We start from the raw sequence: 57671 nt of genomic DNA, 5'->3' as shown, positions 1-57671 counted from the left end.
GTTCTTCCCCACCGCACAGAGCGCCCGGCCGGTCGATCCCCCCGGTCGGCCGGGCGTGCCGTGGCCGCCCGCACGCGGCCCCGGCTGGATTCCGCACCGCCAGCGACGGACGGGAGACACCCTCGTGCCCCACGAACCAGACCCACCCGCCGGCAACGTACCGATGGACGACCACGCGCCATCGCAGAACGACACGTCACCCGCCGCCGGGCGATTATTCGCGTCGGCGCAGGACGTCGAGGACGCGGACGACGTGCTGTTCGCCCACCCGCCCCGGCCCGTGACGCGCTGGATGTGCGGGTGCGGCGAGCCGTACCCGTGCCCGGAGGTGAGCTTCGCCCGCCTGGTCAAGCACGCCAGGGTCGCCCTGTGAACGCTGACGAGCTGCGCCACCACGTCCTGCGCGAGCTGGTCGAGGCGCGGCGGACGGTGGTCGAGCACGACACGGAGGCGTACACCGGGATCTGCCGCAGGTGCGGACGGCCCGGCCCCTGCGACGTGCAGCGCGCCGCGCGGGCCCGGCTCCGTGACCGGCGCGACGCCCCGCCGCCGATCCGCCCGGCGTCGCCCGTGCTGCCGGCGCCCCGAGGCCAAGCGGCGCCACCGGAGTTGCCAGGGCACGCGCGTGCCGTCGACCGGCTTCGGGACGCCTGGCTGGCGACGATCGCGGCGGCCGACCGGGCCGGCGGGCTGCTGCACGGCGCGGGACCGCCCGGCCGGCGGCTGCCCTGGCAGGATGCCGTGACCGAATGCTGGCGGGCGCTGAGCCTCGTGCACGCCGGGCTCGGCGTGGCCCGGGCCGGTTCCGGCAGCGCCGGTGACCTGCTCGCCGGGCTGCGGGCGGCCCGCGCCGACGCGGACCGGGCCGCCGCCGAGGCCGCCAGGACCCGATGGTGGCTGGCGGCGGCCGAGGACCGGATCCGCCGCAGCCACCACCGGGAGCGTTCCGACCTTACGGGCGGGGGCGCCCTGCCGCAGCGGCCCGGCGCGGCGCGCGATCCGAGCGACCTGGCCGCGGCGGGCCGGTTCCGGGCGGCCGTGGCCCGGCTGGACCTGGTGGCCGCGCGGTTGGCGCACGGCGGCCGGGCCATCGACCGGTGGGCGGCGGCCCTGGCCGGCACACCGGAGCCGGCACCCACGCTGCCGCCCCGGCGGGTCGCTCCAGCGCGGGCGGACGCATCAGCGACCGCACGGGCGACGGCACAGGGGGCACGGGCCGCCGCCGACCTGGTCGTCGCCAACGCCAGAGGGCACGACCGGCGGGCCGGAGCGGGCCTGCCGCGCAGCCGACAAGACCGAGGAAGGTGGAATCGTCCATGACCGACGACCCGACGACCGCCCTACGGAGCCTGCTCGACGGGCGGCTCGGCCGGCACGACCGCCGGTTGCGGCGCTTCACCGAGCCGCAGTGGCTGCGCTACGCCGACCTGCTCGCCGGGGCGCTGCTGGTGGCCGCGCGCCGCCGGTTCGTCGCCGGGCAGGACCGCGCGCCGCTGATCAGGTTCGTCGCGGCGGCCCGGGAACGCTACGACCTGACCGGCGTGGACGTCGACCCGACGCTGGCGGAGACGCTGCTCGGCGCTGCCCTGGGCGAGCGCCCGCCGCCGCCCGGCACCGCCGGAGGGGTGACCGCCGGCACGGTGCTGCTCCTGGCGCTGCTGGAGGACGAGGGGCTCACCCCCGCCGAGCTGGACGCCTTCCTCGCCGCCACCGAGACCGCCGCCCGGCGCGACAGCGCGGCGTCAGCGCAGGGCGCGGAACATCAGCAGGTAGCCGCAGTAGGCCAGCGGGACTGCCAGGAAGCAGACCAGGATGCCCAGCAGGGGGTAGCGCGGCGGCGTGCCGACGACCACGGCGGGCGTGCCCCAGCGACCGAGGATGAGCCACCCGGCGATCAGCGACACGGCGGGCAACCCGGCGCACATCCACGTGTAGAGCGTGCCGAGGCCGAGCGCCCCGACGCCGGAGGCGAGCACCATGACCAGCATCAGCAGCACGCCGACGCCGGCACAGCCGAGATAGACGGCGAGCGCCCGGGCCATCGGTGACCAGCTCGGCAGGAGCGCCGGGCGCTGGGCCAGCAGCTCGACCTGCTGGCCCAGCCGGTCGGCCTCGTCGGCCCAGCGCCGCGCCGACTCCAGCTCCGCCGCCGGGTCCAGCTCCCCGGCGCGCGGCGTGGGCACCCCGCCCGGCACCGCCAGCGCCGTCTCCCCCGGGCTCCCCTGGGGGTACGCCCCGACCCCCGGCCGCCCCGGCACGGCGGCTGCGCCGCCGATCGATCCCGTCCCCGGTGGCGGCAACCCGTGGGGCCGCCCGGCCGACGGCACCCCGACGGCCGACGGGCCGCCCGAGGTGGGCGCAGTCGCCACCGGGCCGCCCGACGTCGGTCCAGCCGGAACCGGGCCGCCCGGTGGGGCGCCGGGGGCGGGCTGGTCGGAGGGCGGGGGTGGACTGCCGATCGTGTGGCCGATCTGGTCGAGGCGCTGCCCCTGCGCCGTGAGCCGGCGGTCGAGGTAGTCGACGGCGGCGTGCAGGTCCCGCTGGCGGGCCGACTCGGCGGCGGCACCCTGCTCGCCGGCCTGCCGCTGAGCGGCGAGATGACGGGCCAGCGCCGCGTAGTCCTCGAAGGTGGACACTCAGCTCCCTCCGTCCGGCGGGTGCCCGTCGCGGGTGAACGGCACGATGAGGCGTACCCGCTGGTCGTGCCGGTCGACCAGCAGCGCCCGGTCGGCGCGCGGCTCGTAGGCCAGATCGTGCACGCCCAGGTGCAGCCCCAGCTCGGCGCCGGTCACGTTCAGCGCGACCAGACAGGCCACGTCGTCCCGGTTCTGGGTGCCACCGAGGTCGTCGGCGAGCCGGCGCAGGCCGCGCCACCAGCCCAGCAGGTGCACGCCCCGCCCCGGCCCCTGACGCAGCAGGGCACGCAGGTCCTCGTGGGCGGAACGGAACGTCACCGGATCAGCGGCGGCGAGCACGGCGGAGGCGGCGTCCATCCCGAACACGACCAGGTAGCTGCGGGCCAGCCCCGCACTGGTCGACGTCGCCGGGCTGGTCGCGGGCACCGGGACGGTCGACGCCGCTGGGCCGGGCGGGGGCGCGGCCAGCGCCACGATCCGGTCGCGCAGGGCGTGCGCGTCGAGGCGTTCCACGGTGTGGCCGGCGGCCACGAGCGCGGCGACGGTGTCGTCGACGGCCGGGTCGGCGGCGGCCACGAGGGGGGCGAGCAGGAACCGCGCCTCGCCGGGGCCGTGCTGGCGGGCGAGGCTGAGGGTGGCCGCGCGCAGCACCTCGGCGGCGGTGACGGCGGTGCCCACGACGGCCAGGTGCCGGCCGGGGCTGGTGTCCATCATGAACAGCGCGGACGTGCCGTCCATGTCGACGGTGCGGCCGACCAGCGCCAGGGGACGCCGGCCGCCGGGGCGCAGACCGGCGAACGTGGTGTCGTCCTCGACGCGGGCACCCTCGTATCCCCGGAACACCGACGGCGGACGGGCACCCGCCGGGCGAGCCTGCCACAGCTCGTGGCGCAGCCGGGCCAGCACGCCGGATTCGGCATGCGCATCGGGAAAGCGGACGACCGAGTCGGCGCCGGCGGCCCCGGCGGCGGTGTTGAGCACGGCCGTGCCGACGCTCAGGGTGGCGGCGGAGGGGTTGTCGCGGTCGAGCACGCCGCCGCCTCCGGGCAGCGCCACCCGCAGGGCGAACTGCCCGAAGACGGCCTCGGCCCGCCCGTAGAGGGCCTCGATGCCGGTCGTGCTCTGGCTGGCCAGCACCAGGTGCACCCCGTAGGAGCGGCCCTTGCGGGCCAACTCCTCCAGCAGGTCCACCGACTCGCGGGCGATGGCGTCCCGGCCGGCCAGCAGCACCTGGAACTCGTCGACCACCGCCACGACCCGGGGGGCCGCGACGTCGGCGGGCAGGTCGGCGAGCTTCGTGACGCCGTGCCGCTTGAGCAGGGTGGCCCGGCGGTTCAGCTCGCGGCGCAGCTCGCGCAGCACGGCGACGCCGTACTCGCGGTCGCTCTCGATGCCCACCGCGCGGGCGTGCGGCAGCCAGGCGGGGTCGCGCTCGGTCGGCACGAACTCCGTGAAGCTCACGCCCTCCTTGAAGTCGAGCAGGTAGAGCTGAAGCTCGGCCGGGGAGTAGCGGGCGGCCAGCCCGTAGAGGACGTCGAGCAGAAAGACCGTCTTGCCGCCGCCGGTGCGCCCGCCGACGAGCCAGTGCGGGGTGGCGTCGTCGAAGGCGACCGCGACGGCGTCCCGGCCGGCGCGCCCGACCACGGTACGCAGGCCGGCTCGGCCGGACTCCGTCCACCGATGCGGGGGCAGCAGTTCGGTGAAGCCCACGGCGGCCTGGCGGCGGACGGCGGCGTCGAGGTGCTCCGCGAGGGCCGACACGGCCGCCGGCGGCGGATCGCCGTCGAGCAGCACCGGCACGGCCAGCCCGCTGCCGTCGGGGCTGAACGGCGCGCCGGGCGGGTCGCCGACGTGGGCGTACCCGTCGGGGGTCAGGCGCAGCGCGGTGGTGGTGCCCAGCGGCGGCGGTGGGGTGGCCGACGGCCCGGACGGCCAGCCGCCGACCAGGACGCAGACGGCGGCGGCCGGGCCGGCGTGGGTGAGCGCGGCGAGCCGGGCGGCCTCCCGGGGCGACGGGGCGGACGCGGCCACCACCAGCAACAGCTCCTGGTCGACGCGGTCGCCGTTACGGGCGGCGCGGGCGTGCCGCTCCGCGTCGTCGAGCAGCGCGGCCACCTCCGCCTCGGTGGTGGCGGGCGGGTCGAGCACCCCGGCGTCGACCAGCGGGCGCAGCGGTCCGAAGGTGGCCCCGAGGGCGGCGGCGTCGAGCCCGGCGACCCGCAGCCCACCGGGCGGCGCGGTGGCCAGCATCCGCAGGACGACGGCCCGCAGCAGCGCTGCGGTACGCGGGTCACGGGCGTCGACGTCGACGGACAGGTGATGGCCGCCGCCGAGGGGCACCAGCACGGGGAACCCGCCGCCAGCGGTGATCGCCTCACCGAGGCGGACCGGCCGGGGCGTACCGGTCAGCGGGGTGCCCGGGGCGGGGGCGGCGAGCGCGCCGCCGACGCGGGCCAGCCGCGCGACCAGGTCGGGGTCGGCCGCCGGTGGGGCGGGCGGTGGCGCGGCACGCCACGCGGCGCGGGCGTTTTCGAGGTGGACGCGGGCGGCCCGGTGGGCGGCGACCGCCTGCCCGTACGCCGACGCGAGCCTGCCCACTTCTCGCTCCCGTCGCTGTCGTCCCACCTGATCCACAAGGACCCTAACGGACACCGGCGACACCGGACAGTGACGAAGCCGGGCGCGTCGGCTGAGGTGTAAGGAAGGTGCCCTTCCTATCGCTAGAGCGATAGGAAGGGCACCTTCCTTACATGTGGGGCGGTCAGCGGGTGACGGCGTTGAGGGCCGGGAGGTAGCCGTACCGGTAGCCGTCGGCGTCGGGGTGGTACGCCTCGATGACGCCGCTGACATCACGGATCCACGGGTCGGCCGCGCAGACCCCGTGGCCGGCGAAGTAGGGGCGGGTGTCGGCGAACGTGGCGCCGGCCGCGGCGGCCCGGCCGGAGATGACGGTGGCGAGCACGTCGGCGGCCTCGTTGAGGATGGTCCGCTTGTAGGTGCTCATCGCCAGCAGCCCGCAGGAGCCGGTCTCGAACAGTCGCGGGTAGCCGAGCACGATCAGCCGCGCGTTCGGGGCCCGGTTCCGGATCGCCGCGTACGTGGCGTCCAGCCGGCCCGGCAGCGTGGTGGTGGCGAACGCCTTCGACTCGTTGACGGCGTTGGTGCAGCTCGACGTGCTGCCGAAGCGGCAGCTGGTGATCACGTCGGCGAAGCCGGCGTCGTTGCCGCCGATGGTGATGGTGACCAGGGTGGTGCTGGCGCTCAGGGAGCCGACTTGGTTGTTGATGACGTCGGAGGTGACGGCGCCGCCGCAGGCGGGGAACGTGAAGCTGGTGACCGCGTTCGCGGCGGCCCACAGCGGGGCGTACGACTTCTGGCTGCGCAGGCAGGTGGACGGGTCGTACGGGCCGGCGCCGACGCCGGAGGAGTAGGAGTCGCCGAGGGCCACGTAGTTGACGGCTGCGGCGGCCTGGGCGGTACCGGGGGCGAGCAGCGCGCCGAGGGCGGCGGTGGACAGGGCGACCAGCGCGGCGAGGGCACGGGCCAGCGGGCGGTGGGGCATGAGGGGACCTCCACGGGACAGGGGGTGGTGGGCCCGGTGACCGCGCGCGTGGCCAGGGACGGGGGCTTGTTACCAGGCGGTAATGCTATCGAAACATTCAGATCAATGGAATGGGTCAGATCGGACGACGGGACCAACAGGTTCACGATCGTCGATTAGGTTGGCCGGTGCGTACACCCCGACGGAGGGAGTCCACCCCGTGCGACGCGCTCTCACGGCGGCCATCGCCGCCCTGACCGTCACCACCGCCGGCGGCCTGGTCGCCGGCGCCCCCGGCCAGGCCGCCCCACCGGCCCTGGGCCGGCCCGTCCCCGCCGCCGCACCGCAACCCGGCGGCCCGGGACTGGGCGACAGCTACTTCCCCGACTACGGCAACGGCGGCTACGACGTCCAGCACTACGACGTCCGGCTGCGCTACGACCCGGCGACCGACCTGCTCACCGGCACCCACCACCATCCTGGCCCGGGCCACTGAGGACCTGTCCCGGTTCAACCTGGACTTCCTGCTCGACGTCGAGTCGGTGCGGGTCGACGGCTGGCAGGCCACGGCCACCCGGGAGGGCGTGCACGAGCTGGTGGTCACCCCGCGCCGCGCGATCACGGCCGGCAGGCAGCTCACCATCGTGGTGCGCTACTCGGGCGTGCCGTCGGAGACGCTGGTCGGCGGCTACACCGGCTGGACCCGCACCGCCGACGGGGCGATGGTGGTCAACGAGCCGGAGTCGGCCTGGTGGTGGTACCCCAGCAACGACCACCCGCAGGACAAGGCCACCTTCGACGTCTCCGTCTCGGTGCCGACCGGCGTCGAGGTGATCAGCAACGGCGTCCAGCCCCGCCCGCCGCTGGCCGAGGCGGGCAACCGCACCCGGTGGAGCTGGCGGACCACCTCACCCACCGCCACCTACCTGTCGTTCCTCGCCATCGGCCAGTACGACATCGTCACCGACACGGCGCCGAACGGGCAGCCGGTGGTCAACGCGTACAGCGCCGGCCTCGGCGAGCTGGGGCCGGCCGCGCGGGCCAGCATCGGGCGCACGGCCGAGGTCGTCGAGTGGTGCAGCGGGATCTTCGGGCCGTACCCGTTCGAGGCGCAGGGCGGCGTGGCCGGGCCCGTCGACGGCATCGGCTTCGCCCTGGAGACGCAGACCCGCCCGGTGTACGGGCCGGGCTTCTGGCGCCGGGGCGCCAACACCTACGTGGTGGTGCACGAGCAGGCCCACCAGTGGTTCGGCAACTCGGTCTCGCTGACGGACTGGAGCGACATCTGGCTGAACGAGGGCTTCGCCTCGTACGCGGAGTGGCTCTGGTCGGAGGAGCAGGGCGAGGGCACCGCGCAGGAGCTGTTCGACTTCACGTACGCCAGCTACCCGGCCGACGACGGGTTCTGGCAGGTGCCGCCGGGCGCGCCCGGACCGGGCAGGATCTTCGACGCCGCGGTCTACGACCGGGGCGCGATGACCGTGCACCAGCTGCGGCTGGCCATCGGCGACGAGGCGTTCTTCGCACTCCTGCCGGCCTGGACGGCCGCGCACCGGCACGGCAACGCCACCACCGCCCAGTTCCAGGCCCTGGCCGAACGGATCTCCGGTCTGGACCTGGACGACTTCTTCACCACCTGGCTGCTCACCCCCGGCCGCCCGGACGTGCCCGACGCGGCCCGCAAGGCCGGCCCGCCCGCCGAGCCGAGGTCCTGGGCCAAGCTCCGCGAGTCGCACCAGCTCCTGACCCGCTGAGCGGTACGCCGGTGCCCGCCCGGATCTCCGGGCGGGCACCGGCGGTCGCGGGCGATGGGCTCAGCGCGCGGCCAGGGGTTGGCGGGCCGGGTCCACCGGGGCGGGCAGGGTGCCCGTCCCGCCCAGGTGGGCGTGGATGGCGGCGGCCGCGGCGCGGCCCTCGGCGATCGCCCAGACGATCAGCGAGGCCCCCCGGTGCATGTCGCCGGCGACGAAGACGCCGTCGGTGGCGGTCTGCCAGTCGGGCCGGGCGTCGATCGCGCCACGGGCGTTGCGGGAGACCCCGAGCTGGTCGAGCAGCGGCTGCTCCTCGGTGCCCTCGAAGCCGATCGCCAGCAGCACGAGGTCGGCCGGCAACTCCCGCTCCGAGCCGGGCAGCGGGGTGACGATGCGCCGGCCGTCCCGCTTCTCCACGGTCACCTCGGCGATCCGCACCGCCCGCACCTGGCCGGTGCCGTCGTCGACGAACTCCTGGACCGCGACGGCGAAGACCCGCTCGCCGCCCTCCTCGTGCGCCGGGTAGCTGCGCAGCAGCCACGGCCACGTGGGCCACGGGTCCCGGGCCTCGTCGCGCGCCTGCGGCGGCTGCGGGTAGAGGTCCAACTGGTGTACGCCGGCCGCGCCCTGGCGGTGCGCCACGCCCAGGCAGTCCGCCGCCGTGTCGCCGCCACCGATGATCACGATGTGCTTGCCGGCCGCGTCGATCGGGTTGCCGTCGGGCAGCACCGCCGTGGCGGGCCGGCCGCCCGCCGCCGCGGCGACCACCCGGTTGGCCGCGACGAGGTGGTCCATCGCCTGGTGTACGCCACGCAGCCCGCGCCCCGGCGTCTCGGGGGTGTCCCGGCCCCGCAACGCGCCGCAGGCGAGCAGCACCGCGTCGTGCTCGGCGCGCAACTGCTCGGCGGTGACGTCGACGCCGACGTTCACCCCGGTGCGGAAGCGCACCCCCTCGGCGGCGAGCTGGGCCAGGCGCCGGTCGATGTGGACCTTCTCCAGCTTGAAGTCGGGGATGCCGTACCGCAGCAGGCCGCCGATCGCGTCGTCGCGCTCGTACACCGTGACGGCGTGACCGGCGCGGGCGAGCTGCTGCGCGGCGGCGAGGCCGGCGGGCCCGGAGCCGACCACGGCGACCGAGCGTCCGGTCGGCGCCGGTGCCGGGCGCGGCAGCAGGCCGCCCCGGGCGACGGCCGCGTCGGCGATCTCCACCTCGACCTGCTTGATGGTGACCGGCTGCCCGCCACCGATGCCGAGCACGCAGGCCGCCTCGCAGGGCGCCGGGCAGAGCCGGCCGGTGAACTCGGGGAAGTTGTTGGTGGCGTGCAGCGACTCGACAGCGGCGTCCCAGGTCCCGGTGCGGACCAGGTCGTTCCAGTCCGGGATGCGGTTGCCCAGCGGGCAGCCGTCGTGGCAGAACGGGATGCCGCAGTCCATGCAGCGGGTGGCCTGCTCGCGGATGAGCTCCTCGCCTGCCGGCGGGTACACCTCGCGCCAGTCGCTGATCCGCACCGGCACCGGGCGGCGGGCGGGCAGCCGCCGGTCGTAGCGCAGGAAACCGTTCGGGTCAGGCACGAGCCACCTCCTGGACCGTCACCCGCGCGGCGGGCAGGGTCGGCACGGACTTCGCGGCGGGCACGGAGAGTGCGCTCATCACCGCGTCGTCGACGTCGCGGCCGGCGGCTTCGGCGGCCCGCATGATCTCCAGCACCCGGCGGTAGTCCCGGGGCACCACGGCGGTGAACTCCGCCACCGCTTCCGGCCAGCGCTTGAGCAGCCCCTCGGCGACCGCCGAGTCGGTCTCGGCGAAGTGCCGCTGCACCAGCTCGTGCAGCACCGCCTGCTCCTCCCCGGACAGCGGCGCCAGGTCGACCAGCTCCGCGTTGACCCGGCGGCGGTCCAGTCGGTGCACGAAGGCCATGCCGCCGGACATGCCGGCGGCGAAGTTGCGGCCGGTCGGACCCAGCACCACCACGGTCCCGCCGGTCATGTACTCGCAGCCGTGGTCACCGACGCCCTCGACGACGGCCACCGCGCCCGAGTTGCGTACGGCGAACCGCTCCCCCACCCGGCCGCGCAGGAACAGCTCGCCCGCGGTGGCCCCGTAGAGGATGGTGTTGCCGGCGATGGTCTGGTCCTCGGCCCGCTGCCCCGGCTCGGCCTCGCCGTCGAGGAAGGGGGCGGCGGCGTCGGGCCGCACGACGAGCCGACCGCCGGAGAGGCCCTTGCCCACGTAGTCGTTGGCGTCGCCGTGCAGCCGGAGGGTGACCCCGCCCGGCAGGAACGCGCCGAACGACTGGCCGGCGGTGCCGCGCAGCGTGAACTCGATCGTGTCGGCGGGCAGGCCGGCCCCGCCGAAGCGGCGGGTCACCTCGCCGCCGAGCATCGCGCCGACGCTGCGGTGCTCGTTGCGCACCGCCACCTCCACCCGCACCGGCGTACCGTCGGCCAGCGCGGGCCCGGCCAGGGCGATCAGCTCGTTGTCCAGCGCCAGCTCCAGCCCGTGGTCCTGGGCCCGTACGCCCCGGCGGGCGGCCCCGGCCGGCAGCTCCGGCAGGTGCAGCACGGGGGTCAGGTCCAGCCCGCCGGCCTTCCAGTGCGCGATCGCCGGGGCCACGTCGAGCAGCTCGGCCTGGCCGATGGCCTCCTCGATCGACCGCAGGCCCAGCTCGGCCAGATAGCCGCGGACCTCCTCGGCGAGGAAGAGGAAGAAGTTCTCCACGAACTCCGGCCGGCCGGTGAAGCGTTCCCGCAGCACCGGGTTCTGGGTGGCGATGCCGACCGGGCAGGTGTCGAGGTGGCAGACGCGCATCATGACGCAGCCCTCGACGATCAGCGGCGCGGTGGCGAAGCCGAACTCCTCGGCGCCGAGCAGCGCCGCGACCAGCACGTCGCGGCCGGTCTTGAGCTGGCCGTCGACCTGCACGGTGACCCGGTCGCGCAGCTTGTTGAGCAGCAGCGTCTGCTGCGCCTCGGCCAGTCCCAGCTCCCACGGGGTGCCGGCGTGCTTGAGCGAGTTCAGCGGGGACGCGCCGGTGCCGCCGTCGTGACCGGAGATCAGGATGACGTCGGCCTTGAGCTTGGCCACGCCCGCCGCCACGGTGCCGACGCCGACCTCGCTGACCAGCTTGACGTGCACCCGCGCGGACGGGTTGACGCACTTCAGGTCGTGGACGAGCTGCGCGAGGTCCTCGATGGAGTAGATGTCGTGGTGCGGCGGCGGGGAGATCAGGCCGACGCCCGGGGTGGCGTGCCGGGTGCGGGCGATCCACGGCCAGACCTTGTTGCCGGGCAGCTGCCCGCCCTCGCCGGGCTTGGCGCCCTGGGCCATCTTGATCTGGAGGTCGTCGGCGTTGACCAGGTATTCGCTGGTCACCCCGAACCGGCCGCTGGCGATCTGCTTCACGGCCGAGCGGCGGGCCGGGTCGTGCAGCCGGTCGACGTCCTCGCCGCCCTCGCCGGTGTTGGACTTGCCGCCGAGGCGGTTCATCGCGATGGCGAGGGTCTCGTGCGCCTCCGCCGAGATCGACCCGTACGACATGGCGCCGGTGGCGAACCGCTTGACGATCTCGCTGGCCGGCTCGACCTCGTCGAGCGGCACCGGGGGCCGCACGCCCGTACGCAGGGTGAACAGCCCGCGCAGCGAGCCGGCTGCGGCGGCCAGCTCGTCGACCTTGGCCGTGTACTGGCGGAAGACGTCGTACTGGCGGCTGCGGGTGGCGTGCTGGAGCAGGAAGACCGTCTCCGGGTTGAACAGGTGCAGCTCGCCCTCGCGGCGCCACTGGTACTCGCCGCCGACCTCCAGCCGGTCGGACGCCACGGCGCCCGGCGCCGGCCAGGCCACGGCGTGCCGGGCGGCGACCTCGGCGTGGATGCCGTCCAGCCCGATCCCGCCGATCTTGCTCGGGGTGCCCCGGAAGTAGCGCTGGACCAGCTTGGCGTCCAGCCCGACGGCCTCGAAGACCTGCGCCCCGCAGTACGACGACACCGTCGAGATGCCCATCTTGGACATGATCTTCAGGACGCCCTTGCCGAGGCCCTTGACGTAGTTGCGCACGGCCTTGGCGGGTTCCACGCCGACCAGCGCCCCGGTGGAGATCATGTCCTCCACCGACTCGAACGCCAGGTACGGATTCACCGCCGCCGCGCCGTAGCCGATCAGCACCGCCGCGTGGTGCACCTCGCGGCAGTCGCCGGACTCGACGATCAACGCCACCTGGGTGCGGGTCTGCTCGCGCACGAGGTGCTGGTGCACGGCGGCGGTGAGCAGCAGCGACGGGATGGGGGCGAGGTCGGCGTTGGAGTCCCGGTCCGACAGCACCAGGATGCGTACGCCGTCCTCGATGGCCTCGGAGACGTGCCGGCAGATCTCCGTCAGCCGGGCCTTGATGCCGGCGCCGCCCTCCCGGACCCGGTAGAGCCCGGAGACCCGCACCGCCTTGAACCCGGGCAGGTCGCCGTCCTCGTCGATGGAGAGGATCTTCGCCAGCTCGTCGTTGTCGATCACCGGGTACGGCAGCACGATCTGCCGGCAGCTCGCCGGGCCCGGGTCGAGCAGGTTGCCCTCCGGGCCGATGGTGGACGCCAGGCTGGTCACCAGCTCCTCGCGGATGGCGTCCAGCGGCGGGTTGGTGACCTGCGCGAAGAGCTGGTGGAAGTAGTCGTAGAGCAGCCGCGGCCGGGTGGAGAGCGGGGCGATCGGGGTGTCGGTGCCCATCGAGCCGAGCGGCTCGGCGCCCGTGCGCGCCATCGGCGCGAGCAGGATCTTCAGCTCCTCCTCGGTGTAGCCGAAGGTCTGCTGGCGGCGGCGTACGGAGTCGTGGGTGTAGACGGTGTGCCGGCGCGGGGGCAGGTCGGTCAGGTCGATCAGGCCGGCGTGCAGCCAGTCGGCGTACGGCTGCTCGGCCGCCAGCTCCGCCTTGATCTCCTCGTCGTGCACGATGCGGCCGGCGACGGTGTCGACCAGGAACATCTTGCCCGGCTGGAGGCGGCCCTTGGCGACCACGCGGGCCGGGTCGAGGTCAAGCACGCCCGCCTCGCTGCCGAGCACCACGAGCCCGTCGTCCGTACGCCACCAGCGCCCCGGGCGCAGCCCGTTGCGGTCCAGCACGGCGCCGACGACCTCGCCGTCGGTGAAGGCGACCGAGGCCGGCCCGTCCCACGGCTCCATCAGGCTCGCGTGGAAGCGGTAGAAGGCGCGCTTGTCGGCGGCCATGTCGGGGTCGTTCTCCCACGCCTCCGGGATCATCATCAGCACCGCGTGCGGCAGGCTCCGCCCGGCCAGGTGCAGCAGCTCCAGGACCTCGTCGAAGTTCGCCGAGTCCGAGGCGGCGGGGGTGCAGACCGGGAAGACCCGGCGGATGTTGCCCGGCAGGTTCGGGGTACGCAGCAGCGCCTCGCGGGCCTGCATCCAGTTGCGGTTGCCCCGGATCGTGTTGATCTCGCCGTTGTGCGCGATGAGCCGGTACGGGTGCGCCAGTGGCCAGGACGGGAACGTGTTGGTGGAGAACCGGGAGTGCACCAGCGCGATCGCGCTCTCCACCCGCGCGTCGGACAGCTCCGGATAGAACGCCGGGAGCTGGTCGGGGGTGAGCATGCCCTTGAACACCATGGTCCGCCCGGACAGCGACGGGAAGTAGGCCGGCACGCCCCGCTCGGCGCTCTCCCGCTCGGCCTGCTTGCGCACGCAGAACGCGACCCGCTCCAGCTCGACGCCGCCCAGCGGCGACCCGGCCGGCCCGGCCGCCGAGCCCGTGAGCCGGTGCGCGGCGAGGAAGAGCTGCCGCACCCGGGGCATCGCCGCGAGGGCGGTCTCGCCGAGGCCGCCCGGGTCGACCGGCACGTCCCGCCAGCCGAGCACGTCGGCCCCCTCGACCAGCGCGTACTTCTCCACCACGCGGCGCGCGCGGGCCTCGGCGTCGTCGTCGTCGGGAAGGAAGACCAGGCCGGTGGCGTACTCGCCGGCGGGCGGCAGCGGGAAGTCCACCACCGCGCGCAGGAACGCGTCCGGAATCTGGATCATGATGCCCGCGCCGTCGCCGGTGTTGGGTTCCGCGCCTCGGGCTCCCCGGTGGTCCAGCCGGCAGAGCGCGTCGAGGCCGTTGACCACGACCGCGTGCGAGCGCCGCCCGTGCAGGTCCGCCACGAAGGCCACACCGCAGGCGTCGTGCTCCTGCGCGGGGTCGTAGAGCCCGGCCGCGGGCGCTCCCGGGCCGAGGTGCGGGGCCTGCTTCGGGCTGCTGTGAGGGTACGGAAAGGCCACCGGGCCTCCTGTCGTCGCTCAGGGTGGATCTCGATCGGGACGACGTCGGCCCTCAAGGGTCTATTGAGTCTACGTTAGGGTCCGGCGCGCAAGGCCAGTGCAGATTGATCACACCTTCCAGACTCTGGGACGTGTAGTCTCGCGCGGTGGATTCTCTTGACAGGGACCTGTTCGGCCGGTTGGAGCACTTCTACGACGCGGTGCCCCGGGACGCGGCGCGTACGGAGGAGTACGGCCCGCTCGTACTGTTCGTCAGGGAAGGCGCCGGCTGGCCGTTCTACGCCCGGCCCCGGCTCGACGCCACCGGTGCGCCGTCGCTGGCGGACATCACCGCCGTACGCGAGCGGCAGCGCGAACTCGGCCTGCCCGAGGCCCTCGAATGGGTGCACGAGACCACCCCCGACCTGCTGGCCGTGGCCCGCTCGGCGGGGCTGGCGGTGCTGGAGGCGCCGCTGATGGTGCTCGACCCGGCCGCCCTGCCCGACCCGGGCACCCTCACTGACGTACCGCTGCGGACGCTCGACGCGGCGGCGCCCGACTTCGCGGCGGACGTGGCGGCGCGGCGGGCGGTCGCCGCCGTCGGGTTCTCCGCGGCCGGCACCGAACCCGGCGAGGCCGGCACCGCGCAGCGCGACGCCGCGATGGCCGAGCTGGACGAGGCGGCGCTCGACGAGGAGCGGACCCGCGTCGCGGACGGCCGGCGCCTGTCCGTGCTGGCGGAGACGCCCGCCGAGGGCTCGCTGGCCAGCGGGATGGCGATGCGCGTCGGCGACGTCGCCGAGATCGCCGGCGTGGCCACCCTGCCGGCCGCCCGCCGCCGTGGCCTGGGCGCGGCGGTCACCGCCACGCTGGCCCGCGAGCTGCTGGCCGCCGGCACCGACCTGGTCTTCCTCTCGGCCGGCAGCGAGGACATCGCCCGGGTCTACCTGCGCGTCGGCTTCCGCCGCATCGGCACCGCCTGCATCGCCGAACCCGCCCCGGTCACCCCCTGACCGAGCGCTCGGGGCGGCACATCGGCCCGACGGGTCAGGTTGGGGGGCGCCACTGGGCGGCCGTGGTGGCGGCCGTGGAGAGGAGGCGGGGGGTGAGGGCGCCCAAGGCTACGTCGCGGGCGCGCAGCGCCAGGGGGCCTCGGGCCTTCAGCACCGCCGACATCCGGCGGGTCTGCCGGACCACCGTCGCCGCCCGGGGCCGGCGCACCCGGTCGTACGCGACCACCGCGTCGGGCAGGCGGGACTCGCGCAGCAGCGAGGCGAGGGTGGCGGCATCCTCGAAGGCGAGGCAGGCGCCCTGACCGAGGTGCGGCGGCATGGCGTGAGCGGCGTCGCCGAGCAGCACCACCCCGCCCGGGCCGGTCGGGAAGCCGTACGACCTCGGCAGCGGCCGCAGCTCGCGGATCTCCTGCTGCACCAGGTCCGCCGGGTCGGTGGCGTCGAGCAGGTCGGCGATCGGCGCAGGCCAGCCCGCATACCAGCGGCGGAGCAGGGCGAGCTGGGTCTCCGGCGGCTCCGGGCGGGGCGCGCCGACGGCGGTGGCGACCCAGTAGATGCCGCCCCGGCTGGAGCCGCCGGAGGAGCCACGCTCGCCGAGCGAGGCCGACACGAAGCGGTAGCCGGCACCGAGCACCTCGCCGCCGACGGGCCGGTCGGCGGGCAGCTTCGGGGCCCGGTACCAGGGGATCACCGCCCGCCAGGCGGCGCAGCCGGAGCTGACCACGCCGGACTCGGGGGCGAGTTGCCGGCGCAGCGCACTGTCGGTGCCGTCGGCGGCGACGACCAGGTCGGCCTCGATGGTGTGCCGGCCGTCGCCGACCGAGGGGCGCTCCCCGGAGACGGCGCGGACCGTCCGCACGGTCACCCCGGTGCGCAGCTCGACCTCATCGCCCAGGCCGGCGATGAGCGCGTCGTGCAGGTCCTCCCGGTGCACCACCACCGGCATCCGGTCGGCCGGCGTGGGGCGGGGCTGCACCAGCCAGTGCCCGTCCGGGCGGCGTACCCCGCCGTCGGGCAGCTCCGTGGCGATCGCCTCCAGGCCGGCGCCGAGGCCCAGGGCGCGCAGCGCGCGTACGCCGTTGGGCCAGAGCGCCACGGCGGTCGGCTCGGGGCGGACGCGGTCGGCACGCTCCAGCAGGGTGACCCGCCAGCCGGAGCGGGCCAGCGCGCCGGCGACCGCGAGGCCGCCGATCCCGGCGCCGACCACGACCGCGCTACGCATCGGGTGCTCCTCCTCAGCTGTCGCGCTCGGCGGGCCGGGTGCCCGTGGCCCCGGCCCGGTCCTGCGGGGTCTGCCCGGCGGGCGCGCCGTCGTCCCCGGCGGCGGTCGACCCGGTGGGCAGGTCGTCGTCGGTGTCCGCCGCACTGGACGGCCCGTCAGCCTCGGCGTCCGGCTGGGCCGGCGTCTCGCCGGTCTCCTGCCAGTGCCGGTACTGCTCCTCGCTCACCACCCGGTAGCCCTGCGGGGCCGCCGGCCGGGTGCCGGCCTCCTTCGCGGACAGGTCGACCTGCGAGACGTCGGAGCCGACGACCGGCTCCGCGGTCGCGGCGGCGCCGATGGGAATGACGTACTCCCGGGGGCCGCGCACCCGCACGAAGTAGGCGAGGGCGCCGAGGAAGACCAGGCCGGCGGTCCAGACGTTCAGGCGTACGCCGAGGATGGTGTTCGCCTCGTCGGTGCGCATCAGCTCGATCCAGAACCGCCCGGCCGTGTAGCCCATGACGTAGAGCGCGAACGCCCGTCCCCGGCCGAGGCGCAGCTTGCGGTCGAGGACGAGGACGAGCGCGGCCACGCCGACGTTCCACAGCAGCTCGTAGGCGAACGTCGGGTGGTAGAGGCCCGGTTCGAGGATCGGCTTGCCGGCGTCGTCGCGCAGCGCGTGACCCGGGTTGTCCGGGTCCATCCGGTGGATCTCCAGACCCCACGGCAGGGTGGTCCGGCCGCCGTAGAGCTCGTTGTTGAACCAGTTGCCGAGCCGGCCGATCGCCTGGGCCAGCGGCAGGCCGGGGGCCAGCGCGTCGGCGACCACCCCGAACGGGATGCCGAGCTGCCGGGCCGCGAACCACGCGCCGACGGCCCCGCCGGCCACCGCGCCCCAGATGCCGAGACCGCCCTCCCAGATGGCGAACGCCTTCATCGGGTCGCCGCCGGTGCCGAAGTACTTCTCCGGAGAGGTGATCACGTGGTAGATGCGGGCGCCGACGATGCCGGCCGGCACCGCCCAGACCGCGATGTCGAGGACCGCACCGGGGGCGACGCCGCGCTGGCGCAACCGCCGCTCGGTGACCCAGCAGGCCACCACGATGCCGACGATGATGCACAGCGCGTACGCCCGGATCGGCACCGGTCCGAGCTGCCAGACGGCGGTGCTGGGGCTGGGCAGGGCCGCCTGGGGAGTCAGCGAGGCGAGAGTCACGGATGCACACGCTACCGCCGTGGCCCCCTCCGGTGGCACCCCGGTCCACCGTCCGCCGGTCCCGGTGACTTCTGGTTTGCGCCGCCGTAGGCTCTTTGTCCATGAGCGCGCTCACCTGGGCGGTCGCCGCGGTCGTCACCGACGACGCCGGCCGGGTGCTGCTGTGCCGGCAGGGCCGGGGCGAGCGCCACGGCCTGCCCGGTGGGCGGCTGCGCCCGGCCGAGAGCCCCGTGCACGCGGTCACGCGCGACATCCGGGCCGAGACCGGGTGGGAGGTCGAGGTCGTCGACCTGGTCGGCCTCTACCACCTCGCCGGGCGGTACGGGGCGTCGCCGGCGGCGCAGGTCGGTCCGGCACCGGCGGCCGGGCGCGCCGGGCCGCTGCCCGACGTCCTGGTGCACGTCTTCCGGGCGCGTACGCGGGGGTCGGGGCCGGCCGGCGACCCGGTGGGGGGCTGCCGGCCGTCCTGGCACCACCCGTCGGCGCTACCCGAGGCGCTCACCCCGACCACCCGGGCGGCGCTCACCGACGCCCTGGCGGGCCGCTCCGGCGTGCTGCGTGACACCGCCCCGGGCGCCCCGGCGCCGACGGCGGGCCACCCACCGGGGCAGCGGAGCACCCCGCCGGCCGACCGGGCACCGCGCCACTGACCGGGGCGGGACGGAAGGCCGGGCACCGCGCCACTTACTGGGGCGGGACGGAAGGCCGGGCAGCCCGCCACTCACCGGGGCGCGACAGGAGGCCGGGCACCGCACGACTGACCCGGGGCGAGCGGGCGGGAGGGCGGCGGGGCGGTCGGTCAGCGGGTCGGGTTGCGGACGCCCTCGGCGAGTTCCGCGCTCAGCGCGCGCAGGGCGGCCAGCCCGGACGCCTCGTCCGGCGCGTCGAGCAGGCAGCGGATCAGTGCGCTGCCGACGATGACGCCGTCGGCGTACCCGGCGACCGTGCCGGCCTGCGCGCCCGTGCCGACGCCCAGCCCGACGCCGACCGGCAGGTCGGTGACCTCCCGCGTGCGGGAAACCAGGATCGGGGCCGCGTCGGAGGTCTTCGCCCGGGCGCCGGTGACACCCATGATCGCGGTGGCGTAGACGAAGCCCCGGCAGTGCTCGACGGTCATCGCCAGCCGCGCGTCGGTCGAGGACGGCGAGACCAGGAAGGTGCGGTCCAGCCCGTACGCGTCCGAGGCGGCCAGCCACTCGCCGGCCTCCTCCGGGATCAGGTCCGGGGTGACCAGCCCGGTGCCCCCGGCCGAGGCGAGGTCCCGGGCGAAGGCGTCGACGCCGTAGCGCTCGACCGGGTTCCAGTAGGTCATGGTGACCACGGGTGCCCCGGTGGCCGCGACGGCCTCGATGACGCGCAGCGTGTCGCGGGTGCGTACGCCGCCGGCGAGGGCGATGTCGCTGGCCTTCTGGATCACCGGGCCGTCCATCACCGGATCGGAGTACGGGATCTCCACCTCGATGACGTCGACGCCGGCCTCGACCATCGCGGTCATCGCGGCGATGCTGCCCTCGACGGTCGGGAAGCCGGCCGGCATGCAGCCGACCAGCACGGCCCGCCCGTCGGCGCGGGCCTTGTCGAAGGCCACCCCGATCCGGCTCACGTTCTCACTGCTCCTTGTCGAGGATGCCGAAGTAGTCGCCGGCGGTGTGCACGTCCTTGTCGCCCCGCCCGGAGAGGTTGACCACGATCGTCGGCTCCCGGCCCAGCTCGGCGGTGAGCTTCGGCGCGATCTTGAGGGTGCCGGCGAGCGCGTGCGCGCTCTCGATCGCCGGGATGATGCCCTCGGTGCGGCAGAGCAGCTCGAACGCGGCCATCGCCTCCTCGTCGGTGACCGGCAGGTACGTCGCCCGGCCGCTGTCGTGCAGCCAGGCGTGCTCCGGCCCGACGCCCGGGTAGTCCAGCCCGGCCGAGATCGAGTGCGACTCGCACGTCTGCCCGTCGGCGTCCTGGAGCACGTACGTCCGGGTGCCGTGCAGCACCCCGGCGGACCCGCCGGTGATGCTGGCCGCGTGCCGGCCGGTCTCCACCCCGTCGCCCCCGGCCTCGAAGCCGTAGAGCCGCACGTCGGGATCGCCGACGAAGGCGTGGAAGATGCCCAGCGCGTTGGAGCCGCCGCCGACGCAGGCGGTGACGGCGTCCGGCAGCGCGCCGGTGAGGTCCAGGCACTGCTGGCGCGCCTCGTCGCCGATGCCCCGGACGAAGTCGCGGACCATCGCCGGGAAGGGGTGCGGCCCGGCGGCGGTGCCGATCAGGTAGTGGGTGTCGTCGACGTTGGCGACCCAGTCGCGCATCGCCTCGTTCATCGCGTCCTTGAGGGTGCGCGAGCCGTTGGTGACGGGAACGACGGTGGCGCCGAGCATCCGCATCCGGGCCACGTTGAGCGCCTGCCGCTCGGTGTCGACCTGCCCCATGTAGACCACGCAGTCGAGGTCGAACAGGGCGGCGGCGGTGGCGGTGGCGACGCCGTGCTGGCCGGCACCGGTCTCCGCGATCACCCGGCGCTTGCCCATCCGCCTGGTCAGCAGGGCCTGGCCGAGCACGTTGCGCACCTTGTGCGCCCCCGTGTGGTTGAGGTCCTCCCGCTTGAGCAGCACCCGCGCGCCCAGCTTGGCGGAGAACCGCTCCGCCGCGTAGAGCAGCGAGGGGGTGCCGGCGTAGTCGCGCAGCAGGGCGCCGAACTCGGCCCGGAACGACTCGTCGGCCATCGCCGCGCGGTGCGCCGCGTCCAGCTCGTCGAGCGCCGCGACCAGCGCCTCCGGTACGAACCGGCCGCCGAACCGGCCGAAGTGACCGGCGGCGTCGGGCAGCGGACCGGCCGCAGCCGTCACGTCGGCGCTCATGCCGGCACTCCGCTTCGCTCCGTGCCGCCATGAGGCACCTTCGCGCTGAGCCTGAAGATTCGCTCGCTCCGCTCGCTCATGGGATCGTCCTCTCGGTGCTGACGAACCGGCGCGGGGTCAGCGCACCGGGCGGGGCGTGGCCGGGTGGTTGCCGGCGTTGACCAGCTCGGCCACCGCCTCGCGGGGGCTCTTCTGGGTGACCAGACCCTCGCCGACCAGGACCGCGTCGGCGCCCGCCGAGGCGTACCGGATGAGGTCGTGCGGGCCGCGCACCCCCGACTCCGCGATCTTGACGACGCTGCTGGGCAGGCCGGGCGCGATCCGCTCGAACACCGAGCGGTCGACCTCAAGGGTACGCAGGTTGCGGGCGTTGACCCCGATGACCTGGGCGCCGGCCTCCAGGGCGCGGTCGGCCTCCTCCTCGTCGTGGACCTCGACCAGCGCGGTCATGCCCAGCGACTCGATCCGCTCCAGCAGGCCGACGAGGGCGTTCTGCTCCAGCGCGGCGACGATCAGCAGCACCAGGTCGGCACCGTGCGCGCGGGCCTCGTGCACCTGGTAGCTGGAGACGACGAAGTCCTTGCGCAGCACCGGGATGCGGACGGCGGCGCGGACGGCGGCCAGGTCGTCGAGCGAGCCGCCGAACCAGCGCCCCTCGGTGAGCACGCTGATCGCCCGCGCCCCGCCGGCGGCGTAGTCGCCGGCCAGGTCGGCCGGGTCGGCGATCTCGGCCAGCCGCCCCTTGGACGGCGACGAGCGCTTCACCTCGGCGATCACCGCGACGCCCGGCTTACGCAGGGCCGCGTACGCGTCCAGCGGCGGCGGCGCGGCGGCGGCCAGTTCGCGGATCCGCTCCAGCGGAACCTGCTCCTGGCGCCGGGCGACGTCCTCGCGCACGCCGGCCAGGATCTCGTCGAGCACGCCTACGGACGCTGCCGTACCGGCCTCGTCCCCCTCCGCGTGCGCATGCTCAGCAGTCACCAACGGACTCCCCTCTCCGGGTGTCATGGGCCGATGCTAGGGGGCGCCACCTGGCGACGGCCGCCGGGGGTATGGCGTGCCTCACGAGATGGGCTGGGGCATAATGGCCGACCTCCGGTGAACGGGATGTCACGCAGGGCGACCGCACCCCGCGACGAACGACACCCGACCATTCCCGCCCCCACCCCCCGGGTCATCGACGTGATCCTATCTGAGGGCGCGGCCGGCCGCCCGGTCCGGCGACCGCCGGGGACGCCGGTCGATGCTGTGACCTACCTCAAGGTCGAACGGCCCTTTGCCTGGTGGCGGGCCTGCGAGCAGTGTTGACGTGTCGGTCACCACGGCGAAACGTGAACCAGCCAGCATCGTCCTCGGGCAGACTCGATGACGCGCCTGCCCCACCGTCACCAACGATCCTCGCGGGGTGATCATGAGCACTGTCGAGCCGCACCAGCCCATCGGACTGACGACCGTCTCGCGCACGGTCGCATCGCTCGCCGTCGGCGTGGTCCACACCCTCGAGCGCGCCGTGGTGGGCGAGGCCCGCATGCGGACCGCGCGGGGCAACGCCTGGGAGGCGGTCTGCGCCGACCGGGCCCGGGCCGAGCAGCGGGCCGAGCTGGACCGCCTGGTGGCGGAGCTGGCGGCGGCCCGGGCCGCCGCCCGCGAGCGCCAGCCGGTCAGCTGACCGTCGGGTCCTCGCCCCGGTCCAGCGCGTCCCACGCCTCGGTGGTGTGCCGGCCGGTGACCCGGTCGCCCTCGCCCCGGGCGGCCGGCGCGGCGTCACCCGCGGGCCGCCGCTCGTAGCGGGCGCCCATCGCCGGCCAGCGCCGCCCCCGCAGCGCCGTCAGCAGCCCGCCCGCAGTGGCGAGCACCCCGCCGAGCAGGCAGAGCGCCGGCCACTGCCGGGCCACCTCGCCGTCGAACGCCGCGACCAGGCCGTAGCCGCCGCCGGCCGCCACGGCCGCGCCGAGCACGCACAGCAGCCCGCCCAGCAGCCGCCGCACCCGTCCCCGGGTGGCGAGCACGGCCCCGCCGCCGGCCAGCCCGACCAGGGCCAGCGCCGGCAGCCAGGGCAGCAGGCCGGCGCCCGTGCGGGCGTCGCGTACCGGCGGCAGCGGGGTGGGCCGGGCGGTCAACTCGACCGCCCAGGTGCGGGTCGACGCCCACAGCGCCAGGCCCGCGCCGGCCACGCAGAGCAGCACGGCGTACGTCAGCTCGCGCCGCTGCGTGCCGGGCCGCGCGCCCACTTTCGCGTCGGCGGCCGGAGTCGTCCCCGGCTCGGCGGCCGTCATCGGGCGGGCCGGAGGGTCTCGGCGGCGGCGATGGCGGCGAGCACGGCGGCGGCCTTGTTCCGGGTCTCCTGGTCCTCGGCGGCCGGGTCGGAGTCGGCCACCACCCCCGCACCGGCCTGCACGTACGCCCTGCCGTCGCGCATCAGCGCGGTGCGGATCGCGATCGCCATGTCCAGGTCGCCGCCGAAGCCGAAGTAGCCCACGGTGCCGCCGTAGATGCCGCGCCGGACCGGTTCCAGCTCCTCGATGATCTCCATGGCCCGCACCTTCGGCGCGCCCGAGAGGGTGCCGGCGGGGAAGGTCGCGGCCAGCGCGTCGAAGGCCGTACGGTCCTCGCGCAGCGTGCCGACCACGGTCGAGACGATGTGCATGACGTGGCTGTAGCGCTCGATGGTGGCGAACTCCGGCACCTCGACGGTGCCCGGGCGGCAGACCCGGCCCAGGTCGTTGCGCCCCAGGTCGACCAGCATCACGTGCTCGGCGCGCTCCTTCGGGTCGGCGAGCAGCTCCGTGGCGAGGCGGGCGTCGGCCTCGGGGGTGCCGCCGCGCGGCCGGGTGCCGGCGATCGGGTGCAGCAGCGCCCGCCGCCGCCCCTCGGCGTCGCCGGTCACCTTCAGGTGCGCCTCCGGCGAGGACCCGACGATGTCGAAGCCGTCGAAGCGCAGCAGGTACATGTACGGGCTGGGGTTCGTCGTGCGCAGCACGCGGTAGACGTCCAGCGGGTCGGCGTGCGTGTCCCGCTCGAACCGCTGGGCCAGCACGATCTGGAAGCACTCGCCGGCCCGGATCGCCTCCTTGGCCGCCTCGACGGCCTTCGGGTAGCCGCCCTCGGGCGTACGGCTGCGCACCTCGCCGGCCGGGGGCCGCCCGACGGTCGAGACCATCGGCGGGATCGGCCGGGACAGCGCGGTGGTCATCGCGTCGAGCCGCCCGACCGCGTGGTGGTAGGCCGCCGTGACCTCGGCGTCCCGGTCCGGCTCGGCCAGCGGCGGCAGGATCGCGTTGGCGACGAGAATCGCCGAGCCGTCGTAGTGGTCGAGCACCACCAAGTCGGTGGCGAGCATCATGCCCAGCTCGGGCACGCCCAGGTCGTCCTCGGTCAGCTCGGGCAGCCGCTCGAAGCGCCGGATCAGCTCGTAGCCGAGGTAGCCGACCATGCCGCCGGTCAGCGGGGGCATGCCGCTGGCCGCGTCGAACGCCGGGCCGGCGAGCGCCTCGACGGTCTCGCGCAGCACCTGGACCGGGTCGCCGGAGGTGGGCAGCCCGGCCGGTGGGTGGCCCGTCCACACCGCAGCGCCGTCCCGCTCGGTCAGCGTGGCGCTGCTGCGTACGCCGATGAACGAGTAGCGCGACCAGGCCAGGCCGGCCGAGCCGGCGCCCTGCTCGGCCGACTCCAGCAGGAACGTCCCCGGGCCGCCGGCGAGCTTGCGGTAGACGCCGACGGGGGTCTCCGCGTCGGCGAGCAGCCGGCGGGTGACCGGCACGACCCGCCAGCGGGCGGCCAGCTCGGCGAAGGTGGCCGGGTCGGGGCTGACCGCGCCGTCGGTGCGGGAGCCGCCGGGCGTGACGCGCTGCGCGCTCACCGGGCACCCGCCCCGTCCCCGCCGACCGGCAGCTCGGTGAAGAAGCAGGTGCGGTGCCCCGTGTGGCAGGCCGCGCCGACCTGGTCGACGTCGACCAGCAGCGCGTCGCCGTCGCAGTCCAGGGCCACCGCGCGGACGTGCTGGTGGTGCCCGGAGGTGGCGCCCTTGACCCAGTACTCCCGGCGGCTGCGCGACCAGTAGGTGGCCCGGCCGGTGGTCAGGGTGCGGTGCAGCGCCTCGTCGTCCATCCAGGCGACCATCAGTACCTCACCCGAGTCGTGCTGGCGGACCACGGCGGCCACCAGGCCGTCGGGGGTGCGGCGCAGCCGGGTGGCGATGGCCGGGTCGAGCCGGGACGGACGGACCGCGCCGTCGGCCGCGGGCTCCTGCGGACTGGGGTGGGCGCCGGTCACGGGCGCGTCAGGTACGGGCACAGTGACCCATTGTCCCGCACGCGGGGCGGGCACGGGTGACGGCTCCCGCCGGGGGCGCGGCGGCCGGTGGGCGGGCCGAGTGAGCTGGTCGACGTAGCGGTCCAGCCGGCCGTCGGTCAGGGCGTCGGCCAGGTCCGCGCCGGCGGCCCGCGCGACCTCGGCGGCGTACGGGCGGACCAGCGGCAGGACGCCGGTGACGAGACGGGCCGCGGCGGCGCAGAGCTGGCCGACGGAGCCGGGCCGCAGGCCGAGGCAGAGCAGCAGGTCCTCCCGGTAGTGCGGGGGCGCCACCGGCAGGTCGAGGGCGGCGGCGAAGGCCGCCCGCCGGGACGTCACCCGGACCGTGGGGTTGGCCAGCCGCAGCACGGACGGGCAGAGCCGGGCCAGATCGGCGGCAGCCAGCCGGACGCCGAGGTGGTCGTCGGCGTCGCGCGCGCCGGCCACCTTACCGAGCGTCGCGATCAGCTCCTCCAATTGCGGCTCGCCGGCGGGATGGCAGAGCACCGGCAGGTCGATCCGGGGCCGCCAGTGCGGGTCCGCCCACAGCAGCCGGGCCGGCGCCGTCACCGGCAGCCCGAACGCCCAGTCGGCGGGCTCGCCGAGGCGGGTCAGCCAGGAGTTCACGTCGCGGGCGGCCACCGACACGTGGGTCAGCCGGCCCCCGTGCTCGGCCAGGAACGCCCGGCGGGCGGCGTACGGGGCGCCGTCGAGCAGCACGTCGACGTCGACGTCGCTGTGCGCGGTGGCGGCCCGCCGGGCGTGGCTGCCGCGCAGCATGATGCCCACCACGGGCTGCTCGGCTCCGGCCCGCAACCGGGCCGCCCATTCGCCGAGGAACCTCTCGTCCGGTGACGCAGCGTGACCCACGGCGCCATCGTGCCGTACGTCCGATCAGGGCGCAATGCCCGATGCCGCGCCTGATGCCCGTTGGCGGACCCGCTGTCCGGGTCCGAAGGCTAATGCCCGACCGATCCGCCCGCCGCTCCGGGGTCCGTACGGGTGGACCGGGGTCGACCGTTGCGGCCCGGCGGGCGTCTCCGTTAGCGTCGAGTTCAACGGATGATGAGTTTCCCCGGGAGGCACCGGTGGACGAGGCGATCGCGGTACGCGACCTGGTCGTCGAGCGGGGCGGGCGGCGGGTGCTGCACGGCGTCAGCGCGGACGTACCGCGCGGTTCGGTCACCGGGCTGCTCGGCCCGAGCGGCAGCGGCAAGACCACGCTGCTGCGGGCGGTGGTCGGCGTGCAGGTGCTCGGCGCCGGCTCGGTGACCGTGCTGGGGCGCCCCGCCGGGTCGCCGGAGCTGCGCCGCCGGGTCGGCTACCTCACCCAGGCGCCCAGCGTCTACGCCGACCTGACGGTGCGCGAGAACGCGCGCTACTTCGCCGCCCTGCACGGCCGGGGGCGGGCCGAAGCCGACCAGGCGGTCGCCGACGTCGGGCTCGGGTCGGCCACCGGCCAACTGGTCGGCACCCTCTCCGGCGGGCAGCGCAGCCGGGCGTCGCTGGCCTGCGCCCTGGTCGGGGAGCCGGAACTGCTCGTCCTCGACGAACCGACCGTCGGCCAGGACCCGGTGCTGCGGGCCGACCTGTGGGCCCGGTTCCACGCCATGGCCGCCGCCGGCACCACCCTGCTGGTCTCCAGCCACGTCATGGACGAGGCGGCCCGCTGCGACCGGCTGCTGCTGATCCGCGAGGGACGGCTGATCGCCGACGACACCCCCGACGCGGTCCGCGCCGCCGCCGGCACCGACGACCTGGACGAGGCGTTCCTGCGGTTGATCAGGGCGGGCGCCGCCGGACGGGAGGCGTCGTGAACCCCCGGATCCTGGCCGCCACCACCGGCCGCATCCTGCGCCAACTGCGGCACGACCGACGCACCGTGGCCCTGCTGCTGGTGGTCCCGTCGGTGCTGCTCGCCCTGGTCCACGCCATGTACGTCGACCAGCCCGCCCCGCCGGGGCAGCCGTCGACCTTCGACCGGGTCGCCCTGGTGATGCTCGGCTTCTTCCCCTTCGTGATCATGTTCCTGGTGACCAGCATCGCGATGCTGCGCGAGCGCACCACGGGCACGCTGGAGCGGCTGCTCACCACCCCGCTGGGCAGGCTCGACCTGCTCTTCGGCTACGGCATCGCGTTCGGGCTGGCCGCGGTGGTCCAGGCGGTCGTGGCGTCCGTGGTCGCGTACGGCGTCTTCGGGCTGGACACCGCCGGGCACAGCGGGCTGGTGGTGCTGGTCGCCGCGCTGAACGCCGTGCTCGCCGTCGCGCTCGGGCTGTTCTGCAGCGCCTTCGCCCGCACCGAGTTCCAGGCCGTACAGTTCATGCCGGTCGTGGTCGTGCCCCAGTTGCTGCTCTGCGGGCTCTTCGTGCCCCGGGGCGAGATGGCGGGCTGGTTGCAGGCGGTCAGCGACGTGCTGCCCCTGTCGTACGCCGTCGAGGCGCTCCAGGAGGTCGGCGCCCACGCGGAGCCGACCGGCACGATGTGGCGGGACGTGGCGGTGGTCGCCGGCGCGGCGGCGCTGGCGCTGGTGCTCGCCGCGGCCACCCTCCGGCGGCGCAGCGGCTGAGGCGCCGACGCGGCCGGCGGGGCGCGACGCGGCCGGCGGCGGGACGACGGTGGAGCGAAGGGCGACGATGGCGCGGCGGACCGGACGACGACCCGGCAACCCGGACACCCGGCAGGCCATCCTCGACGCGGCCCGCGCCGCCTTCGCCGAGCGGGGCTTCGACGGAGCCTCGATCCGGGCCGTCGCCGCCGCCGCGCAGGTGGACCCGGCGCTGGTGCACCACTACTTCGGCAGCAAGGACCGGCTCTTCCTGGCCGCGATGCACGCGCCGGTCGACCCGGCCGAGCTGCTGCCGAGGGTGCTCGCGGGCGACCGCGCGGGTCTCGGGGAGCGGCTGGTGCGCGCCTTCCTCGGCGTCTGGGACTCCCCGGCCGGCACCGCCGGCGTGGCCCTGCTGCGCTCGGCGGTGAGCAACGAGTGGACCGCCCGGCTGCTGCGGGAGTTCCTGGTCACCCAGGTGCTGCGCAGGATCCTCGACCAGCTCGACGTCGACCCGGCCGAGCTGCCGCTGCGCGGCTCGCTGGTGGCCAGCCAGCTGATCGGGCTGGCCATGATGCGGCACGTGGTCCGGCTGGAACCGGTCGCCTCGGCCGCCCCGGAGACCCTCGTCGCGGCGGTCGGCCCCACCGTGCAGCGCTACCTGACGGGCGACCTCGCCGAGGTCTTCGCCGGCTGATTGGACGGCCGGGGCGGCGGCACCCGGTCAGGCGTGGTCGGCGTGCCGGGACGGGGCGTGCCGGCAGACCAGCGGATGCAGGAGCCGGGTCAGCTCCGCCTGGCAGTCCAGTGGACGCGGGAACGCCAGCCGGACGCGCCGGCGGGCGCCGGGTCGGCCGTGGGCGACCAGCAGGCCGTACCGGTCGATCCGGACCACCCGGGGCGCGGTGTCGGTGCCGCCGTCGGCGAGGCCGAGCTGGCGGCGCAGGTACCCGGCCACCTCGTCGGCGTGGTGGTCGGCGAGGTCGGCCAGGAGCTCGGCCTCGACGGCGTGCAGCGGGTCGGGCTCCGCCTCGGCGTACGCCTCGGGGTCGATGCGGCGGACGGTGTCGCCGCGTTCCCAGCGGGCCTCGACCACCTCGAAGCGGTGCAGCCGGAACCGGGTGCCGACGTCGAGCAGGTCACCGGCCGGCTCCACGGCCGCGAAGTCCAGCGCGGCGCGGCGCTCCTCGTCGCCGTCCAGCCGGGCCGCCCAGCCGGAGACCCAGGCCCGGCCGAGGCTCGGCGCGCCGGCGGCGGGCGGCAGGTCCAGCACGTCGAGCACCAGCGCGACGTCGGAGTCGCCGTCGGCGGGGTGCAGCGCGGCGGCGAGGTCGCTGACGACCGGCACGAGCAGCAGCACCCGGCCGTCCGGGTCGGTCACGTGCCGGACCTGGTGCGGGCCGGGCCGGTGCGCGACGTGGGCGATGCCGGGCAGCCGGCCCGCGACGAGGGTGCGGACGATCTCCGCCGGGCTGGGCCGCATGAACGACTCCTTCGTAGGTTAGCCTTACCTAACTTGGAGACTAGAGCACCGGATCGGAGACGTCCAGCGTGAACCAACCCAGGCCCAAGGCCCGCCTCTCCCGCGCCCTCGGCATCCCCCTCACCCGCAAGTGCGTGCGGTACTTCGAGCGGCGCCCCTTCCCGCCCGGCGTGCACGGCCGGCAGCGCCGCAAGACCTCGGACTACCAGGTGCGGCTGCTGGAGAAGCAGCGCCTGCGCCACCAGTACAACGTCAGCGAGACCCAGCTACGGCGCGCCTTCGACGAGGCCGCCCGGAGCGCGGGCAAGACCGGCGAGAGCCTGGTCGCGCTCCTGGAGCGACGGCTCGACGCGGTGGTGCACCGGGCCGGCCTGACCCGCAGCATCTACCAGGCCCGGCAGCTCGTCGCGCACGGCCACTTCACGGTCGACGGGCGCAAGGTCGACCGGCCGTCGTACCGGCTGCGTCCGGGGCAGGTGGTGGCCGTCCGGGAACGCAGCCGCACGAGCGTGCCGTTCCAGCTCGCCGCCGCGGGCGCCAACGCCACCGAGGGACCCGGCCAGCCGTACCTGTCGGTGGAGCTGGCCGAGCTGCGGGCCACGTTGCTGCGTGAGCCCGCCCGGCACGAGGTGCCGGTCATCTGCGACGAGCAGCTGGTGGTGGAGTTCTACTCCCGCTGAGCACCGCGCGGCCCGGCGCGCCGCCGGGCCGCGCGCCACACGGGCCCGACGCCCGCGCCGGGTCGGCTCAGCGGGTCTGCTCAGCGGGGCGGCTCGGCGGGTCTGCTCAGCGGGTCTGCTCAGCGGGTCTGCTCCAGCCAGGAGGCGTAGAGCAGGCCGTAGACCGACTCCGGGTCGCGGACCAGCTCGTCGTGCGGCCCGCGCTGCACGATCCGGCCCTTGTCCACCACGATCACCTCGTCGGCGGCCTGCGCCGTGGAGAGCCGGTGCGCGATCGCGAGGGTGGTGCGCCCCCGGGTCACCGCGTCCAGGGTGCGTTGCAGCCGCACCTCCGTGGCCGGGTCGACCGCGCTGGTCGCCTCGTCCAGCACCAGCAGGTCAGGGTCGGCCACGTACGCGCGGGCCAGCGCGACCAGCTGCCGCTCCCCCACGCTCAGCGCCTCGCCGCGCTCCCCCACCGGCGTGTGCAGGCCCGACGGGAGCCCGTCCAGCCAGTCCGCCAGCCCCAGCTCGGTGAAGGCCGCCGAGAGCTGCTCGTCGGTCAACTCCGGGCGGGCGAAGCGGACGTTCTCCGCCACCGTGGCGTCGAAGAGGAAGCCGTCCTGCGGCACCATCACCACCCGCGAGCGCAGCGAGGCGAACCGGACCCGCTCCAGCGGCACGCCCGAGAGCAGCACCTGGCCGGCGGTCGGGTCCATCAGGCGGGTGAGCAGCTTGGCGAAGGTGGTCTTGCCGCTGCCGGTCTCGCCCACCACCGCCACCCGGCTCTTCGCCGGGATCTCCAGGCTGACGTCGTGCAGCACCGGCGGACCCCCCGGGTACGCGAAGCGCACCCCCGCGAAGCGGATGTCCAGCGGCCCCGACGGCAGCTCGCGCCCCTGCTCGCCCGGGTCGGCGACGTCGGGCGCGACGTCCAGCACGTCCAGCACCCGGCGCCAGCCGGCGACGGCGTTCTGCGCCTCGTTGAGCACCTCGGTGGCGACCTGCACCGGCTGGATGAAGAGCGTGACCAGGAAGAGGAAGGCGGTCACCTCGCCGATGCTCAGGGTGCGGTCGGCGCCGAGGGTCACCCCGAGCACCACCACACCGGCCAGCGCCAGCCCGGCGGCCAGCTCACCGACCGAACTGCCCAGGACGCTGATCCTGATCGTCCGCTGCTGGGCCCGCCGCTGGGAGTCGATCGCCTCGTCCAGCCGTCGGGCGGTCCGCCCGGCGATCCCGTAGGCCCGGATCACCGGCGCGCCGACCACGCTCTCCCCGATCGCACCGAGCAGCGTCCCGGTGCGCTGCCGGACCACCCCGTACGCCCCGGCGAGGCGGCGCTGGAGCAGCCGGATCACGAACACGGCGGGCAGGAAGGCGGCGAAGACCACCAGGGTCAGCTGCCAGGAGTACGCGAACATGACAAGCGTGGTGATCACCAGCTGGCCGAGGTTGACCACCAGGATCACGCCGCCCCACTGGAGGAACTGGGTGATCTGGTCGACGTCGCTGGTCACCCGGGAGACCAGCGAGCCGCGGCGCTCGGACTGCTGGTGCAGCATGGACAGGTCGTGCACGTGCCGGAACGCCCGGATCCGCACGTTGGCCAGCGCGGTCTCGCTGACCGTGAAGAGCCGACGCGTCATCAGGTAGCCGCAGAGCGTGGTGACCACCAGCACCCCGGCGGTGGCGGCGACCACCGTCCAGACCACGGTCAGGTCCAGGCCACCGACGATGCCGTTGTCGATGCCCTGCTGCACCGCCACCGGGACGGCCGCCCGGCCGACCATGTAGACCAGGGCCAGGCCGAGCGTGCCGGCGAGGCCGACCCGCAGCTCCGGGGAGAGCGCCAGACCGCGGCGCAGCGTCTGCCATGTCGTCTCGGGCGTCTCCGGAACGTCGGCGGCCTCGGCCTCGGCCTTCCGTGCCGTGTCCGTGGAAGTGGTCACCGGCCCGCTCCTTCGTTCGCGACTGCGGGGCTCCGCTGCGCTGCACTCCTCGCGCTCACCGGTGCTGGCCTTTCGTTCACGACTGCGGGGCTCCGCTGCGCTGCACTCCTCGCGCTCACCGGTCCACCTCGATCTCCAGGCCCGAGGGAAGCGGGGCCACCTCGTCGTACGTCTCGTCCTTGGCCTGGTCCATCTCGGCCTGCTCGTAGGCGGTGACCAGGTCGGCGTAGCCGGGCACCGTGGCCAGCAGCTCGACGTGCGGGCCGCGGGCGACCACCCGGCCCTGCTCCAGGTAGACCACCTCGTCGGCCAGCGCGATGGTGGCCCGCCGGTAGGCGACCACCAGGATCGACGCGGCCGGCACCCCGGCCGCCCCCGCCGAGGAGCGCAGCCCAGCCAGGATGGCCGCCTCCACCCGGGGGTCGACGGCGCTGGTCGCGTCGTCGAGGACCAGCAGGCGGGGCCGGCCGGCGAGCGCGCGGGCCAGGGTGAGCCGCTGCCGCTGGCCGCCGGAGAGCGAGGTGCCCCGCTCGCCGACCCTCGTGTCGAGGCCGTCGGGCAGGGCGGCGACGAAGCCGTCCGCCTCGGCCAGCCGCAGCGCGGCCCAGACCTCCTCGTCGCCGATGCCCGGCCGGTCCAGGGTGACGTTGCCGCGCACCGTGTCGTCGAAGACGAACGGCACCTGGGCGACCAGCGCGGCAGTGTCGGCCAGCGAGGCGGCGGTCAGCCGGCGGACGTCCACCCTGTCCAGGCAGACGGTGCCGACCCGGGGGTCGACCAGCCGCACGGCCAGCGCGGCGATCGTCGACTTGCCGGAGCCGGTCGGCCCGACCAGGGCGACGGTCTTTCCGGCGGGCACGGTGAAGGAGACCTCTCCGAGCACCTCCGTGCCGGGCAGGTGCGCCTCGGCGGGCTCGTAGCCGAACCGCACGCCCGCGAACGCGAGGGTGGCCGGGCGGGGGTCCGTCACGTCGAGCGTCGTGTCGCCGTACGCCATCTCGCCGGTGGCGTCGAGCACCCGGCGGACCCGGTCCCAGCCGGCGACGCTGCGCGGCAGCTCGGCCAGCACCCAGCCGATGGCCCGCACGGGGAACGCCAGCACGGTGAAGAGGAAGGCGACGCTGACCAGCTCGGCGACGGTGATCTCACCCTGCCGCAGTCGGAGCGTGCCGACCACCAGCACGGTGAGGGTGCCGAGGCTGGGCAGGGTGTCCAGCAGCGGGTCGAACACGCCGCGCAGCCGCCCCACCGCCACCAGCGAGTCGCGCAGCTCGCCCGCGCGGGCGGCGAACCGGTGGGTCTCCTGCGCCTCCCGGCCCATCGTCTTGACGACCAGGGCGCCGTCGAAGCTCTCGTGCGCGATGCCGCTGACCTCGGCGCGCAGCCGCTGGGCCCGGGCCTGGCGGGGGGCCATCCGGCGGGAGTAGGCGACGTTGAGCGCGAAGAGCGCCGGGAAGACCGCGAGGCCGACCAGGGCCAGCGCCCAGTCGGTGAGGAAGAGCGAGGCCACCGCGCCGACCAGCATCACCAGGGTGCCGACCGCGAACGGCAACGGGGCGATCGGGTGCCAGGCGGCCTCGACGTCGGAGTTGGCGTTGGACAGCAGCGTGCCGGTGGCGTTGCGGTGGTGCCAGGACAACGGCAGTTCCAGGTAGCGGCGGGTGACCCGGCGCCGGTAGGCGGCCTGGAGGCGGTACTGCATGTAGCCCGCGCCGAGCCGGCGGCCGAAGATGCCGGCCACCCGCAGCACGCTGATGCCGAACAGCGCGACGGCCGCCAGGGCCAGCCCGCCGACTCCGACCTCGCCACGCTCGATCGCCGGCACCACCACGTCGCCGACCACGGCACCCACCACGTAGGCGCTGGCCACCGTCATGGCGCCGAAGAGCACGCTGCCGCTCACCGCGACCGCGAAGATGCGCGGCTGCTCCCGGATAGCCCGCCCGAGGACGGCCAGCCCCCGCACCAGCACGTCCCGACTTGTCCTGCTCGCCACGCTCTCCCCTGCCGTAAGCCGCACCTATCCTCCTCATCCTTACCGGTCCGAGCCAGCTCCGCCGCCCCGGACCGCTATGTCCACCGTCACGGCCGCCCGGCCCGCTCGCCGCGCCGAGTGGGCCGGGCGCGCCTACGATCGGGGCATGCCGCGGTACGCCCGAACGGAGCGCGAGGCGCTCGTCGACCTGATGCAGACGCTGGGACCGGACGCGCCGACGGTCAACGAGGGGTGGACCACCCGCGACCTCGCCGCCCACCTGGTGCTGCGCGAACGCCGGCCCGACGCCGCCGGCGGCATCCTGCTCCCGCCGCTGCGCGGCTACGCCGAACGGGTGCGCCTGCGCGTCGCCGCGCGCCCCTGGCCACGCCTCCTCGACGAGGTGCGCCGGCCGCCGGTGTGGAGCCCGGTCAGCAACCCGCTCACCGATGAGCTGGCCAACACGATGGAGTTCTTCATCCACCATGAGGACGTACGCCGCGCCCGCCCGGGCTGGCTCCCCCGCGACCTGGGGGCGGGGCTGAACGCGGCGCTGTGGAAGCGGTGCACCGGGCTGGCCCGGCTGGCGCTGCGCCGGTTCCCGGCGGACGTCTTCGTCCAGGCGCCCGGCTACGGGGAGCTTTCCGTCGGCCGGGGCGGCGAACCGGTGCGGGTGGTGGGGGCGCCGGGCGAGCTGGTCCTGTTCCTCAGTGGCCGGCAGCGGGTGTCCCGGGTGCAGATCGACGGGCCGGCGGCACCGGCCGAGCGACTCCGGGGCGCCGACCTGGGCATGTGACGCCCCGTAGGCGGACAGCCGCAGCCCGATCCGCGGGAGCGGCTGACCCAGCGATCGTCACCGATTCCCGCTCCCGTACGCTGTCCCGCGCCGTCCCGCCGTGGGGCGGCGCGACAGGGGGCACCATGCGGACCTTTGCGGTCTCGGCGCTACGGGAACCCCCCTTTCCCGCGCGCCAGCACGACGCCACCGCACGCGTCGCGCGGGAGAGCATCGAGTGGGCGCTCGGCCACGGGCTGATCGGTGACGGGCACCGGCTGTACCGGCTGCGCCGGGCCGACGCCGCCGGGCTGGCCGGGCGGGCCTGCCCGGAGGGACCGGTGGAGGGGCTGCGGCTGCTCACCGACCTGATCTCCTGGCTGTTCGTGATGGACGACGCCTGCGACGAGGACGGCCTCGGCGACTCCCCCACCCGGCTGGCGCCGACCGTCGCCGCCCTGCTGGACGTGCTCGACGGTCACGGGGGACGGGCCGACGCTGCGGCGACCGCGACCGTGGCCGGGCCGCTCGGCGAGGCGCTGGGCGAGCTGTGCCGGCGGGCCCACGCCGCCGGCGGGCCCGTGGCGCTGCTGCGCTTCGTCGGCGAGGTGCGGGAGTATCTGCTGGCGCTGCTCTGGGAGGCGGCGAACCGGGAGCACGGGCGGGCGCCGGGACTGGCCGAGTACGTCCAGATGCGCCGGCACACCGGAGGGGTCCACCCCAGCTTCACCCTCACGGAGCTGGCCGCCGGGGCGCTGCCGGGCGCGACCCACCGCGCCGAGCCGTCGTTGGTCGCGCTCGACCTGCTCGCCGCCGACCTGGTCTGCTGGTGCAACGACGTCTTCTCGTACGGCAAGGAGCACCTCGCGCAGCCGGACGTGCACAATCTGGTCGCGGTGATCGCCGCGGGGCGGGCGGCCGGCGACGAGTCGTCGGCCCTGCGGGCGGCGGCCGACCGGTTCAACGAGGGCCTCTCGGCGTACCTGGCGACGGAGGCGGCGCTGCTCGCCACCGGCGATGACGGCCTGCGGCCGGCCCTCACGGCGCGGCGCAACTGGATCCGGGCCACCTACGACTGGTCGCTGGAGGCGGCCCGGTACGCCTGAGCCGGGCGTCCATCCTCCGAGACGTGGCCCAGCCGTGATCCACAGGGCTAGCCGATGCCCGGGCGCAGGCAATACCCTTCGGTAACGAACGCCGACGTGACCGTGGTCACGTCTCCACCCCCCGAAGGCGGCTACAGCGATGGCTCTCGATGTACCGTACCGTTCCATCCCCGACATGTTCCTCAAGCGCGTGGCGGCGTCCCCCGACCGCGACGCCTTCGCCCACCCGGCCCCCGACGACTCCGGGCCGGTCTGGCTGACCTGGGAGCAGATGGCCCGTCGCGCCAAGGCGGTCGCCGCCGGGCTGCACGGCCTCGGTGTCGGTCTGGAGGATCCGGTCGCGATCCTGGCGAACACCCGGCTCGACTGGGTGATCGCCGACCTCGGCATCATGTGCGCCGGCGGCGCGACCACCACCGTCTACCCCACCACGGAGCCCGACGACGCGACCTACATCATCGCCGACTCCGGCTCGCGGGTGCTGTTCGCCGAGAACCCGGCACAGGCCGCCAAGATCGCCGGTGCCGAGCTGCCGGCGCTGACCCACGTCGTGCTCTTCGACGGCGCCGCCGACCCGGCCGCCGCCGTCCCCCAGCTCACCCTCGCCGAGCTGGAGGAGCAGGGCGCCCAGGCGCTGGCCGCCGAGCCCGACCTGATCGACATGCTGGTCGCCGGGATCGGTCCCGAGCACCTGGCCACGCTGATCTACACCTCCGGCACCACCGGGCGCCCGAAGGGCGTCGAGCTGCTGCACGGCGGCTGGTGCTGGGAGGGCGTGGCGCAGGTCGAGGTGGGGCTGCTCCGCGACGACGACCTGCAGTACCTCTGGCTCCCGCTGTCCCACTCGTTCGGCAAGACCCTGCTCTGCGGGGCGATCCACGTGGGCCTGCCGACGTACGTCGACGGCCGGGTCGACAAGCTGGTCGAGCTGCTCTCGGTGATCCGGCCGACGCTGATGTGCGGCGCGCCCCGGGTCTTCGAGAAGGTCTACAACAAGGCGGTAACCACCGCGCAGGCCGGCGGCGGCGCGAAGGCGAAGATCTTCGGCTGGGGCGTCCGGGTCGGCAAGGAGAAGGTCGCCCTGGAGCAGGCCGGCCGGCCGCTCCCGACGGGGCTGAAGCTGAAGTACACGGTGGCCGAGAAGCTGGTGTTCAGCAAGCTCCAGGCCCGCCTCGGCGGCCGGATCCGGGTGCTCGTCTCCGGCGCCGCCCCGCTCAGCCCGGAGATCGCCACCTTCTTCGCCGCGGCGAACCTGCCGATCTCCGAGGGCTACGGCCTCACCGAGACCAGCGCCGGCAACTTCGTCAACCCGCCGGACGGGCTGCGGATCGGCACCGTCGGCAAGGCGATGGGCGACCTGGAGTGCCGGATCGACACCGACGGCGAGATCCTGGTGCGTGGCCGGCCGGTGATGCGCGGCTACCACAACCTGCCCGAGGAGACCGCCGCCGCGTTCACCGAGGACGGTTTCTTCCGCACCGGTGACATCGGCACCCTGGACTCCGACGGCTACCTCAGGATCACCGACCGGAAGAAGGACCTGGTCAAGACCTCCGGCGGCAAGTACATCGCGCCCTCGCACATCGAGGGGATGTTCAAGGCGACCTGCCCGTACACCTCCCAGGCGGTGGTGATCGGCCAGGCCCGCAACTACTGCACGATGCTGGTCACGCTGGACCCGGAGGCGATCAAGGGCTGGGCCGCCGGCACCCCCCTGGAGGGCCGCGACTACACCGAGATCGTCACCTCGCCGGAGGCGAAGGCCATGGTCGAGGGGTACGTGGCCGAGCTCAACGCCAAGCTCAACCGCTGGGAGACGATCAAGAAGGTCGCCATCCTGCCGCGCGACCTGACCATCGAGGACGGCGAGATCACCCCGTCGCTCAAGATCAAGCGTCGGGGCGTGGAGAGCAACTTCGCCGGCGAGATCGAGAAGATGTACGCGGGCACGCTGGCCGAGCTCTGAGCCCTCGACGTCGGCGGCCCCCACGTTTCGTACGGGGTCGCCGACGTCGGACGGGCGGGGCGCCGGCTCACAGGTGGTGGCCCCGCCACCGCGTCTGCTCGGCCTCGGAGGCCAGCTGCTCCTCCAGCGCCACCTGCCGCACGCGCCGCCGCCGCGGGGCGTCGACGACCGTCTGCACCGCGACCGTCAGCACGGCGGCCACCGCCAGCATGGCGAGGGCGACCAGCTCCGGCAGTCGCCCGGCCACCGGGGTCAGCGCGACGAGCAGCAGGACCCCGCAGATCGTCGGCCAGCGCGCCGCGCCCAGCATCCGGCTGCCGAGCAGGATCAGCGTGAGCAGATAGAGCGCTACCCCGCCGTAGAGGGCCAGCATGTCGAAGCCGGGCAGCGGCACCCCCCAGCTCGGGGTCGCCGGGTCCGCGCCCTCGTGGATCAGCCCCTTGAGGCCCAGCGCGAACAGGATCACGCCCGTGATCAGCGGCAGGTGCAGGTAGGTGTACACGTCCCGGGCCAGCCCGGCGCGGGTGCGCCGCTCCCGGGTGCGGTGCAGCACCTGCTCCATCGCCAGAGCGAGGGTGTCGAAGTACGCCCACCACAGCGCCGCGACCACCGCGATGCCGAGGAGCGCCGCGACGATCACCGGCCAGGTCAGCGGCAGGGTGGCGGTGGGGCCGGGCCCGAGCCCCAACGCGATGATCGACTCGCCGAGCGCCACCATGATGATCAGCGCGTGCCGTTCCGCCCAGTGCCCCGCCGAGAGCACCGTCCACCCCGCGCGGTGCTGGGCCAGGCCGGAACCGTACTCGACGCCGAGCGCGGCGAGCCACAACGCCAGCCGGAGCGTCATCTCGGCGCGGCCGTCGAGGACCCGCTGCGGCACCAGCGCGGCGGTCAGGATGAAGCCCGTCGCCAGCAGGAACGGCAGGGCCAGCACGGGCATCCGCCGGCGCACCTCCCGGTCGGAGCGTACGGCCCAGAGGAAGACCGACACGTGGGTCGCGCGGACCAGGAAGTAGCAGAGGGCGAAGACCACCGGGCCGGGCAGCCCACCGGGACGGTCGACGAACGCCTTCGGCAGGCTCAGCGCGAGCACGAAGACGGCGGCGGAGACGGCGAACCCGACCAGCGGCGCGGTCCCCTGGTCGGTGCGGACCACGTTGCCGAGGGCGGCGAAGCCGCTCCAGCACCACCAGAGCAGGGCGAGGACCACCAGGAGCTGGACCAGTCCGCGGAGGGTCGGGTTGCTGGCCGTCACCGTGGTCACGTTGAGGAAGGCGAAGACGAAGACGAGGTCGTAGAAGAGTTCGAGCCGGGTGGTGCGGGAGCCCGGTGCGTTCGGCAGGATCCCGCGCGGCCACCGCACCTCCCGCGCATCCCCCACCTGCGCAGTCTCGCAGCCGCGGGACCGGGGGCAGGCGCGATTGACCGACCCGGCGGGCGAACCCGGCCCCGGGCCACCCGGTCCGGCTCAGGCGATGACCGCCGGCTCCCGCCACTGCGACCGGCCGCCCCGGTCCAGGTCGTACCGGACGGCGGCGATGCGGCCGACCGCCTCGGCCAGGTCGGCGGCCGGCAGGGTGAACGGCAGCCGCAGGAAGCGCTCCAACGTGCCGTCCAGGCCGAACCGGGGACCGGGCGCCAGGCGTACGCCGACCTCCTCGGCGGCCCGGGCCAGCGCGCTGGAGATCGGCCCGTCGAGTTCGGCCCAGAGGGTCACCCCGCCGTGCGGGACGGTGACCCGCCACTCGGGCAGGCGCTGCGCGAGCGCCGCCAGCAGGGCGTCGCGCTGGGCGGTGAGCTGGGCCTGGCGCGCGGCGACGATGGCCGGCGCGTCGGCGAGCAGGTGGACCGCGACCAACTGGTCCAGGACCGGGCTGGCCATGTCGACGCCGACCCGGGCGGCGGCGAGCCGCTGCACCTGCGGGGCGGAGGCGCGGACCCAGCCGATCCGCAGGCCGCCCCAGAAGGGCTTGCTCATCCCGCCGATGCTGACCACCCGGGAGTGCCGGTCGAAGCTGGCGGTGGGCGGGGGCAGCACCGTCCCGTCCAACGGCAGGTCCACGAACGACTCGTCGACGATTAGGTCGGTGCCGACGGCGTGCGCGGTGGCCACCACCCGCTCGCGCAGCGCGGCCGACATCAGGTGGCCGGTCGGGTTCTGGAAGTCCGGGATCAGGTACGCCAGCTTGGGCCTGGCCTGCCGGAGGGCGCCGAGCAGCAGGTCGGCGTCCCACCCGGGTTCCTCGACGGCCAAGCCGTGGGTGGTGATCCGGGCCCGGCGGGCGGCCAGCGCGGCCAGCGCGTTCGGATAGCTGGGCGCCTCGACCAGTACGTTGCCGCCGGGGGCGAGGGCCAGCCGGAGCACCAGGTCGAGGGCGTGCTGGGTGCCGTTGGTGACCATGATCTGGTCGGGCGAGGTGGGCAGACCCCGATCGGTGTACGCGCGGGCCACCGCCTCGCGCAGCTCGATGATCCCGGTCGGGTGGTAGCCGGCGCCGCCCAGGTAGCGGGGCAGGTCCTCGGCCGCCGCGCGGGCGGCCGGCAGCAGCTCGGGCGGCGCGGCGAGCGCGGCGACCCCGAGGTCGATCATGTCGCGGTCGTCCAGCGGGGTCCAGAGCCCGGTACTCGCCACCCGGTGGGTGCCCGGGAGCATCGTCCAGCTGCCGGCACCCCGCCGGCTGGCGAGGTGCCCGCTCTCCCGCAGCTCCCGGTACGCGGCCGTGACCGTGGTCCGGCTGATCTTCAGCGCCTCGGCCAGCTCCCGCTCGGCGGGCAGCCGCACGCCCAGCGGCAGCCGGCCGTCGGCCAGCAGGCCGCGTACGGCACCGGCCAGGGCGGCGTAGTCGGGGCTGCGCCGACGGCCGGGAAGCGCATGCCACTGACCGAGGAGCCGGGCCAATTGGACACCCCGAACCTGACTCGTCATGGCCACTCCTCCCGGATTGGCTCTTACGCTGCGCCAATTGGCCTTTAGCGTGGCACGGGTGACACCGATTGGCAATCTCCGACATCGTCCCGCGCGGCGGCTCAGCCAGCTCTACGCGGGCCTCGTCCTCTACGGCGTCAGCATGGCTCTGATGATCAACTCGGAGCTGGGCCTGGACCCGTGGAACGTGTTCCACCAGGGCCTGTCCGAGCTGACCGGCCTCTCCATCGGCACCGTCACCATCGCGGTGGGCGTGCTGGTGCTGCTGCTCTGGATACCGCTGCGCCAGCGTCCCGGCCTCGGCACGGTCAGCAACGCGCTGGTGGTCGGGCTGGTGGTCGACGCGACACTCGCGCTGATGCCGGCCGGCGGGTCGCTGGGCGTACGGGCCGGGATGCTGGTCGCCGGCATCGTGGCCAACGGGGCGGCGACGGGTCTCTACCTCGGCGCCCGCCTCGGACCCGGCCCCCGCGACGGCCTGATGACCGGCTACGTCGCCCGCCGGCCCGGCCGCTCGATCCGGCTCGTCCGCACCGTCATCGAGGTCACTGTGCTGGCGCTGGGCTGGCTGCTCGGCGGGACGGTGGGCGTCGGCACGATCGCCTACGCGCTGGGCATCGGCCCGCTGACCCAGGTCTTCCTGCCGCTGTTCACGGTCCCCGGGCCGCAGGACCCCGCCCCGGGCCCGGTCGCGCCGCTCCCCGCCACCTGACGCGACCCGGACGCCGGGTGTTCCCTTCGGACGCCACGCCCGGCAGAATCCTCGCATGGGGGAGAACGGATGGCGCTGGACCGATGCCTGGATCTTCGTCTCGGTGGTGATCGCCAGCGGTGCGGGTCGGCACCGCCGCGCGGCGAGCAGCCGCCGCCCCGAGGGCGTACGCCTCGCCGACGTGCTCTCCACCGCCGACCATCTCAACCAGGCGATCCCCGAGCGGCACGAGGTGGAGGCGGCGGTCCGTCGCCTCGTCGGGGCCGGGCTGGTCAGCGTCACCGACGGCTGGTTCCGGATCACCGCCGACGGTGAGCGCCTCTGGCGCACCAGACCGAGCGCCGGGCTGGCCACCACGGTGGACACCGTGCAGGGCGTCCTGGTCCGGCGACACGCCCCGGTCAACGCCGACTGGCAGCTGGACGAGGCCGACCACGCCGCCGCCGTGCAGGAGTACGTGGTGCGCTCGATCCCGGCGCCCCGGCGCTCCCCCGAGAACCGTTCCCGCCGCGACTGAACGGGCGCCGACGGGCCGGCCGGACGGAGGGACCAGGCGGATCACGCGGGCCGGAGGGACCCGGCCGGATCGCGCGGGCGGTCAGCGGACGGGGTGCCCGGCCCCGCGCAGCGCGTCCTTGACCTCGGCGACGGTCAGCTCACCGAAGTGGAAGACGCTGGCGGCGAGCACCGCGTCGGCGCCGGCGCCGATCGCCGGCGCGAAGTGCGCCACCTCGCCCGCGCCGCCGCTGGCCACCACCGGCACGTCCACCACCCGGCGCACCGCGCCGATGAGTTCGAGGTCGAAGCCGGCCTTGGTGCCGTCGGCGTCCATCGAGTTCAGCAGGATCTCGCCCGCGCCCAGCTCGGCGCCGCGCCGGGCCCACTCGACCGCGTCCAGCCCGGTGCCGCGCCGACCGCCGTGGGTGGTCACCTCGAAACCGCTGGGCGTGCCGCCGCCGGGCGAGCGCCGCACGTCGAGCGAGAGCACCAGCACCTGCCGGCCGAAGCGGTCGGCGATCTCGGCGATCAGCTCGGGGCGGGCGATGGCGGCGGTGTTCACCCCGACCTTGTCCGCACCGGCGCGCAGCAGGGTGTCGACGTCGGCGACCTGCCGGACGCCACCGCCGACGGTCAGCGGGATGAAGACCGACTCCGCCGTGCGGCGGACCACGTCGAGCATGGTGCCCCGGTCGCTGGAGGAGGCGGTGACATCGAGGAAGGTCAGCTCGTCCGCGCCGGCCCGGTCGTACGCCGCCGCCAGCTCCACCGGGTCGCCGGCGTCGCGCAGGTCGAGGAAGTTGACCCCCTTGACCACCCGACCGGCGTCCACGTCGAGACACGGGATGACCCGCACCGCCACCGTCATGCCGCGAGCCTATCGCTCCCGGCACCGGCGGTGACCGACCTGTGAGGCCGACCACCGCCGGCGCGGCACGCCTCCGCGCGCTTCCCGGGAGTTAGGAAGGGGCCCTTCCTCTACCGCAGGCGTCAGGAAGGTGCCCTTCCTTACACCCGGACGAGCATCTTGCCCAGGTTCTCGCCGCGCAGCAGGCCGAGGAACGCCTCCGGGGCGTTCTCGATGCCGTCGACGACCGTCTCGTCGTACGAGACCCTGCCGTCGCGCAGCCAGCCGGCCATCTCGCGCACGAACTCGTCGCGCAGGTGGCCGTGGTCGCCGACCAGGAAGCCGCGCAGGGTGAGCCGCTTGCCGATGACCAGCGCCAGGTTGCGCGGCGCGGCCGGGGGCTCGGTGTCGTTGTACTGCGCGATCATGCCGCAGATCGCGGCCCGGCCGTGCACCTTCATCGCGGAGATGGCCGCCTCCAGGTGGTCGCCGCCGACGTTGTCGAAGTAGACGTCGACGCCGTCCGGGGCGGCGGCCTTGAGCGAGTCGCGCACCGGCCCGTCGTGGTAGTCGAACGCGGCGTCGAAGCCGAGCGCGCGCAGCCGCTCGACCTTGGCCGCCGAGCCCGCGCTGCCGACCACGCGCGCCGCGCCCCGCAGCTTGGCGATCTGGCCGACCAGGCTGCCCACCGCGCCGGCGGCGGCGGAGACGAAGACGGTCTCCCCCGCCTTCATCCCGGCGACGTCCAGCAGCCCGGCGTACGCGGTCAGGCCGGTCATGCCGAGCACGCTCAGGTAGGCGCTGACCGGGGCGAGGTCGGGGTCGACCTTCCGGGCGGCCCGCGCGTCGAGCAGCGCGTACTCGCGCCAGCCGAGGCCGTGCAGCACGGTGTCGCCGGGCTGGAGGCCCTCGGCCTCGCTGGCCACCACCTCGCCGACCGCCCCGCCGTCGAGCGGGGCGTCGAGCGCGAACGGCGGCACGTACGACCTGACGTCGTTCATCCGCCCCCGCATGTACGGGTCGACCGAAATGTACCGGTTGCGGACCACGATCTGGCCCGGGCCCGGGGTGGGCACCTCGGTCTCGACGAGCCGGAAGTTGTCGGCGGTCGGCCAGCCCTGCGGGCGGGCGGCCAGGTGGATCTCCCGGTTGCGGGTGCTCACAGCGCCTCGCGCACGGTGCGGGTGACCTCGACGTTGCCGCGGGTGGCGTTCGAGTACGGGCAGACCTGGTGGGCCTGCTCGACGACCTGCTCGGCGGCGGCCCGCTCGACGGCCGGGAGGTCGACCAGAAGGGTGACGGCCAGCCCGAAGCCGCCGCTGCCGTTGGCGCCGATGCCGACCTCGGCCTCGACGACCGAGCCGGAGACGTCGACCTTCGCCTTGCGGGCGACCAGGCGCAGCGCCGAGTGGAAGCAGGCGGCGTAGCCCGCCGCGAAGAGCTGCTCGGGGTTGGCGGCGCCACCGGCGCCACCCATCTCCTTCGGCACGGCCAGGTCGAGCTCGACGGTGCCGTCGGAGGTGCGGACGTGGCCGTCCCGACCGTCCCCGGTGGCCCGGGCGGACGCGGTGTAGAGCACCTGCATGGTGGTCACTGCTCCTTCTGTCGGTGGATCGTCTCGGTGACCCGGGTGAGGGTGTCGCGCAGGGCGACCAGCTCCGCCTCGGTGAGGCCCGTGGCGCGGGCGACCCGCAGCGGCACCTCGTCCATCCGGTGCCGCAGGGCCCGCCCGTCGCCGGTCAGGCCCACCTCCACCCGCCGCTCGTCGCGCGCCGACCGGGTCCGGACGACCAGCCCCGCCCCCTCCAGCCGCTTGAGCAGCGGGGAGAGCGTGCCGGAGTCCAGTCGCAGGGCGGCGCCGAGCTCGGAGACCGTGGGGGCGTCGTCGCGCTCCCAGAGCACCAGCAGCACCAGGTACTGCGGGTAGGTCAGGCCGAACTCGTCGAGGACGGGCCGGTAGACGTCGGTGAGGGCGCGCGACGCGGCGTAGAGCGCGAAGCACACCTGCCGTCGTAGCACCAGATCGTCGGTCACCGGGAAACCGTAGCGCGCGATTAGATTGTGCGCAACCGATCAGGTCGCGCGCAGCGGCACGGTCTCGGCGCGCTTCCCGGGGCTCAGCGCTCGCCGAGGTACGCCTCCAACTCCACCTCGACCAGATGGTCCGGGTCGAGCAGGCCGGCCACCACCACCATGGTGGCCGCCGGACGGACCGCGCCGAAGACCACGTTGTGCGCCCGGCCCACCTCGTCGGCGTACGTCCGGTCGGTGACGTACATGCGGGTCCGCACCACGTCCCCGGGCTCCGCGCCCACCTCGGCGAGCGCGTCCAGGCCGATCCGCAGGGCCTGTGCGGTCTGCGCCGCCGCGTCACCGACGTGGGTGACCACGCCGTCCACCGTGGAGGTGCAGCCGGCCGTCCAGGCCAGGTCGCCGGCCCGGACGACCCGGCAGTAGCCGTACACCGACTCCCAGGGGCCGCCCGAGCCGAGCCGCGTGACGGTCACGCCGTCGCCAGGGTTTCCAGCGCCTGCGCCACGGTGAAGGCGCCCGCGTACAGCGCCTTGCCGGCGATCACGCCCTCCACCCCGATCGGCTCCAGGGTGGCCAGCGCCCGCAGGTCGTCCAGGGTGGAGACGCCGCCGGAGGCGATCACCGGGGCGTCGGTGCGGGCGCAGACCTCGCGCAGCAGGTCCAGGTTCGGCCCGCGCATGGTGCCGTCCTTGGTGATGTCGGTGACGACGTAACGCGCCGCGCCCGCCTTGTCCAGCCGCTCCAGCACCTCGAAGAGGTCGCCGCCGTCGCGCGTCCAGCCCCGGGCGGAGAGGGTACGGCCCCGCACGTCGAGCCCGATCGCCACCCGGTCGCCGTACTCCCCGCACACCCGGTCGCACCAGACCGGATCCTCCAGGGCGGCGGTGCCGATGTTCACCCGGGCGGCGCCGGTGCCGAGCGCGGCGTGCAGCGACTCGTCGTCGCGGATGCCGCCGGACAGCTCCACCTTCACGTCGAGCTGCCGCACCACCTCGGCCAGCAGGTGCGCGTTGGAGCCCCGGCCGAACGCGGCATCGAGGTCGACCAGGTGGATCCACTCGGCGCCGTCCCGCTGCCACGCGAGCGCGGCCTCCAACGGGTCGCCGTACGTCGTCTCGCTGCCGGCGGCTCCCTGCACGAGTCGGACGGCCTGGCCGTCGGCGACGTCCACGGCGGGCAACAGGGTGAGGCTCACGGTATTTCTCCTCGAAGTCAGGTGCGACGGTCCAGGGCGATCACCACGATCGCCGGCAGTACGAGCAGCAACAGCACGACCAGCGCGATGCGCAGCGCCAGGTCGTCGACGAGCGACCAGATCAGGACCATCGCCACCAGGGTCAGCAGCACGATGGCGGCCCGCTCGCCGCGACTGTGCCGGGGCAGCCGGCCCGTCCGCCCCCGGCGCAGCGACGGCGTCAACCGGCGGACCAGTGCCCGCCGCCGCGACCGCCGGGCCGCGCGCCGCTCGCGGACGGCCCGTTCCCGGGCGGCCTCGGCCTCCCGGGCCGCCCGGCGCCGGGCCCGCTCCTTGCTCACGGCGTGCCCCGGCGGCGCGCTGGCCCGACGACCGCCCGGAGCCGCTCGACGTCGCCGGGCACGCGGCGGGGCCGCCCGGTCGACCGGGGGCGGGCGGAAGGGCGGCCGGCGGCGGGCCGGAGCGGACCGGCCGCACCGGGCAGGCGCTCAGTCACCGGTGGGAAGCGTGGCGAGCCAGTTGCGCAGCAGCGCGGCACCGGTGTCGGCGGACTTCTCCGGGTGGAACTGCGCGGCGCAGAGCGGACCCCGCTCCACGGCCGCCACGAAGTCCGTCCCGTGGTGGGCGGTGGTGACCGTGGCGCCGGCCTCCGCCAGCGCGCCCGGGTCCCCGACCCCGTACGAGTGCACGAAGTAGAACCTGCTGTCGGCAGGCAGGCCCGCGAAGAGCACCGAACCCGCCGGCGCCGCGACCGTGTTCCAGCCCATGTGCGGCAGCCGGGGGGCGGCCAGCCTGGTCACCCCGCCGGGCAGCAGCCCGAGCCCCTTGGTCACCACCCCGTGCTCGTCGCCGTGCTCGAAGAGCACCTGCATGCCCACGCAGATGCCCAGCACCGGACGGCCGGCGGCGACACGCTCGGCGATCACCGGGCCGGCGCCGAGGGCCTCGATCCCGGCCATGCAGGCGGCGTACGCGCCCACACCCGGCACCACGAGGCCGTCCGCCTCGGCGGCGGCGGACAGGTCGTCGGTCACCGTCACGTCCGCACCGGCGTGGGCCAGGGCCCGCTCGGCCGAGCGCAGGTTGCCCGACCCGTAGTCGAGCACCACCACGCGGCTCACGCCCCCTCCCCCGGCAGCAGCCACAGCACGCCGCCGACCGTGGCCAGCGCGGCGAGCAGCGCCGTGACGACCACCGCCCCACGCGGGGCGCCCTGCTTGTGCAGCGACCACGCCCCGCCGACCAGCACACCGGCCAGGATCAGCAGCAACGTCGGCAGCACCCCACCCATCAGAACCGCCTTCCGTTCGCGACTGCGGGACTCCGCTGCGCTGCGTTCCTCGCGCTCACAGGGCCCACCTTCCGTTCGCGACTGCGGGACTCCGCTGCGCTGCGTTCCTCGCGCTCACAGGGCCCCCTTCGTGCTGGGGATCGCGCCCGCCGCGCGCGGGTCGACGGCGGTGGCCTCGCGCAGCGCTCGGGAGACCGCCTTGAACTGGGCCTCCACCACGTGGTGGGCGTCCGGGTGACCGCCGGGGCGGGCCGCCCGCAGCACGTCCACGTGCAGCGTGATCCGGGCCGCCTGGCCGAAGGACTCCCAGATGTGCCGGGTCATGCTGGTCGGGTAGACCGGCCCGATGTACGGCGCCAGCACCGGCTCGTCGTGCACCACGTACGGGCGGCCGGAAAGGTCGACCGCGGCCCGGACGAGGACCTCGTCCATCGGGACGGTGGCCGAGCCGTACCGCCGGATGCCGGCCTTGTCCCCCAGCGCCTGGTCGAACGCGGCGCCCAGGGCGAGCGCGGTGTCCTCCATCGTGTGGTGGGCGTCGATCTCCAGGTCACCCACGGTGCGCACGGTCAGGTCGAAGCCGCCGTGCCGGGCGATCTGGTGCAGCATGTGGTCGTAGAAGCCGACCCCGGTGCCGATCTCGGCCCGGCCGGTGCCGTCGAGGTCGATCTCGACGAGGACCTTGGTCTCCTTGGTGATCCGCTCCACGCGGGCGGTCCGGCTCATCAGATCTTCTCCATCGCGGCGAGGAAGGCGTCGGTCTCGGCGGGGGTGCCGGCGGTGACCCGCAGCCAGCCGGGCAGGCCGACGTCGCGGACCAGCACGCCGGCGTCGAGCAGGGTGCGCCAGGCGGCGGCCTGGTCGCCCCCGACCTCGAACAGCACGAAGTTGGCGTCGCTCTCGGCCACCCGCACCCCCCGCTCGCGCAGCCGCGCCACGATCCGGTCCCGCTGCGCGCAGATCGCGGCCACCGTGTCGAGGAGGGCGTCGCGGTGCGCCAGCGCCGCCCGGGCCGCGGCCTGGGTGAGCGCCGAGAGATGGTACGGCAGCCGGACCAGCTGCACCGCCGCCACCACCGCCGGGTCGGCCGCCAGGTAGCCCAGCCGGCCGCCGGCGAATCCGAACGCCTTGCTCATCGTCCGGGTCACCACCAGCCGCGGGTGCCCGGGCAGCACCGCCAGGGCGCTGACCGTGCCGGGGCGGGCGAACTCGGCGTACGCCTCGTCGACGACCACCATGCCGGGCGCGGCGTCCAGCACCGCGGCGACCACCGCCGGGTCGAGGGCGGTGCCGGTGGGGTTGTTCGGCGAGCAGAGGAAGACCACGTCCGGGGCGTGCTCGCGGACCTGGGCGACCGCCTCGTCGGCGGTCAGCCCGAAGTCGACGCCGCGCCGGGCCGGCACCCACCGGGTGCCGGTGCCGAGGGCCAGCAGCGGGTGCATCGAGTAGGCGGGGACGAAGCCGAGCGCGCTGCGCCCCGGGCCGCCGAACGCCTGGAGCAGCTGCTGCTGGATCTCGTTGGAGCCGTTGGCCGCCCACACCTGCGCGACGGTGAGCCCGTGGCCCAGGTAGCCGGCCAGGTCGGCGCGCAGCGCCACGGCGTCGCGGTCCGGATAGCGGTTGAGGTCGCGCAGCTCCGCCGCGAGGGCCTTGCCGATCGCGTCCACCACCGGCTCGGGCACCGGGTAGGAGTTCTCGTTGGTGTTCAGCCGCACGGGCACGTCGAGCTGCGGCGCCCCGTACGGCGACAGCCCGCGCAGGTCGTCGCGGATCGGCAGGTCGTCGAGGGTGGTCATGCCGCCACCTCGCTTCGCTCGGCGACGGCATCGGGGCTGAGCCTGCTGGTTCGCTCGCTGCGCTCGCTCACGCCAGCTCCCCCGGGAAGCGCACCTGGACGGCCCGGCCGTGCGCCGGCAGGTCCTCGACGCCGGCCAGGGTGACCACGTGCGGGGCCACCTCGCGCAGCGCCTGCTCGGAGTAGTCGACCAGGTGGATGCCGCGCAGGAAGGACTGCACCGACAGCCCGGAGGAGTGCCGGGCACAGCCCCCGGTGGGCAGCACGTGGTTGGAGCCGGCGCAGTAGTCGCCGAGCGACACCGGCGACCAGGCGCCGACGAAGATCGCCCCGGCGTTGCGCACCCGCAGCGCCCACTCGCGTGCGTCCCGGGTCTGGATCTCCAGGTGCTCGGCCGCGTACGCGTCGACCACCCGCAGCCCGGCGTCGAGATCGTCGACCAGGACGACGCCGCTCTGCTCGCCGGTGAGCGCGGTGGTGACCCGCTCGGTGTGCTTGGTGGCCGGCACCTGCCGGGCCAGCTCCCGCTCCACGGCCTCCACCAGCTCGACCGAGGGGGTGACCAGCACGCTGGCCGCGAGGGGGTCGTGCTCGGCCTGGCTGACCAGGTCGGCCGCGACGTGCGCCGGATCGGCGGTGTCGTCGGCCAGGATGGCGATCTCGGTCGGGCCGGCCTCGGCGTCGATGCCGACGACGCCGCGCAGCAACCGCTTGGCGGCGGTGACCCAGATGTTGCCCGGCCCGGTGATCATGTCGACCGGGTCGCAGTGCGCGGCGCCCCCGGCGTCGACCGCCGCGCCGTACGCCAGCATCGCCACGGCCTGGGCGCCGCCCACGGCGTAGACCTCGTCGACACCGAGCAGGGCGCAGGCGGCGAGCACCCGGGCGTCGGGCAGGCCGCCGTTCTCCTTCTGCGGCGGGCTCGCCACCACCAGCGAACGCACCCCGGCCGCCTGGGCCGGCACCACGTTCATCACCACGGTCGACGGATACATCGCCAGGCCGCCGGGGACGTAGAGGCCGACCCGGTCGACCGGCACCCAGCGCTCGGTCACCGTGCCGCCCGGCACCACCTGGGTGGTGTGGTCGGTGCGGCGCTGGTCGGCGTGCACCTTGCGGGCCCGCGCGATCGACTCCAGCAGCGCGGCGCGCACCTCGGGAGCGAGGGTGCCCTCCGCCTCGGCGATCGCCTCGGCGGGCACCCGCAGCACCTCGGGCGAGACCCCGTCGAAGCGCTCACTGGCCTCCCGGATCGCCGGGTAACCATGCTCCCGGACCGCCTCCACGAGGGGGCGGATCCGCTCGACGGCCACGGAGACGTCGAGTTGGGCACGGGGCAGCAGGCGGCGCGGGTCACGGACGCCGCCGCGCAGGTCGATCCGGTTCAACACCCTTGCGAGTCTAGGCGGCCCGCCCGGACGGCGACCGGCGCCGCCCGTACGCCGGGACGGTGAGCCGGGCCACGCCGCCGCGCCGGGATCGGGCTACGCTCGACGCGTGACTGCGCGGCTGCCGGTGTTTCCGCTCGGAATGGTCCTCTTCCCCGGTCTGGTGCTGCCGCTGCACATATTCGAGGAGCGCTACCGCGCCCTGGTCCGGCACCTGGTCGCGCTGCCCGAGGACGCCCCGCGCGAGTTCGGCGTGGTGGCCATCCGGGCCGGCTGGGAGGTCGCCCCCACCGGGCCGGACGGCAAGCCGCTGCCCGGCGGCGGCGACGTCACCCTGCACGACGTGGGCTGCACCGCCGAGCTGCGGCAGGTCACCGAGCGCCCCGACGGCGGCTTCGACATCGTCACGGTGGGCAAGCGCAGGTTCCGCGTCGCCGACGTCGACCGGGACACCGAGCCCTACCTGACCGCCGAGGTGGAGTGGCTGCCCGAGCCGGGCGGGCCCGACGAGGTCGCCGACCTGCTCGCCGCCCGGGTGATCTCGGTCTTCCGGCAGTACCTGGGCCTGATCCGGGCCGATCCCGAGGAGCTGTCCGAGCAGTTGCCGGAGGATCCGACGGTGCTGTCGCACCTGGTCGCCGCGACGGCCGTGCTGACCGTGGCCGACCGGCAGCGGCTGCTCGCCATCGACGACACCGCCGCCCGGCTCCGCGCCGAGCTGCGCCTGCTCAACCGTGAGGCGGCCCTGCTGCGCCAGGTGCGGGCGGTTCCGGTGCCGCTGACGGAGCTGGCGTCCCCGCCGACCCCCAACTGAGCCCGGACGCGCCGGGCTCGCGCTCCGGGCGCAACGACGGCCAGCGGGACCAGCCGGCCAGCAGGGTGTACGTCACGGCCGCGCCGAACGCGGGCAGCAGCAGGTTGCCGTGCGGCACCGGCAGCACGCCGAACACCCACTCGATCCCGCCGGCCCGCAGGTCGGCCGGCTTCTCGAAGGCCTGCCCGACGGGCGCGCTCTCCAGCAGCCGCTCGTAGCCGGCCAGCCCCGTGCGCCGACCCACCTGCCAGGCGACCAGCGCCGCGCCGAAGGCGCCGAGCACACCGGCGGACAGCCCGACCGGTCCCCGGAGCCGGCGCAGCAGGAACCACAGCACGAGGGCGGCGAGCACCCCGAAACCCAGCCCCAGCAGGCTGAACCAGCCGTCGGCGGCGATCGGCTGCTCCGGCTGCGGCTCGGCGTAGACCGCCCCCTCGGCGACCTTGATCACCGGCGTGTCCGGCGCGATGGCGGCCCAGAGCAGCCCGAGCGGCACCCCGAGCACGATCGTCACGAGCGCCGCCAGCAGGGCGAGCCGCGCCGCCCGCCCGCGCGGCAGGTCCGGCTCCACGGGCACGGGCGAATAGCCGGCGGCGTACCCGAGGTCGGTGTTGCCCCCGACGTACCCCAGCGGCCCGTCGTGCGGCGGCGTGCCGGCCGGTGCCCGCCACGCGTCGCCGGTCGGGGCGTACGCCGGTGCGCCGGTCGTGGTCTGCCACGGCGCGTCGGTCGGGACGTGCGACGGTGTCGTACCCGCGTCGTACGACGGGGCAGGTTCCCGGGCGGCGTACGGGTCGGCGGGGCCGACGCGGGCCGACGGCTCGGGTTCCGCCCGGGCGGCCGGTGCCCCCGGCTCGTCGGGCCGGCGGCCGGGCCGGTCGGGTTCGGGGGTGTCCGCGCTCACCCGGTGATCCTCTCAGGCCCGTGGGCGCAGTGGGCGGTCGGTGGCGGCACACCCGCTCACCGGGCGAACGGCTCCAGCATCACCGAGGCGGCCTTCAGCCACGCCTGCCGGGTCTCCTGCTGGAGCTGGTGGTACTCGATCGAGGAGCCGGTCTCCAGCGCCGGGTCGTACGGCACCACGGCGACGGCCCGGGTACGGGTGGCGAAGTGCCGCTCCAGGTCGTCCTGCAACGGCGAGCGGCCCGGGGTGGGGCAGGAGATCAGGGTGACCGCGTTGTCGGCCAACTCCCCCATGCCGACCTCGTGCAGCAGGTCCAGCATCCAGTCGGCGCTGAACGCGGCGTCCTCGCGGGGCACGGTGGTCACCACGAGCTGGTCCGCCGCCTGCATGACGGTGCGCCAGTTGGCACTCTCCACGTTGTTGCCCGTGTCCACGCAGACCACGTCGTGGGTGCGCCGCAGCAACTCCAGCACCCGCCGGACGGTGAACTGGTCGAGCCGCTGGGCGAAGCGGGGGCTCTCCTCGCCGGCCAGCACGTCGTACGAGCCGTCGGAGGCGTGCCGCAGGTAGTCGTCCAGGTGCGCCAGCAGTTCGGGGCCCTCCTTGATCTCGACGTGCGCGAGATCTCCGACCAGGTGCCGGATGGTGCGGGCGTGCCGGGCGCTGCCGGCGCGCAGCCCGAGCGTGCCGCGCAGCTCGTTGTCGTCCCAGGCCAGCACGCCCCGCCCGCGTACGCTGCCGACGGTCGCCGCGGCCAGCACGGTGGCGGTGGTCTTGTGCACGCCGCCCTTCGGGTTGGCGAACGCGAGCACCCGGGGGGTGCCCAGGTCGCGGCGGAGCACCCCGACGGCGCGCTCCACCTCGTCCTCCGTGCCGCGCGGGCGCCACTCGACGCGCGCCGGGTAGCCCCGCTCGGTGGGCGGCGGCGCGGTGGGCGGCGGCGCGGTGGGCGGCGGCGCGGTGGGCGGCGGCGCGGCGGGCGGTGGCGCGGTGGGCGGCGGCGCGGCGGGCGGTGGCGCGGTGAGTGGTGGCGCGGTGAGTGGTGGCACGGCTGGCGGTGGCACGGCCGACGGCGGCACAACGGGCGGTGGTGCGGCGGGCGGGGCCTGGTGGGCACGCCGCGAGCGATAGCCGTTGTCGAGCACCGCGTAGCGGGACTCGACCGGGGGCGGCTCGTGCCGGTAGCCGTTGTCCAGCGCCGCGTAGCGCGACTCGACCGGCCCCGGGCCCCGGCGCGGCTCGGTCTCGATGCGGGGCGGCGGGGGCTGGGCCGGCACGCGGTACGCCGGCTCGGCGGGATACCCCGGGTCCGCCCGGTAGGTCGGCTCGATCGGATCCGCTCGGTAGGCCGGCTCGATGGAGCCCGACCGGTAGCTCGGCTCGACCGGATCCGACCGGTAGGACGGCTCGACCGGATCCGACCGGTAGGACGGCTCGACCGGATCCGACCGGTAGGACGGCTCGATGGAGCCCGACCGGTAGGACGGCTCGGGCGGCTGTTCCGGGTCCACCCGGTAGGCGGGCTCCAGCGGGTCCACCCGGTAGGCCGGCTCCACCCGGTAGGTGGCCTCGGCCCGGTAGCCCGCGTCGACCGGGCGGCCGTACTCCGCGCCGTACGGCGGTGGGCCGTCCGCGCCGTACGGCGGTGGGCCGGGCTCCGGCGCGTACGGCTCGGGGGCCCGCCCGATGGCCGGCACCCGCCCGGCATAGCCGTTGCCCGACGAGCGGCGGGGCAGCGGCTCCGGCGGGAGGGGCGGCGGATCGGCGTGTCGGTCGGCCTCGGCCTGCTCGGCCGTGCGGCTGCCGTGCCGGGCCCGGTCGAGCAGCGCCCGCCACCGCGGTGCTGGTTCGGCCGGCCGCCCCCAGCCGGTCTCGCTGCCCTCCACGGCTCGCCCTCCCAGCGCCATCGATGCCCGTCTGACAGGCTACGAACGAAACCCTATTCGGACCACACCCGTCTACGCACCTTCGGTTCTTCCTCCCGTCACGGCACGGGCCCCGGTACGCCGTCGACGCCGGCGTACGGGGAGGTCGGCGGGACCGCCGGCGGCGACCCGCCGCCGGCCGGTCCGGCCGATGTCGGTGATGGTCGCGTCACGCCCGGCGCGGGTTCCGACGTTTCGCCCACGGTCGGGGCGGGGGCACCGGCACACACGGCGGGGTCCCCTCGTCGGATCGTCACGGTCGGGACGACGCTCAGTCGCGGAGGATCTCGAGCGCGCGGTCCAGGTCGTCAGGGTAGTCGCTGACGAAGCGCACCTCGTCCCCCGTGCGGGGGTGCAGGAAGCTCAGCGACCGGGCGTGCAGCCACTGCCTGGACAGGCCGAGCCGGGCGGAGAGGGTCGGGTCGGCGCCGTACGTGAGGTCGCCCACGCACGGGTGCCGCAGCGTGGAGAAGTGCACCCGGATCTGGTGGGTGCGCCCGGTCTCCAGGCGGACGTCGACCAGGCTCGCCGCCGGGAACGCCTCCACCGTGTCGTAGTGGGTGATGCTCGGCTTGCCGCCGGAGACCACCGCCCAGCGGTAGTCGTGGGTGGGGTGCCGGTCGATCGGGGCGTCGACGGTGCCGCGCAGCGGGTCCAGGTGCCCCTGCACCACCGCGTGGTAGCGCTTCTCCACCTCGCGGTACTTGAACGCCCGCTTCAACGCGGTGTACGCCTGCTCGCTCTTGGCCACCACCATGATGCCCGTGGTGCCGACGTCGAGCCGGTGCACCACGCCCTGCCGCTCGGCGGCGCCGCTGGTCGAGATGCGGTGCCCGATGGCGGCCAGCGCGCCGATCACCGTCGGGCCGGTCCAGCCGGGGCTCGGGTGGGCCGCGACGCCGACCGGCTTGTCCACCACCACGATGTCATCGTCGGCGTACACCACCCGCAGCCCGGGCACCGCCTGCGGCACCACGGTGGGCGGGGCGACCGGCGCGGGCAGGGTCACCTCCAGCCAGGAGCCAGCCTTCACCCGGTAGGAGTTCGGCCGGGCGGCCCCGTCGACCAGCGCGTCGCCGGCGTCGACCAGGGTCGCGGCGGCGGTGCGGGACAGCCCGAACAGCCGCGACACGGCCTGGTCGAGCCGCGTGCCGTCGAGGCCGTCGGGGACGGGCAGGGAACGGTGGTCGCCGCCGGCGGCGAACGCGGCGGTCATGCCCGCTCCCGCTGCCCGGCGTCGGCCTGGGCCGCCGCCTCGTCGGTGGACTCGCCGTGGCCGATCCGGCTGCCGTCTCGCTGCCGGCCGGTCAACTCCAGCACCAGCGCGAGCAGCACGCCGCAGACGAGGGCGCTGTCGGCCAGGTTGAACACCGGGAACACCCGGCCGTACGGGGCGAAGACGCTGACCATGTCGACCACGTGCCCCACGAACCAGCCCGGGGCGCGGAAGACCCGGTCGGCGAAGTTGCCCAGCGCCCCGCCCAGCACCAGGCCCAGCGAGATCCCCCAGGGCAGCGAGCGCAGGCGCAGCGCCATCCAGACGATCCAACCGACCACCCCGAGGGTGATCAGCGGGAAGACCCAGGTGTAGTCGGCACCGATGCTCCACGCCGCGCCGCTGTTGCGGGTAAGGCTGAGGTAGACCGCGCCGCCGAGCAGCCTGACCGGCTCGCGGTCCTCGAGGGCGCCCAGGGCGAGGTGCTTGATCGCCGCGTCGGCGGCGAGCACCGTGAGCGCGAGGCCGAACAGGGTGGCGGCGGCCCGGCGGTGGGGCGTGCCGGACCTCGGCTCGGCGCTGTCGGCACCCGGCTCAGCGCTGCCGGGCCCGGCGGGCGGTGCTTCGGACATCTGCTCCCCATCGACGCTCGCGGCGGCGCGTCCGCGCCGCCTCCCATGGCCGCCGGGGAGCGGGCCTCAGCGCCGCTCCTCCAGCTGCTTGCACGTCACGCAGAGGGTGGCCGACGGGAAGGCGGCGAGCCGCTCCACCGGGATGGGGTTGCCGCACCGCTCGCACCAGCCGTAGCCACCCTCGTCGAGCCGCTCCAGCGCCCGCTCGACCTGCGTGATCCGTTCCAGGATGCTGTTGGCGAGTGAGATCTCCTGCTCACGCTCGAACGTCTTGGTCCCGGTGTCGGCCTGGTCGTCCCCGGCCGAGTCGGTCAGCCGGTCGCGCTGCAGCTCGGTGATCTCGCTCAGCGTCCGATCGTACTCGGCGCGCAACTCGTCACGCCGCGCCGCCAGGGCCGCCCGGATCTTCTCGGTCTCCGCAGCGCTGCGGGTGGCCTTCGCCACCGGCTTCCGGCCGGCGGTCCTGGTGTCGGCTGGCTTCGCCATCGTCGCTCCCTCGGCCGCGGAACCGCGGCGTTCCGCGGTACCTGGACAGGGGCCGCCGGCATCGGCGCCCCCAGGTACAAAAGGGGCGCGCGGCGACGGGGCCGCGCACTCCGGAGATTCGCAAGAATACGGAACGTACAGGCGCACGACAACGTGCCGCTCCGACGTACCGGCGTTCGGCCCCTGGTCATCCCTAACCGGGGCAAAAGGAACGCTAGCAGATCACGTGTCGGGACCCCGGCCGTACTCGCCAAACCAGCGGGCCAGCCGACCCCGCCGGCTGACCGCCCGCAGCCGCCGCTCCGCCTCGTCGCGCACCCCGGCCGTGGCCACGATCAACATGCTGTCGCCGGTCTTCAGCCGGAAGTCCGGGCCGGGCACGACGCCTGCCCCGTCGCGCAGCACCAGGGTCACCGAGGCGCCCAGCGGCAACCGCAACTCGTCGACGTGCACCCCGGCCAGCCGGGAACCGGGCGGCACCTCCAGCTGGAGCAGGTCCGCGCCCATCCGCTCCAGCGGCGCCGTCTCCACCCGGATCTCGGTCGCCTCGGCCGGCGCGGTCACCCGCAGCCGGCGGGCCACCGGAGCCAGTGTCCCGGTCTGCAGCAGCGTGAAGATCACCACCAGTACGAAGACCGAGTCGAAGAGCCGGTCGGCGCCCGGCACCCGCTCCGACAGCGGAATGGTGGCGAGCACGATCGGCACCGCCCCGCGCAGCCCCGCCCAGGACAGGAACGCCTGCTCGCGCAGGCCGAACCGGAACGGCAGTGCGGACGCCGCCACCGACAGCGGCCGGGCCAGCAGCACGAGCGCCAGCCCGGCGACCACCGCCGGCAGCACCGCCGAGCCCAGCCGGCCCGGCGAGACGAGCAGCCCGAGCAGCACGAAGAGCCCGATCTGGGCCAGCCACGCCAGGCCGTCCGCGAAGCCGAGGATCGCCTGCCGGTGCGGCAGCCGGGCGTTGCCGAGGATCACCCCCGCCACGTAGACGGCGAGGAAACCCGAGGCGTGCAGCACCGCGCCGGCGGCGTAGGCGAAGACGGTCAGCCCGACCGCCGCGATCGGGTAGAGCCCCGCCGACGGCAGCGCCGCCCGGCGCAGCGCCCACCGCCCGCCCACGCCGGCCGCGAGACCGACCGCCGCACCGACGCCCAGCTCGTAGCTGACCAGGGAGATCTCGTACCACCACGGGTGGGTGACGCCCTCCCGGGACAGCAGCACCACCAGCAGCACGACCGGGGCGTCGTTCATCCCCGACTCCGCCTCCAGGGTGGCCACCAGGCGGGGCGGCAGCCGCAGCCGCCGCAGCGTGGCGAAGACCGCCGCGGCGTCGGTGGAGGAGAGCACCGCGCCGTAGAGCAGGGCCAGCCGCCAGTCCAGTCCCAGCAGCAGGTGCACGACGAGGCCGACGACCAGGATGCTGACCACCACGCCGACCGTGGAGAGCAGCGCGGCCAGCCCGAGCACCGGGCGCAGGGTGCTCCACCGGGCCGTCAGCCCGCCCTCGGCGATGATCACGATGAGCGCGCAGAAGCCCAGGGTCCGGGTCAGTTCGACGTCGTCGAAGCGGATGCCCAGCCCCGCCTCCCCGATCGCCACCCCGAGCGCCAGGTAGGCCAGGAGGCTGGGCACGCCGAGCCGGGTGGAGAGACGGACCGCGCCGACCGCGACCAGCAGGACACCCGCACCGAGCAGGAGCGCGAGATCCAGCCCCGGCGTCACCGCCGCCCGGCCCCGGCGTCCGTCACCCGGCGGCCCCGTCACGCAGCCGGCGCAGTGCCTCCGTCAACTCCGGGGCGGGCCCCTCGACCAGGA

52 protein-coding genes and 2 pseudogenes (1 of these 54 running past the window's edge) are annotated in these 57671 nt (G+C 75.2%); 16 read left to right on the top strand and 38 right to left on the bottom strand.

Annotation, left to right across the window (positions count from 1 at the left end; genetic code table 11):
- The first annotated feature begins 163 nt into the window (after positions 1 to 163).
- Positions 164 to 373, top strand: a complete 210-nt coding sequence (locus EV374_RS16865; protein WP_132236399.1) for a hypothetical protein — start codon at positions 164 to 166, stop codon at positions 371 to 373.
- Entirely contained in the window at positions 370 to 1320 is a 951-nt protein-coding gene (locus EV374_RS16860) for a hypothetical protein (protein WP_132236397.1), read from the top strand. The genes EV374_RS16865 and EV374_RS16860 overlap by 4 nt, the downstream gene beginning before the upstream one ends.
- Before the next feature lie 422 nt (positions 1321 to 1742).
- Here EV374_RS16860 and EV374_RS16855 read toward each other — a convergent pair whose 3' ends face one another.
- From EV374_RS16855 to EV374_RS16845, 3 genes are all read right to left on the bottom strand, one after another.
- Positions 1743 to 2636, bottom strand: coding sequence for a hypothetical protein (locus tag EV374_RS16855; RefSeq protein ID WP_132236395.1), 894 nt, complete (start codon positions 2634 to 2636; stop codon positions 1743 to 1745).
- A complete protein-coding gene (locus EV374_RS16850) occupies positions 2637 to 5234 on the bottom strand; it encodes an FtsK/SpoIIIE domain-containing protein (protein WP_132236393.1) in 2598 nt (865 codons plus the stop codon).
- A gap of 163 nt (positions 5235 to 5397) precedes the next feature.
- Complete coding sequence (locus EV374_RS16845; protein ID WP_132236391.1) at positions 5398 to 6198, bottom strand: SGNH/GDSL hydrolase family protein; 801 nt, start codon at positions 6196 to 6198, stop codon at positions 5398 to 5400.
- 199 nt (positions 6199 to 6397) lie between these two features.
- On the opposite strand from EV374_RS16845, the pseudogene EV374_RS16840 reads away from it, so the two are divergent.
- A pseudogene (locus tag EV374_RS16840) lies at positions 6398 to 7931 on the top strand (M1 family metallopeptidase).
- A gap of 60 nt (positions 7932 to 7991) precedes the next feature.
- Here the strand turns inward: EV374_RS16840 and EV374_RS16835 are convergent.
- Complete coding sequence (locus EV374_RS16835; protein WP_132236389.1) at positions 7992 to 9500, bottom strand: glutamate synthase subunit beta; 1509 nt, start codon at positions 9498 to 9500, stop codon at positions 7992 to 7994.
- On the bottom strand, positions 9493 to 14187 hold the full coding sequence (gene gltB, locus EV374_RS16830; RefSeq protein ID WP_132236387.1) for a glutamate synthase large subunit: 4695 nt from the start codon (positions 14185 to 14187) through the stop codon (positions 9493 to 9495). Before gltB ends, EV374_RS16835 begins: the two co-directional genes overlap by 8 nt.
- Before the next feature lie 146 nt (positions 14188 to 14333).
- On the opposite strand from gltB, the gene EV374_RS16825 reads away from it, so the two are divergent.
- Positions 14334 to 15179: a GNAT family N-acetyltransferase gene (locus tag EV374_RS16825; RefSeq protein ID WP_132236385.1), complete on the top strand. Its 846-nt coding sequence runs from the start codon at positions 14334 to 14336 to the stop codon at positions 15177 to 15179.
- 34 nt (positions 15180 to 15213) lie between these two features.
- Here the strand turns inward: EV374_RS16825 and EV374_RS16820 are convergent, their stop codons facing one another.
- Together EV374_RS16820 and lgt are read right to left on the bottom strand one after the other, a co-directional pair.
- Positions 15214 to 16401 carry an FAD-dependent oxidoreductase gene (locus EV374_RS16820; protein WP_132236384.1) on the bottom strand — a complete coding sequence of 396 codons (1188 nt, stop codon included), beginning with the start codon at positions 16399 to 16401 and terminating at the stop codon, positions 15214 to 15216.
- 13 nt (positions 16402 to 16414) lie between these two features.
- Positions 16415 to 17596, bottom strand: coding sequence for a prolipoprotein diacylglyceryl transferase (gene lgt / locus EV374_RS16815; protein WP_132236382.1), 1182 nt, complete (start codon positions 17594 to 17596; stop codon positions 16415 to 16417).
- Between the two features lie 101 nt (positions 17597 to 17697).
- Here lgt and EV374_RS16810 point away from each other — a divergent pair, with 101 nt between their 5' ends.
- The gene (locus tag EV374_RS16810) at positions 17698 to 18246 is read left to right on the top strand and encodes an NUDIX domain-containing protein (RefSeq protein ID WP_132236380.1); all 549 of its coding nucleotides are present in this window, start codon (positions 17698 to 17700) and stop codon (positions 18244 to 18246) included.
- 149 nt (positions 18247 to 18395) lie between these two features.
- On the opposite strand, the gene trpA is transcribed toward EV374_RS16810, so the two are convergent.
- From trpA to trpC, 3 genes are all read right to left on the bottom strand, one after another.
- Complete coding sequence (gene trpA, locus EV374_RS16805; protein ID WP_132236378.1) at positions 18396 to 19199, bottom strand: tryptophan synthase subunit alpha; 804 nt, start codon at positions 19197 to 19199, stop codon at positions 18396 to 18398.
- A gap of 4 nt (positions 19200 to 19203) precedes the next feature.
- The gene (trpB, locus tag EV374_RS16800) at positions 19204 to 20439 is read right to left on the bottom strand and encodes a tryptophan synthase subunit beta (protein WP_132236376.1); all 1236 of its coding nucleotides are present in this window, start codon (positions 20437 to 20439) and stop codon (positions 19204 to 19206) included.
- 117 nt (positions 20440 to 20556) lie between these two features.
- A complete protein-coding gene (gene trpC / locus EV374_RS16795) occupies positions 20557 to 21360 on the bottom strand; it encodes an indole-3-glycerol phosphate synthase TrpC (RefSeq protein ID WP_192581374.1) in 804 nt (267 codons plus the stop codon).
- Between the two features lie 490 nt (positions 21361 to 21850).
- Between trpC and EV374_RS16790 the strand changes: the two genes are divergently transcribed.
- Entirely contained in the window at positions 21851 to 22108 is a 258-nt protein-coding gene (locus EV374_RS16790; protein ID WP_101415126.1) for a hypothetical protein, read from the top strand.
- On the opposite strand, the gene EV374_RS16785 is transcribed toward EV374_RS16790, so the two are convergent.
- From EV374_RS16785 to EV374_RS33470, 4 genes and pseudogenes are all read right to left on the bottom strand, one after another.
- A complete protein-coding gene (locus EV374_RS16785) occupies positions 22101 to 22715 on the bottom strand; it encodes a Trp biosynthesis-associated membrane protein (RefSeq protein ID WP_132236372.1) in 615 nt (204 codons plus the stop codon). The genes EV374_RS16790 and EV374_RS16785 overlap by 8 nt on opposite strands.
- Positions 22712 to 24298 (bottom strand): anthranilate synthase component I, encoded by a 1587-nt coding sequence (locus EV374_RS16780; protein WP_132236370.1) that lies wholly within the window; start codon positions 24296 to 24298, stop codon positions 22712 to 22714. The genes EV374_RS16785 and EV374_RS16780 overlap by 4 nt, the downstream gene beginning before the upstream one ends.
- Positions 24295 to 24732 (bottom strand): phosphoribosyl-AMP cyclohydrolase, encoded by a 438-nt coding sequence (gene hisI, locus EV374_RS33475; RefSeq protein ID WP_132236513.1) that lies wholly within the window; start codon positions 24730 to 24732, stop codon positions 24295 to 24297. Before hisI ends, EV374_RS16780 begins: the two co-directional genes overlap by 4 nt.
- A 195-nt stretch (positions 24733 to 24927) precedes the next feature.
- A pseudogene (locus EV374_RS33470) lies at positions 24928 to 25509 on the bottom strand (phosphoribosyl-AMP cyclohydrolase); the annotation flags it as partial.
- 308 nt (positions 25510 to 25817) lie between these two features.
- Between EV374_RS33470 and EV374_RS16770 the strand changes: the two are divergent.
- The 3 genes from EV374_RS16770 (at position 25818) to EV374_RS16760 (ending at position 27974) form a co-directional block, all read left to right on the top strand.
- A complete protein-coding gene (locus tag EV374_RS16770) occupies positions 25818 to 26546 on the top strand; it encodes an ABC transporter ATP-binding protein (RefSeq protein ID WP_132236368.1) in 729 nt (242 codons plus the stop codon).
- The gene (locus EV374_RS16765) at positions 26543 to 27298 is read left to right on the top strand and encodes an ABC transporter permease (RefSeq protein ID WP_132236366.1); all 756 of its coding nucleotides are present in this window, start codon (positions 26543 to 26545) and stop codon (positions 27296 to 27298) included. The genes EV374_RS16770 and EV374_RS16765 overlap by 4 nt, the downstream gene beginning before the upstream one ends.
- 67 nt (positions 27299 to 27365) lie before the next feature.
- A complete protein-coding gene (locus tag EV374_RS16760) occupies positions 27366 to 27974 on the top strand; it encodes a TetR/AcrR family transcriptional regulator (protein WP_132236364.1) in 609 nt (202 codons plus the stop codon).
- 27 nt (positions 27975 to 28001) lie between these two features.
- Here EV374_RS16760 and EV374_RS16755 read toward each other — a convergent pair whose 3' ends face one another.
- The gene (locus EV374_RS16755) at positions 28002 to 28760 is read right to left on the bottom strand and encodes a DUF2470 domain-containing protein (protein WP_132236362.1); all 759 of its coding nucleotides are present in this window, start codon (positions 28758 to 28760) and stop codon (positions 28002 to 28004) included.
- A gap of 68 nt (positions 28761 to 28828) precedes the next feature.
- On the opposite strand from EV374_RS16755, the gene rpsD reads away from it, so the two are divergent.
- Positions 28829 to 29440, top strand: coding sequence for a 30S ribosomal protein S4 (gene rpsD, locus EV374_RS16750; protein ID WP_132236360.1), 612 nt, complete (start codon positions 28829 to 28831; stop codon positions 29438 to 29440).
- 119 nt (positions 29441 to 29559) lie between these two features.
- On the opposite strand, the gene EV374_RS16745 is transcribed toward rpsD, so the two are convergent.
- Together EV374_RS16745 and EV374_RS16740 are read right to left on the bottom strand one after the other, a co-directional pair.
- Complete coding sequence (locus EV374_RS16745) at positions 29560 to 31287, bottom strand: ABC transporter ATP-binding protein (protein WP_132236511.1); 1728 nt, start codon at positions 31285 to 31287, stop codon at positions 29560 to 29562.
- A gap of 199 nt (positions 31288 to 31486) precedes the next feature.
- Positions 31487 to 33367 (bottom strand): ABC transporter ATP-binding protein, encoded by a 1881-nt coding sequence (locus EV374_RS16740; protein WP_132236509.1) that lies wholly within the window; start codon positions 33365 to 33367, stop codon positions 31487 to 31489.
- 145 nt (positions 33368 to 33512) lie between these two features.
- On the opposite strand from EV374_RS16740, the gene EV374_RS16735 reads away from it, so the two are divergent.
- From EV374_RS16735 to EV374_RS16725, 3 genes are all read left to right on the top strand, one after another.
- Entirely contained in the window at positions 33513 to 34142 is a 630-nt protein-coding gene (locus EV374_RS16735) for a TIGR03085 family metal-binding protein (RefSeq protein WP_132236358.1), read from the top strand.
- A 125-nt stretch (positions 34143 to 34267) separates the two neighbouring features.
- Complete coding sequence (locus EV374_RS16730) at positions 34268 to 35227, top strand: terpene synthase family protein (RefSeq protein WP_132236356.1); 960 nt, start codon at positions 34268 to 34270, stop codon at positions 35225 to 35227.
- Positions 35228 to 35366: 139 nt separating this feature from the next.
- Positions 35367 to 37193 (top strand): AMP-dependent synthetase/ligase, encoded by a 1827-nt coding sequence (locus tag EV374_RS16725; RefSeq protein WP_132236354.1) that lies wholly within the window; start codon positions 35367 to 35369, stop codon positions 37191 to 37193.
- Positions 37194 to 37260: 67 nt separating this feature from the next.
- Here the strand turns inward: EV374_RS16725 and EV374_RS16720 are convergent, their stop codons facing one another.
- On the bottom strand, positions 37261 to 38574 hold the full coding sequence (locus EV374_RS16720; RefSeq protein WP_486485799.1) for a low temperature requirement protein A: 1314 nt from the start codon (positions 38572 to 38574) through the stop codon (positions 37261 to 37263).
- Positions 38575 to 38661: 87 nt separating this feature from the next.
- Entirely contained in the window at positions 38662 to 40119 is a 1458-nt protein-coding gene (yczR, locus tag EV374_RS16715) for a MocR-like transcription factor YczR (RefSeq protein WP_132236352.1), read from the bottom strand.
- A 58-nt stretch (positions 40120 to 40177) separates the two neighbouring features.
- Here yczR and yczE point away from each other — a divergent pair, with 58 nt between their 5' ends.
- Positions 40178 to 40831 carry a membrane protein YczE gene (gene yczE / locus EV374_RS16710; RefSeq protein ID WP_132236350.1) on the top strand — a complete coding sequence of 218 codons (654 nt, stop codon included), beginning with the start codon at positions 40178 to 40180 and terminating at the stop codon, positions 40829 to 40831.
- A gap of 55 nt (positions 40832 to 40886) precedes the next feature.
- Positions 40887 to 41348, top strand: a complete 462-nt coding sequence (locus EV374_RS16705) for a hypothetical protein (RefSeq protein WP_132236348.1) — start codon at positions 40887 to 40889, stop codon at positions 41346 to 41348.
- An 81-nt stretch (positions 41349 to 41429) separates the two neighbouring features.
- Here EV374_RS16705 and hisF read toward each other — a convergent pair whose 3' ends face one another.
- The 12 genes from hisF to hisD form a co-directional block, all read right to left on the bottom strand.
- Positions 41430 to 42197, bottom strand: a complete 768-nt coding sequence (hisF, locus tag EV374_RS16700) for an imidazole glycerol phosphate synthase subunit HisF (RefSeq protein ID WP_132236346.1) — start codon at positions 42195 to 42197, stop codon at positions 41430 to 41432.
- 140 nt (positions 42198 to 42337) lie between these two features.
- The gene (locus EV374_RS16695) at positions 42338 to 43339 is read right to left on the bottom strand and encodes an MDR family NADP-dependent oxidoreductase (protein ID WP_132236344.1); all 1002 of its coding nucleotides are present in this window, start codon (positions 43337 to 43339) and stop codon (positions 42338 to 42340) included.
- Complete coding sequence (locus tag EV374_RS16690; protein WP_132236505.1) at positions 43336 to 43761, bottom strand: organic hydroperoxide resistance protein; 426 nt, start codon at positions 43759 to 43761, stop codon at positions 43336 to 43338. Before EV374_RS16690 ends, EV374_RS16695 begins: the two co-directional genes overlap by 4 nt.
- A 5-nt stretch (positions 43762 to 43766) precedes the next feature.
- On the bottom strand, positions 43767 to 44210 hold the full coding sequence (locus EV374_RS16685) for a MarR family transcriptional regulator (protein WP_132236342.1): 444 nt from the start codon (positions 44208 to 44210) through the stop codon (positions 43767 to 43769).
- An 83-nt stretch (positions 44211 to 44293) separates the two neighbouring features.
- The gene (locus EV374_RS16680) at positions 44294 to 44683 is read right to left on the bottom strand and encodes a RidA family protein (RefSeq protein WP_132236340.1); all 390 of its coding nucleotides are present in this window, start codon (positions 44681 to 44683) and stop codon (positions 44294 to 44296) included.
- Positions 44680 to 45405, bottom strand: a complete 726-nt coding sequence (gene priA / locus EV374_RS16675; protein ID WP_132236338.1) for a bifunctional 1-(5-phosphoribosyl)-5-((5-phosphoribosylamino)methylideneamino)imidazole-4-carboxamide isomerase/phosphoribosylanthranilate isomerase PriA — start codon at positions 45403 to 45405, stop codon at positions 44680 to 44682. Before priA ends, EV374_RS16680 begins: the two co-directional genes overlap by 4 nt.
- Positions 45406 to 45422: 17 nt before the next feature.
- Complete coding sequence (locus tag EV374_RS16670) at positions 45423 to 45746, bottom strand: hypothetical protein (RefSeq protein ID WP_132236336.1); 324 nt, start codon at positions 45744 to 45746, stop codon at positions 45423 to 45425.
- Positions 45747 to 45893: 147 nt separating this feature from the next.
- Entirely contained in the window at positions 45894 to 46526 is a 633-nt protein-coding gene (hisH, locus tag EV374_RS16665; protein WP_132236334.1) for an imidazole glycerol phosphate synthase subunit HisH, read from the bottom strand.
- The gene (locus EV374_RS32585) at positions 46523 to 46696 is read right to left on the bottom strand and encodes a hypothetical protein (RefSeq protein WP_165947807.1); all 174 of its coding nucleotides are present in this window, start codon (positions 46694 to 46696) and stop codon (positions 46523 to 46525) included. The genes hisH and EV374_RS32585 overlap by 4 nt, the downstream gene beginning before the upstream one ends.
- Positions 46697 to 46810: 114 nt before the next feature.
- Entirely contained in the window at positions 46811 to 47422 is a 612-nt protein-coding gene (gene hisB / locus EV374_RS16660) for an imidazoleglycerol-phosphate dehydratase HisB (protein ID WP_132236332.1), read from the bottom strand.
- On the bottom strand, positions 47422 to 48492 hold the full coding sequence (locus EV374_RS16655; RefSeq protein WP_132236330.1) for a histidinol-phosphate transaminase: 1071 nt from the start codon (positions 48490 to 48492) through the stop codon (positions 47422 to 47424). Before EV374_RS16655 ends, hisB begins: the two co-directional genes overlap by 1 nt.
- A gap of 67 nt (positions 48493 to 48559) precedes the next feature.
- Positions 48560 to 49882 (bottom strand): histidinol dehydrogenase, encoded by a 1323-nt coding sequence (hisD, locus tag EV374_RS16650; RefSeq protein ID WP_132236328.1) that lies wholly within the window; start codon positions 49880 to 49882, stop codon positions 48560 to 48562.
- Positions 49883 to 49988: 106 nt separating this feature from the next.
- Here hisD and EV374_RS16645 point away from each other — a divergent pair, with 106 nt between their 5' ends.
- Positions 49989 to 50693 carry an LON peptidase substrate-binding domain-containing protein gene (locus EV374_RS16645; protein ID WP_132236326.1) on the top strand — a complete coding sequence of 235 codons (705 nt, stop codon included), beginning with the start codon at positions 49989 to 49991 and terminating at the stop codon, positions 50691 to 50693.
- Here EV374_RS16645 and EV374_RS33465 read toward each other — a convergent pair.
- From EV374_RS33465 to EV374_RS16610, 7 genes are all read right to left on the bottom strand, one after another.
- A complete protein-coding gene (locus EV374_RS33465) occupies positions 50608 to 51597 on the bottom strand; it encodes a DUF2567 domain-containing protein (protein WP_486485798.1) in 990 nt (329 codons plus the stop codon). The two genes, EV374_RS16645 and EV374_RS33465, sit on opposite strands and share 86 nt — an antisense overlap.
- Before the next feature lie 56 nt (positions 51598 to 51653).
- Positions 51654 to 53483 (bottom strand): AAA family ATPase, encoded by a 1830-nt coding sequence (locus EV374_RS16635; RefSeq protein ID WP_132236324.1) that lies wholly within the window; start codon positions 53481 to 53483, stop codon positions 51654 to 51656.
- A 310-nt stretch (positions 53484 to 53793) separates the two neighbouring features.
- Entirely contained in the window at positions 53794 to 54738 is a 945-nt protein-coding gene (locus tag EV374_RS16630; RefSeq protein ID WP_132236322.1) for an RluA family pseudouridine synthase, read from the bottom strand.
- Positions 54735 to 55370, bottom strand: coding sequence for a signal peptidase II (gene lspA, locus EV374_RS16625; RefSeq protein WP_132236320.1), 636 nt, complete (start codon positions 55368 to 55370; stop codon positions 54735 to 54737). Before lspA ends, EV374_RS16630 begins: the two co-directional genes overlap by 4 nt.
- 66 nt (positions 55371 to 55436) lie before the next feature.
- The gene (locus EV374_RS16620) at positions 55437 to 55856 is read right to left on the bottom strand and encodes a TraR/DksA family transcriptional regulator (protein WP_121400566.1); all 420 of its coding nucleotides are present in this window, start codon (positions 55854 to 55856) and stop codon (positions 55437 to 55439) included.
- A 222-nt stretch (positions 55857 to 56078) separates the two neighbouring features.
- Positions 56079 to 57578 carry a potassium/proton antiporter gene (locus EV374_RS16615; RefSeq protein WP_132236503.1) on the bottom strand — a complete coding sequence of 500 codons (1500 nt, stop codon included), beginning with the start codon at positions 57576 to 57578 and terminating at the stop codon, positions 56079 to 56081.
- A gap of 22 nt (positions 57579 to 57600) precedes the next feature.
- A protein-coding gene (locus EV374_RS16610) for a DUF167 domain-containing protein (protein ID WP_132236318.1) crosses the window boundary here: on the bottom strand, positions 57601 to 57671 show its end. Its footprint extends 229 nt past the window's final position; 71 of the gene's 300 nt are visible here — the last part of the coding sequence; its start codon lies off the right edge, out of view; its stop codon occupies positions 57601 to 57603.

It is taken from the genome of Micromonospora sp. CNZ303 (assembly GCF_004345505.1).
Note: the sequence above shows the minus strand (reverse complement) of the source record. Positions and strands in the feature narration are given on the sequence as shown.

Bases quoted from the DNA above. Each gene is read 5' to 3' on its own strand.
- EV374_RS16865 (WP_132236399.1), top strand. From the start codon at position 164: ATGGACGACCACGCGCCATCGCAGAACGACACGTCACCCGCCGCCGGG.
- EV374_RS16845 (WP_132236391.1), bottom strand. From the start codon at position 6,198: ATGCCCCACCGCCCGCTGGCCCGTGCCCTCGCCGCGCTGGTCGCCCTG.
- EV374_RS16820 (WP_132236384.1), bottom strand. From the start codon at position 16,401: ATGCGTAGCGCGGTCGTGGTCGGCGCCGGGATCGGCGGCCTCGCGGTC.
- EV374_RS16810 (WP_132236380.1), top strand. From the start codon at position 17,698: ATGAGCGCGCTCACCTGGGCGGTCGCCGCGGTCGTCACCGACGACGCC.
- trpB (WP_132236376.1), bottom strand. From the start codon at position 20,439: ATGAGCGCCGACGTGACGGCTGCGGCCGGTCCGCTGCCCGACGCCGCC.
- EV374_RS16790 (WP_101415126.1), top strand. From the start codon at position 21,851: ATGAGCACTGTCGAGCCGCACCAGCCCATCGGACTGACGACCGTCTCG.
- EV374_RS16785 (WP_132236372.1), bottom strand. From the start codon at position 22,715: ATGACGGCCGCCGAGCCGGGGACGACTCCGGCCGCCGACGCGAAAGTG.
- EV374_RS16760 (WP_132236364.1), top strand. From the start codon at position 27,366: ATGGCGCGGCGGACCGGACGACGACCCGGCAACCCGGACACCCGGCAG.
- EV374_RS16755 (WP_132236362.1), bottom strand. From the start codon at position 28,760: ATGCGGCCCAGCCCGGCGGAGATCGTCCGCACCCTCGTCGCGGGCCGG.
- EV374_RS16735 (WP_132236358.1), top strand. From the start codon at position 33,513: ATGCCGCGGTACGCCCGAACGGAGCGCGAGGCGCTCGTCGACCTGATG.
- EV374_RS16730 (WP_132236356.1), top strand. From the start codon at position 34,268: ATGCGGACCTTTGCGGTCTCGGCGCTACGGGAACCCCCCTTTCCCGCG.
- EV374_RS16725 (WP_132236354.1), top strand. From the start codon at position 35,367: ATGGCTCTCGATGTACCGTACCGTTCCATCCCCGACATGTTCCTCAAG.
- yczR (WP_132236352.1), bottom strand. From the start codon at position 40,119: ATGACGAGTCAGGTTCGGGGTGTCCAATTGGCCCGGCTCCTCGGTCAG.
- EV374_RS16705 (WP_132236348.1), top strand. From the start codon at position 40,887: ATGGGGGAGAACGGATGGCGCTGGACCGATGCCTGGATCTTCGTCTCG.
- hisF (WP_132236346.1), bottom strand. From the start codon at position 42,197: ATGACGGTGGCGGTGCGGGTCATCCCGTGTCTCGACGTGGACGCCGGT.
- EV374_RS16690 (WP_132236505.1), bottom strand. From the start codon at position 43,761: ATGCAGGTGCTCTACACCGCGTCCGCCCGGGCCACCGGGGACGGTCGG.
- EV374_RS32585 (WP_165947807.1), bottom strand. From the start codon at position 46,696: ATGGGTGGGGTGCTGCCGACGTTGCTGCTGATCCTGGCCGGTGTGCTG.
- hisB (WP_132236332.1), bottom strand. From the start codon at position 47,422: ATGAGCCGGACCGCCCGCGTGGAGCGGATCACCAAGGAGACCAAGGTC.
- EV374_RS16655 (WP_132236330.1), bottom strand. From the start codon at position 48,492: ATGACCACCCTCGACGACCTGCCGATCCGCGACGACCTGCGCGGGCTG.
- EV374_RS16630 (WP_132236322.1), bottom strand. From the start codon at position 54,738: ATGACCGCCGCGTTCGCCGCCGGCGGCGACCACCGTTCCCTGCCCGTC.
- lspA (WP_132236320.1), bottom strand. From the start codon at position 55,370: ATGTCCGAAGCACCGCCCGCCGGGCCCGGCAGCGCTGAGCCGGGTGCC.
- EV374_RS16620 (WP_121400566.1), bottom strand. From the start codon at position 55,856: ATGGCGAAGCCAGCCGACACCAGGACCGCCGGCCGGAAGCCGGTGGCG.